Below are 57,305 nucleotides of genomic sequence, written 5' to 3'. Positions count from 1 at the left end.
TTGTCAAAAATGCCTGCGCCAAACACCTGCCGGAATTGCTCGGCATACGGTGCCACTTTCAGTTTGTTGATGAAGTCTGCCTTGCTGGCATTGGCCATTTCGTTGGCCGCCAAAATGGGCCGTGCTGCCTGGTCCGCCAGGGTTTGTGCGCGGCCATCCCGATTAAAGCCACCCACTGGTGTGCCGTCACTCTCGAAGTGAAAGGCCGGAGTGACTGTGCTCAAGTAGCGAAGGGAAGGCACAGCTCGCCCACCGGCTGTGGCGAGGGTAGGGCCGCCCAACTGAACGGCCAGATTGTTGGTTGGGGCATGGGCGTTGGCTGGGTCATGGCACGTGGCGCATGACAGTTGCCCCGATGCTGACAAGCTGGGGTCCCGGAAGATCTGTTCACCCAGTTTGGCCGCAGGGCTGAGCTCATTGGCTTGCACGGATGCGCCGGCTGATGCAGTTCCTGAAGAACCGCCGCCACAACCGACCAATAGCAACACACCGAGGGTTGCAGTGGCTCGCAGGGTGAAATAAATGGGCGACTTGCGCCGCGCAGGCTGCATCTGCCGGATGCCGCCCGTTTTGCCCGTGTGCCTTGAAAGCATGATTTTTATAGTGCGAAGAATAACGCGAATGAGAATGATTATATTTTAATACTGTTCGACTTCGCAAGTTCAACACGGTTTTTAGCGCTCAACGCAACTTCCAGGCCCGCACGGTGTGGCCTTGTGTGTAGCCAAACAGCTTGTTTCCACCAATGGCCACGGCAATGTATTGCTCGCCATTCACGGTGTAACTCACTGCAGGTGCGTTCACCCCAGCATCGTTTTTGGCCTCCCACAAGCGCTGGCCATTTCGGGCATCCAATGCAAACAGCTCACCGCTGCCTTCGCCTGAAAACACCAGGCCACTGTCGGTGCTCAGCACCCCACCAATCATGGGGTCCTTCACCTTGTGCTGCCACACCTTTTTGCCCGTATCGATGTGAATGGCCGTGAGCAGTCCGTATTTGGAGCCATCTTCCATCGGGCTCATGCTCGAGTATTTCAAACCGGGTTTACCATCTTTGGGCGGCAGCTCGTGCAACTGGTATTTCACGGGCCAATGCATGCCTGCGATGTACACCAGCCGGCGTTTCTCATCCACCGACACTGGCGACCAATTGCTCCCACCCACCACGCCGGGGTAAATCACCGTTCCCTCCCGGGTGGGCAGGGCAAACATGTTGTGTTGCGGCACAAAGGGCTCGCTCTTGTACAACAGTTTTCCGTTCAGGCGGTTGAATGCATAAAACCAACCCGTTTTGCCTGCCTGTCCAACGGCTGGTATTGGTACACCATTCACACGGGCTGTGAACAACACAGGTGGGCTGGCCACGTCATAGCCCCACAAATCATGGGGCACTTGTTGATAAAACCATTTCAGTTCACCCGTGTTGGCATCCAACGCCACCAGTGAGGTGGTGTACAAGTTATCCCCGGGGCGTGAAGACCCCTCCATTTGTGGAGATGGATTTCCCGTGCCAAAGTACAAAAGGCCGTTTTTCCGGTCGATGGCCGGTGTGCTCCAGGATGAACCGCCGCCATATTTCCAGGCCTGGGCGTGTTGCGCCAATTGGGTTTTTTCCTGCGCAATGTTTCGCGGCAGTTTGACACCATCAGGCGTGTGGGTCACAAACCGGCCCTCCCAGCCCTGGTCTGGCACCGTGTCAAACTTCCACACCAACGCCCCAGTTTGCTCATCAAATGCCGCCATGAAGCCCCGGCGACCATAATTCCCCGCAATCCCCACCACCGCGCCCAAGGGCGCATTCGGGTCGGGTGAATCGAGGTGGAGCCCATAACCAACCCCGGTGATGCCGACAATCACGTTGCCCCCATACACCATGGGTGCCATGTTGATGCCTGCGCCAGACGCACCAGACACTTCCCGTTTGCCCGGCTCCGTTGTCATTTGCCCCTGCAGTGCGCTCACCTCTTCCTGCACACCTTGCTCGCCCCCGGTCACGTCCACGTCCCACATTGTCTGGCCAGTGCGGAAATCGAGCGCAATCAAGCGGCTGTCCACCGTGCCCATGAACACCTTCCCGCCATGCACGGCCACACCGCGGTTTGCTGGACCGCAGCACAGCGGCCGGTTTTTCAGGCGTTCATGGGTGTATTTCCACAGCACTTCGCCAGTCGCAGCATTCATGGCCATGACATGGTTAAAGGGCAGTGAAACCACCATGATGCCGTCCACCACAATCGGTGTGGCTTGGAAGCTGGCGTCGATGCCCGTATCCACCGACCATGCCTCCACCAAACGATCCACATTGGCTGGTGTGATGGCAGATTGGTGAACATGGCGTTGGTGCAGCCAGTCGCCGCCAAACATCGGCCAATCAGCCGACTGAACCTGGGCATACGGGGTTGTTGCGACCAGGGCAGTGAACAAGGCAACAAATAGCGAAGTGAACCGGGCGTGACGCATCCATCGAACTCCAACGTGCAATGCAGACCACCAAGCAATTCGCACTCCATGCCGGCATGTGGTGGCGGTGTTTCAATTTGACACAGCCTGAGTAAACAACCACCGCCGGTTTGTCACAAAACTGTCACTGAAATGTCACGCTACACAAACTGCATCGCGTGTATATTTCGCGTAACTTGAAAACAGCGCAGGTGCACCATGTCCACAAAGCAGCAACTGGATTTGCTCAAGGAAGTTGAGCTCAAACTGGATGAGATGGCCAAAGACAAAGAGTTCAAGGAAAAATTTCCCTTGGAAGGCAAGGAGCTCAAGGGCGTTCGCCTGGTGGTCTCCTCCATCATTCGCAGGCTGGAGTCCGCCCGTTAAGGTCTCAGGGTTTCAGGCTGCTGTGGGTGTTCATGCGGCGCGCCAGAACGACAGCCAGCAGGTTCATCACCAGTGCAATCACGGCACACACCCAGTAGTGTTCAATCAGACCCGCTGGGTTGCGGGAAATCACGTGTCCACCCACCAAGGCTGCCACACCCATCGAAGCCGATTGCACCGATGAATTCAGGGTCATGAACGTTCCCCGATAGGTGGGGTTGGCGGCGGCGGTGACCAAAGCCATGCCCGGAATCATCCGCCCGCTGACCAGCACAAAAAAGGCGGTGCTGATCAGCAGAATGGCCCACAGTGGCAGACCACCAGACACGGTGATCGCCAGCATGGGCATCATCGACAGCAAGGTGACCCGGGTCAACATGGTCTGCTTCCCAAGCCTGTCACAAAGCCGTCCAATCCATTGGGCACTGAGCAACGTTGCAGCGCCACCAGCCAGGTACATGAGCGGAATTTCATCAGCGCTCAACCCGCCGTTGCTGCTCATGTACAGCGTGATGTACGGGATGATGGAAAAGCCTGCAAAGATCAGGCAAAAACTGAATGCGAAGGCTGTCCAGTGATTGGCATCCCGCAACACTTCCGAGATGGCATAACCCACACCCTGAGACCGGTTTCCGGCCACATGGCCATTCAGGGTTGGAATGGCTCTCACGCCGATGCCGCCAAACACGGCACTGAGCGCAGCGATCAGGAAAAACGGCATGTGCCAACTGCTGTGGTTGGCAATCAACAGGCTGGCCGGCACGCCCAGCACGGTGGACACCGAGAAGGACGTCATCACCACCCCCATGGCCTTGCCACGGCGTTCATACGGGATGAGATCACCAACGATTGTTTGCACCATGGCAGACAGCACCCCACCAAACAAGCCCGCCAACACGCGGGCCACCATCAGGGTGTTGTAGCCCGGTGCCAGTCCGCAGGCCAGGGTGGCCAGGGCAAACAGGCCGTACAGGGTTAACAACAAGCGTTTGCGTTCAAACCGGTCGATGTAGGTGGTGGCTGTTAAACCCGACACACCAGCCGACAGGGTGTAAGCCGACACCAGCAGCCCAAACTGTGCATCGGTAATGCCAAAGGCCACTTTCAGTTGTGGCCCCAGGGGCATCATGATCATGAAATCGAGAATGTGCGTGAACTGTATTCCGGCCAGCACCAGCAACAGGGTTCTTTCCCAGGCGGTCAGGCTGTTGCTTTGCAGTGTTGGGTTGGAAGGCATGGGGTTGCTGCTTGGCTCAGGACAAAGGATGGTTCAGTGTACTCAATGGCCCAAGGCACTTAAACCGTACATGCCCAAGGTGACGGTGAAGATCGACAAAAAGGTGCTAAGCGCGATGATGTTGGCAGCCAGTCGACCGTCCGCCCCCGCACCCATGGCCATCGAAAAGCTACCGGCAGCAGTCGGGCTGGCCAGAAACACCCAGAGAATCACCAATTCGCGCCCCCGAAATCCCAGCAGCCAGGCCAACAGGCAACCGCCCACCGGCAACAACAGCAGTTTGATCATGCTGGCCTGCATGGCAGCCACCCCCGACTCCCGCACCGCAAACCACGACAAAGTGCCCCCAACGCAAATGAGCGCCAACGGCAAAGTGAGGTCCGCAAAATAATTGGCTGATTTGTTGACCCACACAGGCAGCTCCAGTTGGAACCAACTGGCCGCCATGCCCAGCACCACCGCCACCACCAGCGGATTGGTGGCCAGTTCCTTCAGCACATTGCGCCAGCGAAACTCCAGGGTTGAGCTGTACACCGACAACACCAGCACCGACAGCACATTGAAGATCAGAATGCTGAAACCGGCCAGCACACCGCCCACAGAGGACCCAAAATCGCCGAAATAACTGGAAGCCAGTGCGAAGCTCATGACGCCGCAATTGCCCCGGAAGCTGCCTTGCACAAACACCCCCCGCTGTGCACGGGTAACCTTGCGCATGGCCCACAACCAGCTGGCCAGATAGCCAAGCAGAGTGCTAATCCCAAACATGGCCAGCAGCTCAAATTGCACTGAATGCCGAATATCGGATTTCCACAGGGACAGAAAAAAGAGGGTGGGCATGGTGGCCTTGAACACCAGGGCCGATGCCGTTTGAATGAACTGCTCATTGATCAATTCCATTCGCTTGAGCAACAGACCCAGCACCACCATAGAAAACACCGGTGCCGTGACGGCCAGAATTTGGGACAACACCTCGAATTGGGTCATGGCATGGTGTTCAACGGTTGATGGAAGGCGCCCATTATTTCAGCGTTCATCGCGCTGTCAATCCTGATTCTCCCGCGAATCCGGATGGCTACGTGTTTTACACAGTGTGGAAAGACACAGTTCGCGCAAGGGCTTGCTGCGAATAAGCTGCGCCTGTTGAATTGTCAACACCAAAGATAAGGAGCGAGTATGAATTCCAATAAAACATTCCTGTCCATGTTCTCGAAAGTGGCTGCCGTGGCCGTTCTGGGAACCCTGGGTACATCGGCTTATGCACAACAGCCCATCGTCATCAAATTCAGCCATGTGGTTGCACAGGACACTCCCAAAGGCCTGGCCGCTGAATTTTTTGCCAAGCGCGCGGGTGAGCTGACCAAAGGCAAGGTGAAGGTTGAGGTGTATGCCAACTCCACCCTGTACAAGGACAAGGAGGAAGTCGAAGCCCTGCAAGTGGGTGCCGTGCAAATGCTGGCCCCTTCACTGGCCAAGTTTGGTCCCTTGGGTGCCAAGGAATTTGAGGTATTCGACCTGCCTTACATCTTTGACGATTACAAAGACCTGCATGCCGTGACCCAGGGTAAAGTCGGCCAGGAACTGATGGCCAAGCTGGAGCCCCGCGGTATCAAGGGCTTGGCATTCTGGGACAACGGCTTCAAGGTATTTTCCGCCAACAACCCCATGAAAAAGCCTGAAGACCTGAAGGGTAAAAAATTCCGTATTCAGTCTTCCAAGGTTCTGGAAGAGCAAATGCGCACACTGGGTGCACTGCCTCAGGCGCTGGCTTTCTCTGAGGTATACCAGGCGCTGCAAACCGGTGTTGTTGATGGCCAAGAAAATCCGTACTCCAACATCTACACCCAGAAAATGCATGAAGTTCAATCCCACATCACCGAAACCAACCATGGTTATCTCGGTTATGCCGTGATTGTGAACAAAAAGTTCTGGGATGGTCTGCCTGCCGATGTGCGCGGTCAGTTGGAACAAGCCATGAAAGAGGCCACCGACTACGCCAACTCGATTGCCAAAAAGAAAAACGATGAAGACAAAAAAGCCATCATCGCTTCCGGAAAAACCCAGGTGTATGTGCCCACAGCCGCTGAGCGCCTGGCATTCAAGAAAGCCCTGGTGCCCGTACACAAGAAGATGGAGTCCCGCATTGGCGCTGACATCATCAAGCAAGTGTACGACGCCACTGGCTTTGACCCCAGCAAGCTGTAATCACTCCATCAGAAGCGGAGATTCAAATGCTATCCAAGGTTTTTGACCACCTTGAAGAAGCCTTGATCACGTTTCTGATGGGCGCCGCCACGTTGATCATTTTCGTGGCGGTGGTTCATCGGTACCTGTCAGGTTTCGACATTCCTGTTGTTCAAGATTTCGTTTTGTCCATCAACATGGCCTGGGCTCAAGAGCTCTGCATCATCATGTTCGTGTGGATGGCCAAGTTTGGCGCTGCGTACGGTGTGCGCACGGGCATCCACGTGGGTGTGGACGTGCTCATCAACAAACTGAGCACACCCTGGCGTAACAAGTTCATTGTGTTTGGTCTGCTGGCTGGTGCTCTGTTCACTGCGGTGGTTGGCACATTGGGCGCAACCTTTGTGTGGGACAACGGTGCCCACTATGCCTTCTACAGCTGGTTCGGCGGCAACATGGACGGCCTCTACGAAGGCCCGACAACCCCTGACCTGGAATGGAGAACCTGGACGGTGTACAGCGCAATTCCGCTGGGCTCGTACCTGATGTGCACCCGTTTCCTGCAGGTGGCTGTTCAATTTATCAAAACCGGTGAATTGCCTCACCACGACCACGGCCATGTAGACGGTCTGGACGACGAAGACACCGCCGAGGTCAAATAACCATGAATGCATTCATCATTTTTGTATTGCTGCTGGGCTTGATGCTCACTGGCATGCCCATCTCTATTTCACTGGGTCTGACGGTTCTCACCTTTTTGTTCACCATGACCAACGTGCCGTTGGAATCGGTGGCCTTGAAGCTGTTCACAGGCATTGAGAAGTTCGAGATCATGGCAATCCCGTTTTTTATTTTGGCGGGTAACTTCCTCACGCATGGTGGGGTGGCCAAACGCATGATCCGGTTTGCCACCGCCATGGTCGGTCATTGGTATGGTGGTTTGGGCTTGGGTGGTGTGTTGGCTTGTGCATTGTTTGCTGCTGTGTCGGGCTCATCGCCTGCCACCGTGGTGGCCATTGGCTCCATCCTGTTGCCTGCCATGGTCAAGGCTGGTTTCCCACCGCGTTTTGGTGCGGGTGTGATTACCACCTCCGGCGCCTTGGGTATTCTCATTCCGCCGTCCATCGTCATGGTGATGTACTCGGTGGCCACCAACACATCGGTGGGTGCCCTGTTCATGGCGGGTGTGGTTCCCGGCATTCTGCTGGCCTTTTTCCTGGGCGTGACCACCTGGTACCGTGCCTGGAAAAATGACTATCCACGCCAACCCAAGGCGTCCATGGCCGAGCGTTTCAAAGCATTCAAAGATGCTTTCTGGGGCTTGATGTTGATTGTGGTGGTGATGGGCGGTATTTACACCGGCTTGTTTACGCCCACGGAAGCAGCAGCCATGAGTGCGGTGTATGCATTCATCATCGCGGTGTTTGTCTACAAGGACATGACCATTGCGTCCATTCCGAAGATTCTGCTGAACTCAGCCAACATGTCTGCCATGTTGCTGTACATCATCACCAACGCGGTTCTGTTCTCGTTTGTGATGACCAATGAGCAGATTCCCCAGGCCTTGGCCGACATCATCGTCAATAGCGGCTTGGGTGTCATCGGCTTCCTGCTGGCGGTGAACATTATCCTTCTGGTGGCTGGTAACTTCATGGAACCATCCTCCATCGTGCTGATTTTCGCACCCATCATGTTCCCCATTGCCATCAAGCTGGGCATTGACCCAGTTCACTTCGGCATTTTGATGGTGGTCAACATGGAAGTGGGCATGTGCCATCCGCCGGTGGGTTTGAACCTGTATGTGGCATCTGGCATTACCAAAATGGGTATCACGGAGCTGACCGTGGCTGTCTGGCCATGGTTGCTCACCATGCTGGTATTCCTGGTGTTGGTCACTTACTGGCCTGCATTGTCCCTGGCACTGCCACGCTACTTGGGCATGATCTAGCGACACTGAAGTCAGTCATTATTTGTTGTCTCGGGAGGCTCACAGTGTGAGCCTCTTTTTTTGCTGTTACTAAGGGAATGCGAAACGCTCGCGCTTCGGTGTGGGTGTTGGAAGTTGTCAGAACCCGCGCAATGCCGGAATATCTCTTGGCACCGCGCGGTGTTTTAAGGCAGATTTACTTCACACAGTCCGCAATGGCCTTGCCCACATCGCTGGTGTTGGCGTTGCCGCCCATGTCTGGTGTGCGAGGACCTTCCACCAACACGGTTTCGATGGCTTTGAGAATGGCGTCATGGGCTGCCTTGAACTGAGGCTCCCCTTTACCGATGGAGTCGAGCATCATCGCGCCAGACCAGATCATGGCGATGGGGTTGGCAATGTTTTTGCCATAAATATCCGGGGCTGACCCATGCACTGGTTCAAACAAGGATGGGAACTGTCCGTCCGGGTTGAGGTTGGCGGATGGGGCAATGCCGATGGTGCCTGTACAGGCAGGGCCCAGGTCCGACAGGATGTCTCCAAACAGGTTGGAGGCCACCACCACATCAAATCGTTCGGGACTCAACACGAAACGTGCTGCCAGAATGTCAACATGGTATTTGTCCCACCGAACGTCTGGATATTGTTTGCCCATGGCTTCGACGCGTTCATCCCAATAAGGCATGCTGATGGCGATGCCATTGGACTTGGTGGCGGAGGTGAGGTGTTTTTTCGGACGGCTTTGAGCCAGGTCAAAGGCATATTTCAAAATACGGTCGGTGCCTTTGCGGGTGAACACGGCCTCTTGCAACACGGTTTCTCGGTCGGTGCCTTCAAACATGCGCCCCCCGACGGATGAATATTCGCCTTCCGTGTTTTCACGAACCACATAGAAATCGATGTCGCCCACTTTTTTGTTGGCCAACGGGCAGGGGATGCCGGGCATGAGTCGCACTGGACGCAAGTTCACATACTGGTCAAATTCGCGACGGAATTTCAGCAATGAGCCCCACAGGGAAATGTGATCGGGAACCTTGTCGGGCCAGCCCACTGCACCAAAAAACAGGGCATCGAAGTCCACCAGTTGTTCAAACCAGTTGTCCGGCATCATCTTGCCGTGTTTCAGGTAGTAGTCACAGTGCGCCCAGTCAAAGTGGGTGAACTGCAGGTCAAGGTCGTAGCGTCTTGCGGCTGCTTCCAGCACGCGAAGTCCTTCGGGTGCGACTTCATTGCCAATGCCGTCACCCGGCAATACAGCGATTTTTCGGCTTGTCATCATTTCTCCTGATGTTGGGTTGTTCAAAACACCCGCCCATCTTATCCATAAACCAAAATGTTGATAAACAGATAATATGTTGAAATATTAATAACCAAACGGTTAAGTAATGACGAATAAAACCCCCTCACTGGACGAACTTGAACTGATCATCCGCCTGCGCCACAGCGGCTCCCTGTCTGCTTGCGCAGACAACATGGGTGTATCGGCCGCTTACATCAGCAAAAGGTTGGCGCAGGTGGAAAGTCGCTTGGGTTTGAAGTTGTTTCACCGCACCACCCGCCGTCTGTCTCCCACCGCGGTCGGTGAGACCGTGCTGGAGTGGGGGCAGCGCGTGTTGGACTCCGCGCAAGACCTTCTGGACGCCATGTCTGCAGAGCGCTCCATGCCCAGGGGGTTGTTGCGGGTGTGCTCCAGTTCTGGCTATGGGCGAGCCCGGGTGGCGCCGGCCTTGTCTCGGTTGGTACAGACTTACCCGGAATTGCAAGTGCAGCTCGAACTGCTCGACCGGCGAGTGGATTTGCTCACCGAGGGTTTTCATCTGGATATTCGCCTGGGGGAGGTGGTCGAACCAGATCTGATTTCCCGTCAAATTGCCCGCAACCAACGGATTCTGTGTGCCAGTCCGGGTTATCTTCGGGCGGCGCCGCCATTGAGCACGCTGCAGGATTTGCAACTTCATGAGTGCCTGGTAATTCGGGAACGTGACCAGCAGCCCGGGCGTTGGGTTCTGGCTGGCCCCAACGGTGAGGAAACCGTGAAGGTTCAGGGGGCTTTGTCGTCCAACAATGGGGAAGTTGTCCGGCAATGGATGCTGGATGGCCACGGGATTGGACTTCGCAGTGTCTGGGATGTGGCACCGTTTATTCGAAGCCGCAAACTGGTTCGGGTGTTGCCGGCCTACAGCCAGGAGGCCAATGTTTACGCGGTTTACCCGTCCAGACTGGCCAGCTCTGCGCGTTTGCGGGTTTGCGTGGAATTTCTCACCGACTGCCTGTCGGGTAGGCCGGATGCTGTTCACGCCCGGACTTGAATCAAGTTGAACCTCAGGGTGTTGTTGGACCACTTAGCTGTCCTTAAAAACAACGCATCCAGAGAGAGCCACATGACCCGTCCATCCATTGCCAATCCAACCTGGGCCAGCCCAGCCCATGTTCAGCCGATTGCACATCCATGGTCCGCCCGCACTGCCCAGCGGGCAACCGTGGCGCCAGCACGCAGCCATACCCGTCCCATGGGCGATGTTCTGGCAAGTGCCGGTGCTCGAGACACCGCTGCGCCGATCAAAGTCCTGTTGGCTGAACCCATGGGCCCCACCGCATCCGCCCGCATCCAACGCCTGTCTGCCGATGAGGCCAAGGTAACATCCCTGCCTGTTATCAAAGGCTCACCCGATGAGCTCACCGAAGCGGTGATCAATGCCATGAAAGGCGAATGCACTGATTTGCTGGTGGTGCGGGGCAATTGCAAGGTTAATCAGGATTTGATTGAACGGCTGTCCGCCGAGGACCGCCCAAAGTTTGTGTTGCGCGCTGGCACCGGCATGGACAACCTGAACATGGACTACCTGGATACCCAAGGGATTGGCTACACCAACACACCCGATGTCAATACCCAAAGTACAGCCGAACACGCTCTGGCATTGATGTTGGCTGTCAAACGGAAGATTCCGCAGGCCGATGCCCGGGTCAAATCCGGGGAATGGAATCGCACTGTGCTCACCGGCTCGGAATTGGGGGGTAAAACCCTTGGCATCATCGGTGTTGGGCGAATTGGTGGGGTGGTCGGCACTGCCGCCAAGGCGTTGGGTATGGACGTGATCGGCCTGGCCTCGGCGCGTCGCAAGGCTGCACCGGGCGAATTGCCAGCCTATTTGAGTTCATATGTGTCCCTGGATGAACTGTGTGAACGGTCCGATGTTCTAACCCTGCATGTTCCCCTGGACAACACCACGCGCGGCATGATTGGGGAACGGCAGATCCAGCAACTGTCTGGCCGCAACGCTGTCATTGTGAATGCGGCACGGGGTGGGGTTGTTGACGAGGCTTCATTGTTGGCTGCATTGGACAGTGGTGCGATCGGCGGCGCCGGTATTGATGTGTTTGTTCAGGACCCTGCGCCTGCCGGCAGCGTGAGCGATCGCCTGGCGCGCCACCCCAATGTGGTGGCTACCCCGCATGTGGGCGGTCAAACCGTGGAGGCCAGCGAAAAAATGGGCGACGCGGTGGTTGATCAGGCCCGGAAGATGTTCCTGGACCGAGTTCAGTCGCAAGGGCGCCTCAATGCCTGATGCACTGGCCAGAGCGGGATTTTCGCAGTTGCTGGTGCAAGTTGCGCGCGTTGTAGGAAAGCCCCTGCACATCGAACAGCCCGCCGTGGACCTGGACGATGCGCGCTTGTCGCTGGCATTGGTTGAAACAGAGGGGATGCCCGCCAGTGTGGTGTTCATCTTCACCCTGACGATGTTCAGGATTGTTGATGCAGCAACGCTGGCCCATTTGCTGAGTTTGAATCGCGACATGCTGGCACAGTGTGCACTGCCAGCCTGTTTCTGTTTGGATGAAACGGGCCATCATGTGCAGTTCCAACAGCGCATGTTGCTGAACGACGTGCCGCTGTGGGCATTGGAGCGTTATGTGCACGACACCCTGGAGCGCTTGCGCAATCTCTTTGTGGTGGTGGTTAAGCCGTAACCCGTTCAATCGGTGGCAAAGTCGAAAACTCGTTGTCGGAGTACAGTCTGGAGCGTGTCAGGAAGCGAAGGCCGGTGGGCCGCTCCAGGCTGAACATGCCACCATTGCCCTTGACCACGTCAATGATCAGGTGTGTGTGTTCCCAATAGGAAAACTGCGATTCACTCATGTAAAACGGCACGCCGCCAATCTCACCCAACTTCACATCGGAAGGCCCCAGCGGAAATTCATGGCGGGGAAACAGCATGGGGGCACTGCCGTCGCAACAACCGCCACTCTGGTGAAACATCACCTCACCATGTTGCGCTTTGAGTTGAGCAATCAACGCTTCGGCTTCGGGTGTGCAACTGACTCGACCAAGCATGCAAGGCCTCCAAAAAATGCAGGTGAACAACCGCCGAACCCGGCTCGGTAACGGCGGTTGATGATTCAACACAATCGGTGTGTAGACCGACGGTGTTTAGAAAAAGCCCAGGGCGTTGGGGTTGTAACTCACCAGCAGGTTCTTCGTTTGCTGGTAATGGTCCAACATCATCTTGTGGGTTTCACGGCCAATGCCCGACTGCTTGTAACCACCGAAGGCAGCGTGCGCCGGGTACAGGTGGTAACAGTTGGTCCACACACGGCCTGCCTGAATGGCCCGCCCCATGCGGAATGCACGGGAACCATCCCGACTCCACACGCCGGCACCCAAGCCATACAGGGTGTCGTTGGCAATCTGCAGGGCTTCGGCCTCATCCTTGAAGGTCGTGACCGACAACACCGGTCCAAAAATTTCTTCCTGAAAAATGCGCATCTTGTTGTGGCCTGCAAACACGGTGGGCTTCACATAATAGCCACCAGCCAAGTCGCCCCCTTGCTTGTTTTGTTCGCCGCCAATCAGGCATTTGGCACCTTCCTGTTTGCCCAAGTCGATGTAGCTGAGGATTTTTTCAAGCTGTTCAGAAGAGGCTTGCGCGCCAATCATGGTGGACTCATCGAGTGGGTTGCCCATTTTGATTTTGCTGACGCGGTCGATGGCCCGTTCCATGAACTGGTCATAGATACTTTCCTGGATGAGCGCGCGGGAAGGACAGGTGCAGACCTCGCCTTGATTCAGCGCAAACATGGCAAAGCCTTCCAGGGTTTTGTCGAAAAAGGCGTCGTCTGCATCCATAATGTCTTCGAAAAACACGTTGGGCGACTTGCCACCCAACTCGAGCGTGACCGGGATCAGGTTTTGCGCGGCGTAGCTCATGATGAGGCGTCCGGTGGAAGTTTCGCCTGTGAAGGCAATCTTGGCGATGCGCTTGTTGGAAGCCAACGGCTTGCCCGCTTCCAACCCAAACCCGTTGACGATGTTCAACACACCGGGTGGCAGCAGGTCGGCCACCAGGTCCATGAACACCAGAATGGAGGCGGGCGTTTGCTCTGCTGGCTTCAACACCACGCAGTTACCGGCTGCCAGTGCCGGGGCCAATTTCCAGGCTGCCATCAGGATGGGGAAGTTCCAGGGAATAATCTGGCCGACCACGCCCAGCGGTTCCTTGAAGTGGTAGGCGTAGGTCTGGTGATCGATTTCCGCAATGCTGCCTTCTTCGGAGCGCAGGCAAGCCGCAAAGTAACGGAAGTGGTCGATGGCCAACGGAATATCGGCTGCCATGGTTTCCCGCAGGGGCTTGCCATTGTCCAGTGTTTCAGCCACCGCCAGCAGGCGAAGGTTTTGCTCCATGCGGTCGGCCACTTTGTTCAGAATGGTGGCGCGTTCGGTGGGTGAGCGTTTGCCCCAGGCGTCCTTGGCGGCGTGTGCGGCGTCCAGCGCCAATTCGATGTCTTCTGCTTGCGAACGGGCAATTTGGTTGATCACTTGCCCGGTCACTGGCGTGATGTTGTCAAAGTATTGGCCGCTCAAGGGTGCAACCCATTTGCCGCCAATGAAGTTGTCATATTTGGATTTGAACGGAAAGGCCACGCCCAATTTCAATTCGTCAATCATGTTCATCAGTCCCTACTCCTGTTGTTGTGTGTAAAGGTGCAGGGCCTTGCGCAACGGGCATGCCAGCCAGCCTTGGAGCGGACTTCGGCTGCAGGATGCAAACAACCGGGCAGAGAGGAGCAGACAATCGGAAATGGGTTGCTGAATTCAGTGCGGGGCGATCAAGCCGTCCATGCGACTGTGCGCATGAAATTATGCAACGGGCTGCATAATTTTGTTGCGTTGCGACATTTTGAAACACCTGCTGAATTGGGCGACACGCCGGACGCGACAATTACAAACTGTTCAAGAAGTTTTCCAGCGGCGAGATGTTGCCCAGCTTGGGTACACGGTAGCCTGAGGTGGATTCAATGACTTGCAATACTTCGTCGGACCGTAGCCACGGTAGCAGAATATCCATGGCTGGAAAAGTCAAATCGTTGCTGTGCAGCACCAAAAAATAACGTTCAGTGGACACCGGGCGGAAATGCAGCTTGTAGTGCTCGGCGGCTGCCCGAATGCCCAGGCCCAAATCACCATGCCCGGCTGCAATGGTGCAGGCCACAGCCAAGTGGGAGTTTTCTTCGTGGTAGTAGCCGGGTAATTCTTCCGGGTTCAGGCAGGCCTTGGTGATGAGTGCGTTGAGTTGGTGGTGTGTGGAGGATGCTGAATTTCGATTGACCAGCAAAGCCTGTTTTTTGGCCACATCATCCAGCGTGGGCTGTCGCGTACCGGCGCGGCTCATCCAACCCACCTCACGTTCAAACAGTTCAATCACTGACAGGTTGGCACCCCGCAGCCATTTGCGCATGATCTGATGCACATGGGAATGTTCTGCCTGGCCCACCGGCAAATGGCAACCAGCCACCCGCACTTCTCCCCGGTGGAGGGCTGACAAGGCGGCAATGCTGCCTGACCAGCGCAGCGACACTTGCAGGCGCTTGTACAGTGCTGTGTTTTGGAACAGGCTCTGCAAGGCGTAGTCGTCGCTCATGGCCAGGCTGATCCAGGGTTTGTTCAAGTCCACATCCAGCCATTCGGCGTTGAGCTGCTCAACCACGACACCCAAGTCTGGGGCCATGCGGACCTGGCCTTGCTCCACCATCCACAGCACTTTGTGACCAAAGCGCGTCAGGCATGCCCCTGCGCGGCCTTGGGTGGCAATCATGTCTTCACCCAAGAGGTTGTTCAGGTTTTGCACTTGGGACCACAGGGTGCGATACGACACGCCCAGTGCCTTGCAGGCAAGGGATAGCGACCCGTGAGTCTGGATGGCTTCCAGCACTTGAAGCAGGCGTGCATCCAGTTCAATCAATTGACCGTCGTCTTTTTTCCAGCGGGCGGCGACCTTCAAATTCAGCATGGGGCCTCAAGCAAGGTGTTGGTGGGTTTAGGCATGTCGATTGCTTGCCTGATTGGCCATACAATCAAAACAGCAGCACCCGAGGGGGCAGTACACCATGAATACCACCATCAGTATATTCGCAGAGCGCTTGGCACTTGCTGCAAAGCGTATCCACCCGTGCGCTGTCTTGCTCTGTGTGCTTGCGATTTTCGGGCCATGCCCCGTCTGGGCGCTTGAATCCAACCAATCGGTAGACCTGCAGCTCACCGGCGGCGATCCGCTGGGCTCCATGCAATGGCCCGATTTGAAAAACCAATACTTGGGGGCCAATGCCCGTTCACAGTTTGACTCAGCCATCAAAGTCACGGTGCCGCTGTTTGCTGAAGATGCGATGAATGTGCCTGTGAGTTTTGACGCGTCGGCATTGGGTGAGGTAAAAAAAATCATGGTCCTGGTGGATCGAAATCCGATTCGCAAGGTGCTGGAATTTGTGCCGGTCAAAACAAAGCCTGCATTGAGTTTCCGTTTCAAGTTGGAACAGGCCAGTCCCATTCGCGTGGCCGCTTTAACGCCCGACAACGTCTGGCACGTGGGCTATGCCCACATTGAGGCCTCTGGCGGGGGGTGTACCGTGCCGGGTGCAACTCGCGCGGACGGGAGTTGGCCCAAAACCCTGAACCAGGTGGCGGGCAAACTGTTCGACCCCAATGAATTGCGACACAGTGCACGCCTGCGGGTGCAAGTGTCGCACCCCATGGACACGGGTTTGGTGGCTGGGGTACCGGCTTTTTACATTGAAGAGTTGACCTTGCAGGACAGCCGCCAGCAGGTATTGGCACGCCTCTATCCTTTTGAGCCGGTGTCGGAAAACCCGCTGTTCTCCTTCGACTTTGATCGTAAACCAGCAGGACCGGTGAGTTTGGTTGGCCGTGATAACAATGGCAACCGCATTGACGCGCAGGTGCAGCCATGAGTCGTCCCGCTCTGCGCTTGGCACAGTTGGCCGTGCGGGTATCCATGATTGTATTGCCGGTCATGAATGCCCATGCGGCGGATTTGCCAGATTTACCGGTGGTGGCCCAGCCCCGGGCCGACAAAGCGCGGTTGGACTATGACCTGAAAGCAACCGACCTGGGGCGCGGCTGGCATTTGATTGCGGGTGCCAATGATGACTTCAGCCAAGCCAACGGCTGCAACATCATCAACACCGGTTTTTTGCAAACCGACCGCGGCGTGGTGGTGATCAACACGGGCACATCCCGGTTGTACGGCGAGCAGCAGCGCGCCTTGATCGACCGCGTGACTGGCGGAAAACCGGTGTTGCAGGTCATTGCGCTCAATTTGCATCCCGACTATTTCATGGGCAACCAGGCTTATCCGGCCAACACACTGAATGCCACACCGGGCACGGCACAGGGCATTGCGGCCGAGGGCAAAGCCTATGAGGACAATTTGTTCCGCTTGTGTGGCGACTGGATGAAAGGCACCCAGACGGTGATTCCCAAGCCCGGCATTCAAACAAACGGAAACGTGGAGATGGCCGGGCGCCAACTCACGTTGCTCGAACTGAAAGGGCACACAGCGTCGGACCTGGTGGTGTTTGATCGGGACAGTGGATTGATGTGGGCGGGCGGCTTGGTATTTCACAACCGGATTGTGACCACACCCCATGCACAGCTTCAACCGTGGATTGAAAGTCTGCGGGTTTTGAAAGACCTGAAACCCTCGATGGTTATACCCAGTCATGGTCCCATTTCCAAGGGTACTGAGGCCATCGACCAGACCCTGGATTACCTGACCTGGCTGGACGGCCGTTTGACGGCGGCTGCGCGGTCTGGGGCGGAAATCAACGATGTGATGCAAGCCGGCGCCCCGGAGCGGTTTCGTCGCTTCGCGGCCTATCCCGCCGAGTTTTATCGCAATGTGACCAACCTGTACCCCGCCTATGAAAGGGCTGCTTTGCGGAACCCGTGAGCGTGGAACAGGGGTGTGTCAGGTGTTTCAATCTGGAACACTTTGAGCGTCGATTGTGTGTCGGGGTGTTCAATTTAGAAGAAGTACTCGGATTGGCACGAAGCTTGCGAAAAGGTTTCTCGGGTCGTCTGGTGTGATGAACATCGGACGTTAAACCTCAGTTCAGCAACGACAGACAAGCAACGACAAGAGAGAGGAGAAATTCAAGATGCGCAAGACACTGATTGGCGCAATGGTGGCAGCCGCACTGGTTGCACCGGCAGTAGCCTCAGCCGGGGTTACCGATGCAATGATTCAAAACGATGCCAAGTCCACCGAAGACATTCTGTCTTGGGGCATGGGCACAGAGGGACAGCGTTACAGCCCTTTGAAACAAATTACATCCCAGAACATCAACAAGCTGACACCGGTGTGGTCGTTCTCCTTCGGTGGTGAAAAGCAGCGTGGCCAGGAAAGCCAGCCCGTGATTCACAACGGCAAGATGTTCGTGACAGCCTCTTATTCTCGCATTTATGCACTGAATGCGGAAACTGGCGAAAAGATCTGGAAATACGAACACCGTCTGCCCGAAGGCATCATGCCTTGCTGTGACGTGGTGAACCGTGGCGCTGCGTTGTACGACAATCTGGTGATCTTCTCCACACTGGATGCCCAGTTGGTGGCCCTGGACCAGGACACCGGCAAGGTGGTCTGGAAAGACAAGATTGACGACTATGCTGCCGGTTACTCCAACACGGCTGCCCCCATCATCGCCAACGGTCTGGTGTTGACGGGTGTGTCCGGTGGTGAATTTGGTGTGGTAGGTCGCGTCGAAGCGCGTGACGCCAAAACCGGTCAAATGGTGTGGGTGCGCCCCACTGTTGAAGGCCACATGGGCTACAAGTTTGACAAGGACGGCAACAAGATCGAGAACGGTGTTTCAGGAACCACCAACGCCAGCTGGAAGGGCGACCTGTGGAAGACCGGCGGTGCAGCCACTTGGTTGGGCGGTACATACGACCCCAAGACAGGTTTGGCCTACTTTGGTACCGGTAACCCAGCGCCATGGAACAGCCACATGCGTCCTGGCGACAACCTGTTCTCCTGCTCCACCGTTGCTGTGGATGTAAAGACCGGTCAAATCAAGTGGCACTACCAGGGCACACCGAACGATGGTTGGGACTATGACGGTGTGAACGAGTTTGTGACCTTCGACATGAACGGCAAGCGGGTGGGCGGTAAAGCTGACCGCAACGGCTTCTTCTATGTGATCGATGCGAACAACGGCAAGCTGGAAAATGCCTTCCCCTTCGTGAAGAAAATCACGTGGGCCAAAGGTGTTGACCTGAAGACCGGTCGTCCGATTTTTGATCCAGCCAACCGCCCTGGCGACCCCACGGTCAAAGATGGCAAGAAGGGTGAAACTGTGTTCTCCGCACCGTCCTTCCTGGGCGGCAAGAACCAGATGCCGATGGCTTACAGCCCCGACACCGGTCTGTTCTATGTGCCTGCCAACGAGTGGGGCATGGAAATCTGGAACGAACCCATCACCTACAAGAAAGGTGCGGCTTACCTGGGCGCTGGTTTCACCATCAAGACATTGCCTGGCGTGGACTACATCGGCGCACTGCGCGCGATGAACCCCAAGACTGGCAAGATCGAGTGGGAAATCACCAACAACGCGCCGTTGTGGGGTGGTGTGCTGACCACCGGTGGCAACCTGGTGTTCTGGGGTACGCCTGAGGGCTACCTGAAAGCTGCCGATGCCAAGACCGGTAAGGAAGTGTGGAAGTTCCAGACAGGAACCGGCGTGGTTGCACCACCCGTGACCTGGAAAGGCAAGGATGGCAACCAGTATGTGGCCGTTGTGGCTGGCTGGGGTGGCGCTGTTCCCCTGTGGGGCGGTGACGTGGCCAAGCGCGTGAACTACCTGGAGCAGGGCGGTTCAGTGTGGGTGTTCAAGCTGTCCAAGTAATTTTGTAGGCAAGCAAGGCGGCAACCTTCTGGTTTTTGGTTGAATCGGGGTTGCCGCCGCAGTAAAGGATGTTGTTTCACCCCCGAGTTTCTTGCCTGCTCCGCAGGAAACTTGCTCGACGCAAACGTGTTCATCAAATTGCTCCTTGGGACCTTTCTTTGGTCATGATTGGGGATCAAAGAAAGTTGAAGCGGTTTGTGAGTCTCCTAAAACGAATGCGTCTTTGATGCCCGGCTTTATGCCGGGCTTTTTTTTAGCGCTGATCCAGTTCGTCCCGACGCAGTGGCACCAACAGGACAGTGCCCACCAACATCACACCAGTGGCCACCAACAACGAGCCGGAATAGCTTCCTGTTGCTGCGGCGATGTAACCTGCCATGGCCGGGGCGGCAATTTGCGCCACACCGTAACTGAGGGTTAGTTTGGCCATGGCTTTGGCTGGATTGGCCGGAAAATAACGACCGATCAAGGTCAGGGTAAGACTCACAATGCCCACAAACGTCCCGCCAAACAGGATTGCACTCACAATGTTCAGTGCAACGCCTTCGGTAATCACCGGCAAAACGATAGAGACGATTTGCAACACATACGCAATCAGCAGGGCACCGATGACGCCGGTTGACCGGGCGATCCTGTCCCACACAAAACTGGAGGGTGCTGCCGCCAAGCCCACAATAACCCAGACCCAACTGCCCCGGCCCGCCAGCAGTGGCAGTTTTTCCAGAATGGCCACAATGAATGTGGCGCTGAGCACATAACCAAAACCTGCACAGAAATAAGTCGCCAGCAGCAGGTTCAATGTTTTGCTGGACGGTGGCGGTGGGCTCATGGCCTGAGCCTGAGCAGAAACGGCCAGCGGTGCTGGCAACCAGAACCAGGCTGGCAGCAGCGTGATCATCGCCAACACGCCAAACGCAATCCATTGTGCATCCCACTGCAGGTGGGGAATCATGATGGCCACGGCCGCGCCGGACAGCATGATGCCCAGCCCCACGCCGGCAAAGTGCAAACCAAGCTCGGGTTTGTGGCCTTGTCGCATGAGCCAGTTGAGCACCAGGCCAGATGCCAGCAGCATGCCCGCTGTGCTGGACAAGCCCCCGATAAACCGCAGGATGGACCACAGCACCGGATCGGTGGTCATGCCCATGGCAAAGGTGCTGACCACGCCCAGCACCAGGCCAATGCGGTACAACACAAATTTGGTGGTGAGGTCTGCAACATTGGCGGCCAACAAAGCCCCGGCGATGTATCCCACATAGTTGAAGGTGGCCAGCCAGCCGCCGGCCAGGTAGCTCAGCCCGGCTTCGGTGCGCATCACCGGCAACAACGGCGTATAGGCGAATCGGGAAATGCCAACGGTGAGCAACAGCGCGCAAATGCCAGCAAACAGCACTTGTGCGCGGTGTGTGGGTTGAAGGATGCCAGTCTTTGGCGGTGTGGCGGTATTCATGAAGCGGGCAAGGCGGTTGGAAGCGCCCAGTGTACTGCGCTGCGCCAAAAAATTCCCTCAGGGTTTAACTGGCCCCCATGGATGAAGGCCATAAAAAAAAGCCCCTTGCGGGGCTTTGTTGGTATCGTCAACGCTTAAAACTTGTAAGCCAACTGGGCAGACAACACATAAGCGTGGCCGTCGGCCTCGCCCACAATGGTGTTTTGCTGACCTGTGGCAACACTGCCTTCCGTGCGGTTCACGCTGGCGCTCTTGGGCTTCACATATTGGAATGCGACATCGACCGTGGTTTTCTTGTCGATCAGGTATTGGGAACCCAAAGCCAGTGTGTAGCGGTCTTCATCGGGCAGGCGCACTGTGCGGCGTTCATCCGGCACGGGTGAAATGTCGTAGGCCAAACCACCTTTCAGATTGATGTGGTCGTTGTATTTGTAAATCCCACCCACAGCGAAACGCCAGGTGTTCTTCCATTCATAGTCCTGCGGGGTGAGGGCAGCCGCACCCGCTGCTGCATTCTTGCGCTGGAAGTCCAACTGCTGGATGGTGCTCCACTCGGTCCAGGTGGCATCGGTCAGCAATTGCCACTTGGGGTTCAGTTGGGTGACGCTGGAAATGGCCAGGCTGGCTGGCAAGCGGATTTTGGAGGTCAGCTCACTGTTGGAGAACGCAGTGGCCACAGGGCCTGGCACGTTGCTGAAGGTGACGTTGCCTTCCAGATCTTCTTCAATGGATGAACGATACGCCAAGCCCACCCGGGTATTTGGGGTGATTTGACCCATCACACCCAAGTTGAAGCCGTAACCCCAACCGTCACCCTCAATGGAGGTCAATCCTTCTGAACCGCCGAACGGCGCAAAGTTGACCTTGGAGGTCAGTTTTGCATCCAGCTTTTGTGCGGATATCCCAGCGCCCACCGACCAGTCCTTGTTCCATTGATAGGACATCGACGGGTTAATGTTGATGGACTTGATGTCGGATGTCACACCTTGGAAGCGGCCAGCCCAGTTGGGGTCGTAGTCCGTCTTCAGGCCAAAGGGGGCAGTAACGGATACACCAAAGTTGATCTGGTCGTTGTACGGAACCACCAGGTGAAAATTGGGGATGTAGCCTACATCGCCAAATGAGGTGCTTCCGGTAGAACCTGTGCGACCCGGGGGCGAGGTGACGCTCGATGTGTTGAAGTCCGCATTCAAATCCACATAGTGGGCACCGAGCACAAACTGACGCTCCTTGATGCGGCTCATGGATGCCGGGTTGAACCACGCCGCGCTGGCATCTTCGCCAATGGCGGCCTTGCCTGCAAAGGCGACACCAGCACCGCTGGCATTTTGTTCCAGAAGGGCAAAGCCTGCAGCGTGAGCGGTGCCTGCGGCACACAACAGGGCCAGGGCGGCGGGGAGGGATCGAAGTTGGAATGGGCTCATGTCTTCCTCATGGAGGTGGTTCTGAATGTGCGCCCATTGTAAGCAGAATTCTGAACGGTCGTGCGGAAATGTGTCAGTAAATTACTTATAATTTGTTAAATTGTTGTATTTTGGTAATTAAATAAATTAGACGGTCTGTCAATGAATCAGGCTTGCTGAAGGGGGTATGCCGCACCGCCCAGCCGATATTTCCAATGCGCAACACCCAACAAAAGCAAGGCACTGCCCACGAGAATCCAGACGCTGAAGGCAACGGGATATTCGGCATGGCTGGCCCATGCATGTCGAAGCAGGTCCACACCATAGGTGAATGGATTGAGCTGCGCCACGAGGCGTGCTGCAGCTGGCATGCCGTGGGTGGGGTACAGCGCACCGCTGAAAAAAAACACTGGAAAGATCACGAAATTCATCAGCACGGCAAAGCCATCAATGGTCTTTGAAAACACGCCACACAACACACCGAGCGCTGCACAGGTGAATGCACACAGGGCTGTACCCAGCGCAAGTAATCCTAGGTGGGGTAGCGTGAACTGCCCCACCCACCCAAACCAGGGTGTGAGGGATAGGCCCAGCCGGTGCAAAGCCCAATTCAGGCCTTCCAGCAACACCAGCACAAGGCCCAACAAGCTGGCTTGAACCAGTGCGCCGATTGTGGCCGCGCAGGTTTTGGACAACAACACATGAACCGGGTGAACCGGTGCGGTGACCAGCAGTCGCATGGTGCCCGCGTCTTTGTCCAGCGCAATGGACAAGCCGCCGATCATGCCGCCAAAGAGCATGGTCATGGCCATAACACCGGGTAGCAACCGGATGTTGTAATCGGCCCCAGCCAGGGCTTGAAGACCACCACCAATGACCCACAGCCACAGCAAAGGCCTCACCAGGGAAGCGGCCAAACGGTCGCGCTGACGAATCAATTTGCGCAGCTCCCGGGATAGAACTGCTCGATAAAATGCAGTGATCATGGTGTTTGTCGCTGGTCCAGCGTCCACAAAAACCAGTCGGTCAGGTTCACGGCACGCGTGCTGGTCAGTTCCGGGTTGGGCATTTGGTCCAGTGCCTCTTGGGGGGTGCCCTGCCAGTGCACCCGTCCCTGGTTCAGAAACACAACTTGATCGCAACTGCCTGCTTCATCCATTCGGTGGGTGGCCACGAGGATGGTCAGCCCGCTGTCGAATTGCAGGGCCTTGAGTGTGTTCCACACTGCTTGACTGGACGGTACGTCCAGTGCGTTGGTGGGCTCGTCCAGAATCAGCACCGCCGGGTTGTGCATCAGCGCTCGTGCAATGTCCACCAGGCGTTGTTGCCCACCAGACAAGCCAGCCACGGTGCGGTTTAACAGGTCAGCAATCGGGAACACAGTGGTTAGGGCTTCCAGTCGTTGTTCAGATGCGTGGCGACTCAGGCCCTGCAAACCAGCTGCAAAATGCAGGTTGTCTCTCACCCGCATGAAACGGTCCAGTGACACCGACTGGAACACAAAACCCAACTGCGAGCGTGCCTTGGGGCCCAGTATCCGCACATCCTGACCCTGCAGGTGAACATGGCCGTTGGCTGGCTGAATCAGGCCCGCAATCAGGCTGATCAATGTGGTTTTACCGGCACCATTGGGGCCGAGCAACCCCACCAGGCTGCCTGGGGGCAGGTTGAATTCAACCGCTTCAAGCGTGGCCTTGGGACCCCATGAAAAGTGAAGGTTGTGGCAGGCCAGGGCGGGAACCAAGTTGCAGGACACGGTTGATCAGGACTTGCTCAGGTGCAGCGAATTGGCGTCATTGCGATACCACACCACGGGTGCCTCGGTCATTGCCGCACCAGGCTGTTGTGCTGCCTTCTGAACTCTGTAGATGCCGGCATTGGGGCTCATGTGTTGAGCCTGCTCCACAAATTGCACCACTTTTTCATGGTGAGGCGATTTGTGGCAGACCGGGTCCGCCTGGGTGGCATCGCCGGTAATGAGGTAGGCCTGGCAACGGCAACCACCGTAGTCCTTGGATTTGTCGGGGCAGGTACGGCAAGGATCTTTCATCCATGTGTCGCCGCGGTAGCGGGTAAAACCATCGGATTCGTACCAGATGTGTTCAACACTGTGGGTTTTGACATTTGGAAAGTCAAAGCCTGGCAGCATGCGGGCGGCCTGGCAGGGCAGGGCGGTGCCATCCGGGCTGATGCTGAGAAACACATTGCCCCATCCACTCATGCAAGGCTTTGGGGTTTTTTCAAAATAGTCGGGCACCACAAAGAGCAGCTTCATGGCATTGCCCAGTTTGTCTCTCCACACCTGAACGCGTTCTTCGGCATGTCGAAGCTGTTCATGGGTTGGAATCAATGCAGCCTTGTTCTGATAGGCCCAGCCGTAGTACTGGGTGTTGGCCAGTTCCAGGTATTCCACGCCCAACTTCTCGGCCAGTTCGATGATGGCATCGATGTGATCCAGGTTTAAGCGATGCAACACCACATTCAGTACCATGGGCCAGCCAGCAGCCTTCACGGCCTGAACAATCTCCAGTTTTTTGGCAAATGTTTTCGTGTCTGACAGTGCATCATTGGCCGCTTGAGTGGCATCCTGAAAACTCACCTGAATGTGGTCCAGGCCCGCCTGTTTCAGCGCCTCAAGGCGGGCAGGCTTCAGGCCGATGCCCGAGGTGATCAGGTTGGTGTAATAACCCAGACTGTGACCGTAGGCCACCAGCTCTTCCAGGTCGTCCCGCAGCAGTGGTTCCCCGCCAGAAAAGCCAAGTTGCACCGCACCCAAGGCGCGGGCTTGTTTCAGGGTGTCTTTCCAGGCCTCCGTGCTGAGCTCTGTCTGTTCGCGCGTGTAGTCCACCGGGTTGTAGCAAAATACACAATGCAGTGGGCAACGGTACGTGAGTTCAGCCAGCAACCACAATGGTCCGGCGGGGCGGGGTTGTGCAGTGTTCACGGCAGGCTTATTCAATCCAGTTTCTGCGTTGGGCTTCCTCCAGCATGCTGGTGATGTCTTTGCCCAGGTTGCTGGTGGTGAACTTGGCTTCCAGCGTGGCGATGATGTCTTCCACCGTGCGTGATCCGTCACACAGCAACAGGATTTCGCTGGCCGACTGGTTCAACTTGACCATGCCCTCCGGGTACAGCAGGACATGGGTTTTTTGGGCTTCTTCGTATTGAAGCCGAAACAGCCGGTTGAGTGTGGGGTGACTGGGAAGATTCATGGCGCTGGGTGCAGGGGTAACCATCATGCGGCTTTTTTCCGGTCGTTGGGGTATGCGGCAGCAATCGCGTCTGACATGCTCCACAGCACATCCAGCTTGAATTGCAGGATGTGGAGTGCCCGTTCTTGCTGAGCTCGGGTTTGAAAATATTTCAAGGTGACTTCAAGGCCGTGTTCCACATCGCGCTCGGCCAGGCTGATGCGGGATCGAAAGTAATTCAGGCCATCGCTGGCTACCCACGGGTAATCCTTGGGCCAATTGGCCAGCCGCTGCTTGTGTATTTCTGGTGCAAACATTTCAGTCAGCGATGAACAAACAGCCTCTTGCCAGGGGGCATGCCGTGCAAAGTTGACATAAGCATCCACGGCAAATCGAACACCAGGCAATACCAGTGACTGGTTCCACAGTTGGTCCCGATCAATGCCCACTGCTTCACCCAACCGGCTCCATGCTTCAATCCCACCCGCGTTCTCGCCAAATCCATCATGGTCCATGATGCGCTGAATCCACCGACGGCGAGTTTCGCGATCATCGCAGTTGGCCATGATGGCGGCATCTTTTTGCGGAATATTGACTTGGTAATAAAAGCGGTTGGCTACCCAGCCTTGCAGTTGGCTTTTGCTGAGTTTGCCTTCACGCATCTGGATATTGAAGGGGTGATGAATGTGGTATCGGTCACCCTTGCTGCGCAGTTGAGCCTCAAATTCAGCGCTGTTCCAGGGTTTGCCGCTCATGCCAAAATCTCCATCCCGTCATAGGACACCTCGATGCCATTGTCGGCCAGAACGGCGCGCTCGTCGCCGTGGTCATACAAAATCGGATTGGTGTTGTTGATGTGGATCAGCACCTTGCGTTGGTGTACGAACTGCCGCAATTGGCTGATCATGCCCGACCCCTTTTCTCCCGGTTTATCGGTTTGTGGAAGGTGACCCATGTCAGCAGCCATTTTGCTGGAAAAGCCCTGGGTGATCATTTCGTCTTCCGTCCAGAAGGTGCCGTCAATCATCAACACATCGGCCGCTTGCATGTAAGGCAGGATGTTGGGCGTGATCTCGCCCAAGCCCGGCGCATAAAAAACAGTCTTGCCGGTGGCGATGTCTTCAATCAGCAAACCAATGTTGTCACCAACCCGTTGTGCATATCGGTTGGGCGAGTAAGGCGGCGCCTTGCTGATCAGGGGAATGGATTTGATTCGGATATTGTCCAGCGGTGCGATGCTGAAGGGTTCGTCACATTCGGTGCACAGCGGGGTCCACTTCACACCACAGTAAAAGCCCAAGGTCGGCACCAGCGGCAGGCCATTGGTGAGGTCTTCCCACACGGCTGGAGTGGTGTACAGGCGCATGGGGGTTTTGCTTTCACGCATCATCAACAGGCCGGTGGTGTGGTCGATTTGCGCATCCATCAAAATGACCGCGGCAATTCCAGAGTCCCTTGGACTGCGATTGGGCTGTAATTCAGGCGTGTTCTTGATCTGGGTTAGCAGGTCTGGCGATGCATTGACCAAGATCCAGTTGTCAGAGCCATCGGAGATGGCGATCGATGATTGTGTTCTGGCTTGATAACCTGGCGCACCAGCACGAACAGACCTGCAGTTTTTGCAGTTGCAGTTCCATTGCGGAAAACCACCGCCAGCCGCAGATCCCAACACTTTGATTTTCATTGTTTGTTTGCTGTAGGGTAAAAAAAACCCCGAGCCCCATGGTGGGTGCCCAGGGTTTGTTCGATCGCTGATTAGCGATTGGCGATGTACATGGTAATTTCGAAGCCGAAACGCATGTCAACGAAAGATGGTGTAGTCCACTGCATGAAAAATCCTCCTTGTACTTTTTGAAGAAACCCTTCTGCTTCCGGGAAGGGGCTGAGCTTGAAGCAATTGACTGTTTTCGAGTATTGCCACTCTCAATCCGTATTTAGCAAAAGCCGTGCCTTGGCTGTTTTTCCTCGTCGATGTGTTTCATTCTGGAACACTTTTGAATGCAAAAAGGCGCAAGCCTTGTGGGCCTGCGCCTTGGGAAGATCACCAACGGAGGGTGGTTGGGTGATCAGAAGAAAATGATCGCGCCCACTGCAAAGGTGCTTGCTTCACCTTTCTGTGAACGCTGGGCCAATGTGCCGCCCTGGTATTTCTGTTCGATATTGATGTACTCGGCACCGATGGTCAGGCTGGGTGTCAGGTTGTGATACAGGCCCAACACATACTGGTTGGTTTCATCCAGCATCAGCGTGTTGGCTGCTGTGTCAGCACCCGTGGCGTCCAGGGAGGAAGAGCCGTAGTTCACGCCAATTTTGGTTTTGGGCGTGATTTTGTAGGTGGCTTGTGTGAAGTAACCTTGTGAATCACGCTTGCCGCCGTTGGCGTCATACCCGCCGAAGCCGATCAGGGTGGTACCCACGCCGCTGCCGCCGAAGTAGTTGCCAGTCAGGTTCAAATCACCAAAATTCAGCGATCCACCGGCTTCATAGCCGTTGAGCTTGCGGTCACTCGCAGCGGTTGCGCTTTTCTGGGATTGATTGATGAAGGACGCCCACAGTTTGCCAGTGTTGCCCAGGCTGTACGTGGCCAGGCCCTGGAAGCCAGGTGAACTGTTTTCGACTGTGTTTGCCGCGCCACCCAGGTTCTTGGGCTGGAAAACGCCAGCCGACAGGCTCAGGTTGCCAATTGCCGGTGTGGTGTAGGTGATTTGGGGTTGAAACTCGGTGTAGATGTAACCAGCGCCGATGGAGCCCAGTGTGGTGTTCAATACACCGTTGTAACCGGAACCGCCACCCACAGCCAAGAGGGACATGTCATTCAAAATGGCGTTTTGACCAAACAGGCCGATGTCGCGACCTGCTTTGATCGTCCCCATTTCGGCATTGCCGAACTGCAGGTAAACGCGACGCTGGTCGCCCACGGTTTGGCCTACGCCGCCAGAAAATGCGCCTGCGCCTGTGTTGGTGGTGCCTGGATCGATGGAGATCACGGCTTTCAGGTCATATCCTTCCTGTCGGGTGGATGCGCTGAACACAATGAAGCCTGGCAGCAGACCGTTCTGGATCGTGGTGCGGTCTTGTCCGGTGTTGGTGGCTGTGCCACACACACTCAAGGCACCAGAGGCTGGCGACAAGCTGCCAGCAGCAGCGCCAGCACCAATGTTGTCGCAACTGGTGCTGTTGTAGTAGGCATTAACGGAGCCGGAAATGTCCATTTCCCATTCGCCTGCCTTGAACCCGATTGCGTGGGCCGATGTACCCATGGCTGCCAGAATTGAAGCTGCTACTATTTTTTTGCTGATCATGAGATCAACCCTCCAGTTTTAGTTTTAAAAGTTGTTGCTTGTTGTCTTCCAAAGCCCGTCCACATCACGCCAGCGTTTTGTGGACTTGGAGGGCACAGGGCAAAAGACGTGCCAGTTCGCAACCAATTGAAATCATTGGAAAAAATAAAAATTGTCAGAAAAACTTCTACAAACCGGGAAAACACTGTGACAGGGGGCAAGCGCCTCGGACTGGAGCAGAAATGGCACGTGTTGTGACAAGTGTGTGATACAAGGCGTAACAGGTGTTCTGAACCTGTTACACCGTGTGCAAGCCATGAGCAATAAAAAAGCCGCCCTCGGGCGGCTTTATATCCAAGCTCACAGCGTGAGCCTGAAGCTTGGATTATTTGGTGTTTAAGCGGCGGTAAATGGTGTTTCTGGAAATACCCAGCATTCTGGCTGCTGCACTCACATTGCCCCGACAGCTTTCAAGTGCATCCTGAATGGCCTTGGATTCCAGGTCATCCAGATTCATGGGAGCCTCGCTGGGCCGTGCTTGCATCGCGGTGTGTTTGCCACCCAAGTAACCTTGCGCGCGCGCGTCATGCAAGTTGCGGTTGTCAGGTCGGTTGTCGGGTCGATTGTCGGGTCGATTCTCTGGCATGTAGTCAGCCGTAAAATCGTCCCGGTAGGTGGGCCGTGTGTTGACGCCAAAAGCACCCGACGGATGGTGGTCAGCGGGCTGGCTTTGCTCGGGACGGCTTTGGCTAAACCATCCATTGAATCGTCCTTCGCGGAATTTGCTGAAGGTCTGGTCCAGGCCGTGTTGTGGACTGGGTGCAGTACGGACTGGCGATGCGATGTCGCGTTGCACCGGTGATGCAGTCTTGGCCGGTGAATGGACTTTCACCTGGAACGGAAACTTGCGCACGGCCTGGGCCTGCCCCATATTGCTGCGCACCTGAAAAGCTGGGCGCCGGTCGTCGCTGGCCGATTGAACCTGTTCATGCAGCCGGGAATCCATCCTGACTTGAGCTGTATCGGGCCCCGGTTCATGGCTGACTGGGTGATTGGATTGGCCCGTGGATGTCGGGGCCTTGTCCATCCGCAAGGTTTCCCATTCGTCCAGAAAGTCATCGGGTAGGTGGTCCCACTCAATCATCTCCCGATCTTCAGCCATAACGCTGGCTGTGCGCAGAATGTTGGTCAACTGTCGGATGTTGCCGGGCCAGCTGTGGGTTTGAAATGCCGACAAGACTTCTGCAGAAACCTTGATTTCCGGGTTGCTGGACTCATTTTCCAGAATGCGCTGAATAATGCGCGGCAAATCTTTCCGCTCACGCAGTGCCGGCAGTTTCACCACCAATCCGTGGAGACGATAATACAGGTCTTCCCGGAAATCCCCGATGGCAATTAGGTCGCGCAAGTTTCGGTGGGTGGCGCAAATCACCTGCAGGTTGACCGGAATACTTTTTTGGCTGCCCAAGGGGGTTACTACCCGTTCCTGAAGCACGCGCAGCAAGCGGGCCTGAAGCGAGATGGGCATGTCTCCAATCTCATCCAGGAACAGCGTACCGCCATTGGCTTGCAATATACGGCCTTGAGATCCCTTTTTCTTGGCACCTGTGAACGCGCCGTCTTCGTAGCCGAACAATTCGGATTCAATCAGTGTTTCCGGTATGGAGGCGCAATTAACCGCCACAAAGGGATAGTCGTGTCGAGGCGAATCGTTGTGAATGGCCTGGGCCAGAATCTCTTTGCCGGTGCCGGTTTCCCCGAGAATCAGAATCGGGATGTCTTTGTCGATCACTTTGCCGACTTTCTCGATGACCTTGGCAATTTGCGGATCGCCTGTGTTGAGGTATTTCAGGCTGGACAGGTGGGTTTTTTTATTGCACTGGGTGTTGCCGGATGACTTGGTTTGCACCGCACTTGTTGGCGCTGTTGCTGGGTTGCAATCGCTGCCTTGTTTGGCCAGTCCCACCGCATCAAAAAAGCGGCTGCGGCCGACCGAACCCAGACTGGCCCGAGCGGTCACCTGGTTGCCGTTGTGCAAGCAGAGCGTCAAGGGAATTGGATTGGCTGTGCGGTAATGGTCGATGAGGGACGACAGGGGCATGCCAAACAGCGAACTGAAGGTATGCGACTTCAAGGCGTTGCTGGACATACCGAACTGGATCATGGCCGCCCGGTTGGCCGCCAGAAACTTGCCGGCAGGGGAAAACGCTGCGGCACCTTCCACCACAGAACCGAGAAATTCCCCGCGCTGGTGGAAGTGCAAAATAATGGCGTCTTGGAAGGATGAGTTGAACAGATGGTTTTCAATCATCTGGGCAGACATCCGAACCAACCCCATGGTGTGGCGGTGGTAGCTGCGGTAGTCACCGGTCACGTCCAGCACGCCGATCGGCAAACCCGTGGGGTCAAAAATGGGTGCAGCCGAACAGGTCAGAAATCGGTTCACATCCAGAAAGTGGTCCTGACCATGCACCACCGTTGGCAATTCTTCAATGAGTGCGGTACCAATGGCGTTGGTCCCTTTGCTGCTCTCGCTCCAAGTCACGCCGGGCGACAGGGCCACCTTTTGAGCCTTGACCAGAAAATCGTCATCGCCCAGCGACTCAATAATGGTTCCGCTGGCATCGGTCAGGAGCACCATGCTGTGGGTGTTGACCACCTGTTCGTACAGCGTCTCCATGAATGGCAGCGCGCAGGACCGCAAGCGGTTGTTTTTCTCAACCAGCTCACGCAACGTTGCGCCCGGTGGTGGGGCCATTTCAACCTTGGTGCCGGTGTCCAAGCCTGCTGCACTGGATCGCTGGTGGGCGCGGCGAATGAACTCCAGATGCCCCTCTGTGCCCGGATCAATCAGTTCCAGCACTTGGGCCCTTGAAGCGACGCCTCCAGTATCCTTGTCGGATAAGTAAGTCATCCATGTCTCCTGCTTTTTGTGGGTGCTGCATTGTTATAAGTATGATGTGCGGTGCTACCAAGCCGCGAATGTCGGATTCTTCTGATCCGTACATTAACAGTGTTGATCGCTGATGCAAGCACTGTGCCAAGTCTCTGCAAGGTGTTGCAAAACTGAACACTTGACCCACCCAAGATATCACACATTGAGCGAAAGGATTGTCAAACAGTTCGGTGTATTTAAACATGTTTAACATTCTGGTTTGCGTTGCAGCAAGCCAGTCTTGGGCGCTGTGGAGGGTCGCTGTGGCGTGGTTGGCATGGGGCTTGCAAACGAAGGCAGCGTTCGATATTTAAAACAGACAGGAGTTGTGATGTTTGCTCGTAAAGCCGCACTGGCAATTGTGTTTACCTTGGCATCCAGCGTTGCCTTGGCCCACGGTGACGTGGTCCCGCAAGCTGTGGATGTTTCAACCTTGAAGCCACTTGGCGACAATATGCTGGACAGCAACCCGTATTCCGGCGACAAAGAGGCCATCCGTGTGGGGTCTTCAGCGTATAACCAGAACTGCGCGCGGTGTCATGGGCTGGAAGCGGTGAGCGGCGGCATTTCTCCTGACCTGCGCAAGTTGAACGATGAATGCGCAACCCTCACCAATAAAAAAGCCAAAGCCCAATGTCAGGTGGACATTGACAGCTATTTCCGCAATTCGGTGCTGGGTGGCAAGGTTCGGGACGGACGCGTCTACATGCCCCCATTCGCAGGCATTTTTGGTCAAGAGGCCATCTGGGCCATTAAATCGTACATTGAAACCCGCAAGTACGAATAAGCTGGGCTGACCGTTTATGTTCAGGCCGGTCAGTTCAATCTGGCTGGCCTTTCGTTTTGGGTTTACAAAACAATCACAATGCCCAATGAGGGCAGATCATCCTTCAGGAGACCTTTCATGAACATGTTGCGCCGTGCTCTGGCGAAAAATTTGGCCCATCTGGGTTTGATGGCCGCTGTTGTAATCTGGCTGCCCAGTGTTGCAAAGGCCCAAGAGTTGGAGGATTGGGAGCGCGTGAAAGCGGCAGGTTTTCTCAAGGTCGCCGTCTACAACAAGCTGGAGCCCTATTCGGACCAAGGTAAAGGTTTGGATGTGGACATTGCCACGGCGCTGGCCACTCGGTTGGGTTTGAAAATACAGGTGCGCGCGTTCAACGAAGACGAAACCATGTCCGACGATTTGCGCAACATGGTTTGGAAAGGACATTACCTGGCTGGCCCACCCGCTGACATTTTGATGCACGCTCCCATCGATGACTATGTGATGAAACAGGAAAAACAGGTGCTGTTTTTCAACCCTTATACCCGGGACGATATTTTCGTGGCTCGCAACGTCAAAGCCTTGCCTGAGCTCACCAGCCTGGAGCCCTTCATGAAGGAGGGCAATAAGATTGGCGCCGAGGCTGCCTCATTGCCCAGCCAGTTGTTGGCAGGTGCTGACAGTGGGTCTTATTCGGCCAACCTGGTGAACTTCAAGACACCTGGGGAGGCTGTGGAAGCCCTGTTGAAAGGCGAGTTGGTTGCCGTGATGGCGACCCGTGCCGAACTGGAAGGTGCGTTGGCCAAACACCCGGAGGCCAAAGGGGGGTTTTATGTGTCCCGAGTGCCGCACAACTCATTGCCACCGAAGGGGTGGGTGGTGGGCATGGCCACCAAGAAAGGCAATCAGGTGCTGGCTGAGAAGCTGACCACCGCGATGAATGAGCTTCGCGATTCGGGTGAGTTGGCGAAGCTGTTTCAGAAGTATGGGTTGACTTACGTTCGGCCTTGATTGTTGTTGGTATTTTGAGGGGTGCCGCTGTGTGACGGTCTTTCCCCCAGTGACCGCCAAGATCAGGCACTGCGCGTTCACACCCGTTGGATGCGTTATTTCTAGCGCCACTGCGCGGTCACACCCCTTTGCGACGGCCAATCTGTTGTTCAAAACCTGGACCTCGCATTCGCTGAGGTCGACCCTCCAAAAGAGACGGTCGGGAATCGACCTCTGGGCCAGCCTAAAGGCTGTGCCCACCGCGCCTGCTTGGCACGGTTTTGCAGATTGTCCTGATTGTCGCTGCAGGGGAGGTGAACCGCGCATCGCCGCATACACATGGATCCCAGCAACACCGGTGAGCCCGGCGCCGAACATTCAGCTCCCCGATCGGTTTGACCCGCTCAGCATTCGAACACACGGACCGGGATGTTTGAGCCACGCAGTGGCGAGTTCTCGGGACGGTTCGACATGCGCGGGGCAACCTTTACTTTTCGGGAGGCGTTCGGACCGGGCCACCGGTGTTGCTAGGGGGGCAATTAAAACGGCACGACCTGCTGGTCCTGCATGGCGGCCATGAAATCGCAACGCAATGAAACACCTGTTTCAAAAAGCAACAGGTGTTCAGTCTGAATGAGAGTGGTTTTCAAAAACTCGGAAATCTGTTGCCGAATGACCCTTGTACACCCTGCTTTGGTTGGCAGGGTTATTGCATAACAGTCTTTGAATGTGGGTCACAAACCCGCAAGCCCAGAACAAATCCAACAAATCAAAGCGAGGAACACGGGATGCAAAAGTCTCTTCACATCACGCCTGACAAGTGCACAGGTTGCCTGCAGTGTGAAATGGCCTGTAGCTACGAGAACTACCAGGTCTTCAACACCTCTTTGTCGCGAATCAAGGTTTTCGACTTTCACCACACTGGCAAGAAAGTGCCCTACACCTGCACGCAATGTGATGAGGCTTGGTGTCTGCATGCCTGCCCTGTTGAAGCGATTACGCTGGACAAAACCAACGGTGTGAAAGTGGTCAGCGAGTCCGTTTGCGTGGGTTGCAAGGTGTGCACCATCGCTTGCCCATTCGGAACCGTTAACTATGTTCAGGAAACCGGCAAGGTTCAGAAGTGTGACCTGTGCGGTGGTGACCCTGCCTGCGCAGAGGCCTGCCCGACGGGTGCCATCACGTTTGTGGACTCCAACTGGACCGGCTTGGACAAAATGAAGCAGTGGGCCGACAAGCTCGGCAACCAGACACACGCATAAGCAAGAAAGCGAAGGGAGAATTTGACATGGCATGGACCAAAAAAGTATTGCGCGTGAACCTGACCGAAGGCACCTGCAAAACCGAAGATCTGCGCATGGACTGGGCCAAGACCTATCTGGGTCAACGCGGCCTGGCCACCAAATATTTTGTGGAAGAAGTGGACGCCAAGGTGGATCCACTGTCGATTGACAACAAACTGATGTTTGCCACAGGCCCATTGACTGGCACGATGGCGTCGACCGGCGGTCGTTATTCCGTGATCACCAAAGGCCCGTTGACAGGCGCCATTGCGTGTTCCAACTCCGGCGGTTACTGGGGTGCCGAGTTGAAAAACGCTGGCTGGGACATGGTTATTCTGGAAGGCAAGGCTGCCAAGCCAGTCTACCTGTTCATCGAGAACGAAAAGGCGACCCTTCTGGATGCGTCGGACCTGTGGGGCAAAAGTGTTTGGGAAACTGAACCCGCCATCAAGACCAAACACCAAGACCCGCTGATCCGCGTGACATCGATTGGCCGCGCCGGTGAAAACCAGGTGTTGTACGCGGCGATTGTGAACGACCTGCACCGTGCAGCCGGGCGTTCAGGTGTGGGTGCTGTGATGGGCTCCAAGAACCTGAAAGCCATTGCTGTGCGTGGCACCAAGGGTGTGGGCAATATCGCCAACCCAAAAGAGTTCATGAAGGTGACCTTCGAGAAGAAAAAAATTCTGGCTGAAAACGCGGTAACAGGTCAGGGCTTGCCCACCTATGGCACCCAGGTGCTGATGAACGTGATCAACGAAATGGGTGCCATGCCCACCAACAACCACCGCGAGGTGCAGTTTGATGGTGCCAAGGACATTTCCGGCGAAAAAATGCATGAGAAGCGCCCCACGGACGGCAAGGCCAACCTGGTGACCAACCAGGCCTGTTTTGGCTGCACCATTGCCTGTGGTCGCATTTCCAAAATCGACGAAACCCATTACACCGTGGAAAACAAGCCACAGTACTGGGGGGCATCCGGTGGTCTGGAATATGAAGCCGCCTGGGCCCTGGGCTCGTCCAATGGCGTGAACGATCTGGAAGCACTGACCTACGTCAACTTCCTGTGCAATGAACATGGCATTGACCCCATTTCATTTGGTGCCACCGTGTCTGCGGTGATGGAACTGTACGAGATGGGTGTGCTGACCGAGCAGCAAATTGGCGTGAAGGCACCGTTTGGTTCGTCCGAAGCGTTGACCAAGTTGGCCGAATGGACTTGCAATGGCGAAGGCTTCGGCAAGGAAGTGGGCCAAGGCTCCAAGCGCTTGTGTACCAAGTACGGCCACCCCGAGCTGTCCATGAGCGTGAAGGGTCAGGAATTCCCGGCCTACGATTCTCGCGGCATTCAGGGCATGGGTTTGACCTATGCCACGTCCAACCGGGGTGCTTGCCACTTGCGCTCGTACACGGTCGCCTCGGAAGTGCTGGGTATTCCTGTCAAGACCGACCCATTGACCACCGACGGTAAGCCCGGATTGGTGAAAGCTTTCCAGGATGCCACCGCGATTTTTGACTCGGCCGGTATTTGCGTGTTCACCAGTTTTGCCTGGACTCTGGCCGATGTTCAGCCGCAGGTGGCGGCAGCCTGTGGTGAAGAATTCGACATGCCCAACCTGGAAACCATGGGTGAGCGGATTTGGAACCTGGAGCGCCAATTCAACCTGGCTGCGGGCTTCACCAAAGCCGACGATGATTTGCCAGCGCGCTTGAAAAAAGACGCCGCCAAAGTGGGCCCAGCCAAAGGTTTGGTCAACGGCATCGACAAGATGCTGCCGGAGTATTACGAACTGCGTGGCTGGGACAGTGAAGGCCGTCCAACCAAAGCCACACTGGAGCGTCTGGGGCTATGACCAATCGTTCCAACACAACGCGGCACGTTATCTTGGGTAACGGGCCTGCGGGTGTGGTCGCTGCCGAGCAAATCCGCAAGCAGCGGCCTCACGATTCCATCGTGATGGTGGGCGCAGAGCCTGAGCCTCCCTATTCCCGCATGGCCATTCCCTACCTGCTGATCGGCCGGGTGGATGAAAGTGGCACCTATTTGCGCAAAGACCCGGACCACTTCAAGAAGCAGAACATTGAAGAGGTGCGGGCCTTTGCCAAGAAGTTGGACACGGCCAACAAGGTGGTGCACCTGGACAACGGTCAACTGTTGCCTTACGACAAGCTGCTGATTGCCACGGGTGCCCGCCCCATTTCTCCGCCGATTCCCGGTGTGAACCTGCCAGGGGTTCACCCGTGCTGGACCCTGGAAAACGCGCGTGAAATTATTGAGCTGGCCAAGCCCGGGTCACGCGTGTTGCAGATGGGTGCCGGCTTTATTGGCTGCATCATCATGGAGGCCTTGGCCTTGCGCGGCGTCAAGCTGACCGTGGTCGAGATGGGTAACCGCATGGTGCCCCGCATGATGACGGAAGGTGCTGGTTCCATGATTCGTGACTGGTGCATTCACAAGGGCGTGAATGTGTACTGTTCGACCAAAGTGGAGGCCATTGAAGAAGGCACTCCGCTGCGTGCACGTTTGTCCAATGGTGAAACACTGGAATGCGATCTCATCATTTCGGCAACCGGTGTCAAACCCAACCTGGATTTTTTGGAAGGGTCTGGTCTGGAAGTAGACCAGGGTTTGCTGGTGGATGACCACATGCAAACCAATGTTCCGGATGTTTACGCTGCTGGTGATGTGGCCCAGGTTCGTGATTTTTCGACCGGCCAAAAAACGGTCAACATGATTCAGCCCGCTGCCGCAGACGATGCGCGCATTGCAGCGCAGAACATGATGGGCCTGAGAACCAAAACCTTGGGTAGCTTGGCCATGAACGTGCTCGACACGTTGGGCCTGATTGCTGCGAGCTTCGGGCAATGGTGGGGGGCCGAGGGTGGTGAAAGTGTGGAGTTGAAAAACACCGGCGGTTTTACCTACCTGCGGCTGGAGTTCAAGGATGATGTGCTGATCGGGGCCACGAGTTTGGGCCTGACTGACCACGTGGGTGTCATGCGGGGTCTGATTCAGGGCAAAATCCGGTTGGGCGAATGGAAAGACCATTTGCTCAAGGATCCGACCCGACTGATGGAAGCCTACCTGGCTTGCGCACAATCCCAGAGCACATGGAAATTACCTTCAAACTCTTTGCAACACTGACCGATTACTTGCCGGAGAGCCGCGTGGACAACGCGGTTCGCCTGCAGGTCACCGAGGGCAGTACTGTTCAGCAACTCATCGACCAGTTTCACCTGCCGGAAAAGTTGACCCACCTGGTGTTGGTCAACGGTGTGTATGTGGATCCGGCCGATCGCGTATCCAAAGTGCTCACCGATGATGATGTGCTGGCCATTTGGCCACCCATTGCGGGCGGTTGAACAGCATGCCTGATTTTCAAACGGCCACCACGCTCGACATGAGTTGTACCGAGCGTGAGTTGCTGCGTTGGCTCGACATGATTGCCAGTGTTGTGCCACGCGGATTGGTGGGTGCATCAACCCAGGATTTTCTGCTCGAGGGCGGCTTGGGCCGTGTGGCTTGGACACCCTTGCCAGACCGGGTGATTGCCCTGGTGCGCATGAAGCGGCTGGAAGTGCTGCTTCAATTCACGGGGGATGTGACTGCGCAAGCCCGGGCGAAGTTTGTCAAAACATTTGAGTTGTACACCTTGCGGGGCGGTGGTTGAAGCGATATTCAACCGGTGCCCCCTCCATCCAGACCCCAATACCCCCATTCGTAATTTCCCGTAGTTGCGCCAAAATCCGGGTTTGCATCCTTGCGCATCCTTGGATCTTCAGTCCATAGTCTTCCGACAAGAATTCAATCAACAACACCCAAGGAGGCGAAGGATGATGTTCAACCACACGAAGAAGGTCCTGCTGGCCAGCGCACTGTCGAGTCTGATGCTGGTGTCCATGCCGGCAAAGTCGGCGGAATTCATCAACATTCTCACCGGCGGCACCACCGGTATTTATTACCCGCTGGGCGTGACACTGGCCAAGGTCTATGGTGACCACATTCCCGGTGCACGCACCCAGGTGCAAGCCACCAAGGCTTCTGTTGAAAACCTCAACCTGCTGGAGCAGGGCAAGGGTGAGTTGGCATTCTCATTGGGTGATTCGGTGAAGTTGGCCTGGGAAGGCGATGAGGAAGCTGGTTTCAAAAAACCATTGAAGAAATTGCGCGGCATTGCGGCGGTGTACCCCAACTACGTTCAAATCGTCGCTGCCAAATCGTCAGGCATACAATCCTTGAAAGACCTGAAGGGCAAGAGTGTTTCTGTGGGTGCACCAAAGTCTGGAACCGAAATTAACGCACGCGCCATTTTTGAAGCAGCGGGCATGGGCTACAAAGATTTGTCCAAAACCGAATACCTGCCCTATGCCGAATCGGTTGAATTGATGAAGAACCGTCAAATTGATGCAACCTTGCAATCCGCTGGTTTGGGTGTTGCCTCCTTGAAAGACTTGTCGACCTCCATGGATGTCAACATGGTTGCAGTGCCCGCTGACATTGTGGCCAAAGTAGGGGCACCGTACATCGCCGCCACCATTCCGGCCAACACCTACAAAGGCCAGGACAAAGACGTGCCCACCGCGGCCATCGTGAATTTCCTGGTCACCCGGGCTGATGTATCCGATGAAACGGCTTACCAAATGACCAAACTGTTGTGGGATAACCTGCCAGCCCTGCGCACGGCCCACAAGGCGGCCGAGGCCATGAAACTGGAAAATGCCCTCCAAGGCATGCCGGTGCCATTGCACCCGGGCGCAGCCAAGTTCTATCGCGAAAAAGGTTTGTTGAAATAAGCGCCTTGTCTTCTTCATCCATTTTTTCAGTGTCAACACACCATGCGTGAACATGCTCAGGCGTCCCCATCCTCTGGTTTTCACGACCCCACTGCCGAGGCCTTTCCCGCCACGGCAGAGGGGCGGTTGCTGTTTTGGATTGCGGTGGCCTTTTCCCTATTTCAAATTGCCACGGCAGCACACTGGCTGGACTTGCCCAGCCAGGTGGTGCGGGCTTGCCATGTGGGTTTTCTCTTGTTACTCACCTACCCGTTGGTGGCCATGGGCAAGGGGCCTGTTTGGAAGGCGGTGGCCTGGTTACTGGCCCTGGCGGCTGTGGGTGTGGCCGTTTACCAATGGTGGGAATACAAAGACCTGCTGCTCAGGGCGGGCGACGCAAGCCAACTGGACGTCGTGGTTGGTGTGGTGGCCATGGGCACGATCTTTGTGGCCACATGGGTGCTGATGGGCCCGGCCTTGCCTGTGATTTGCGGTTTCTTTCTCGCCTATTGCCTGTTTGGCCAGTACTTGCCTGACCCGCTGAACCACCGGGGTTATGACTTCGCCCAAGTGGTTGAGCACATGGCCTACGGCACCGAGGGTATTTATGGCGTGCCAACCTATGTGTCTTCCTCGTACATTTTTTTGTTCATCCTCTTTGGTTCTTTTCTTGAAAAGGCCGGGATGATCAAGCTCTTCACTGACGTGGCGCTGGGCCTGGTCGGCCATGCGCAGGGTGGGGCTGCCAAGGTTGCTGTGGTGTCGTCGGCGCTCATGGGCACCATCTCGGGATCCGGGGTGGCCAATGTGGTGACCACCGGGCAGTTCACCATTCCGTTGATGAAGCGGTTTGGATACCGTGCAGCGTTTGCCGGGGGGGTGGAGGCCACAGCCTCCATGGGTGGGCAACTCATGCCCCCAGTGATGGGCGCGGTGGCTTTCATCATGGCAGAAACGCTGGGCGTTGAGTATGCCGAGATTGTGCAAGCAGCCATCATCCCGGCCATTTTGTATTACTTTGGCGCATTCTGGATGGTGCACCTGGAGGCCGGCAAGCACGGCTTGGTGGGCCTGAAAAAATCCGAGCTGCCATCGGCCTGGTTGGCCATCAAAACGCAATGGTTCCTCATCATTCCATTGGCCGCATTGGTCTGGTTGCTGGTGGGCGGTTACACACCGTTGTTTGCCGGGACGGTGGGTTTGGCATTCACGGTGGTGCTGATTTTGGGCGCATCGATTGCCATCGGACTGCCCTCCTTGGCCATACGCGTGTTGTTCTGGATTGGGCTGGGCGTGGTGTGTGCCGCCTTTCTGAAATTCGGAACTGGCATTGTGGCGGCGGCCATTGCAATTCTCATCGGCATCAATGCCTTTAGTCAGGGCGGGCGTGAAACGGTGTTGGCCTGTCGGGACAGCCTTGCCGAGGGTGCCAAGTCGGCACTGCCGGTGGGCGTGGCCTGCGCCATCGTGGGTGTCATCATCGGCACGGTCACGTTGACCGGCGCTGCCAATACCTTTGGTCAGTATGTGGTCAGCGTGGGTCAAAACAGCCTGATTTTGTCGCTGGTCTTGACCATGGTGACTTGCATCATTCTTGGCATGGGCATCCCAACGATTCCCAATTACATCATCACCTCCAGCATTGCCGGTCCTGCATTGGAGCAGTTGGGTGTGCCGCTCATCATCAGTCACATGTTTGTGTTTTATTTCGGTATTTTGGCCGACCTGACGCCGCCGGTGGCCTTGGCCTGCTTTGCAGCAGCCCCGATTGCCAAAGAACGCGGCCTGAATATTTCGATCGAGGCTGTCAAGATTGCAGCGGCTGGTTTCGTGATTCCTTACATGGCCGTCTATGACCCGGCACTGATGCTGCAAGTCAAGGGTGACTGGCACCAATACCTGCCCGGTGTGGCTTACATGGTGTTCAAGTCGGTGTTGGCGATTGCCTTGTGGGGCGTGTCAGTGATTGGTTACCTCGGGGTGCGCTTGCCGGTCTGGATGCGCCTGTTGTCAACAGCCGCTGCATTTTTGCTGATAGCCGCGGTGCCCGCCACCGATGAAATCGGGTTTGTGCTGTCTGCGGTGTTTGCCGTGCTGGTTTGGCGCATGCACAAAGCGACCCTTGAGTCGACTGCTCGATCGGCATGAGCGTGTGCGCGCTGGCTGGTGTGGTGCTGGTGGCCTGTGTGCAGTCCACCGATTTCACCCTGACATGGACCCACTCGGTGGAACGTGTTGAATGGCAGGAAGACTGGCGGGTGGACGGCGACACCCTGATTCAAACCCAGGCACGGGTTAAAGGCAGTGGCGCCGGGATGGATCCAGCACCCGGTGCGCAATTGCTCAACGGCTGGTATGTGTGGGTTCCGCAGCCCGCCTTGCATCTCCAGGAAATTCGCCTGGCCAATTCAGGCGCTACCGTCAGTGCCTGGACCTTGTGTGACCTGCCAGACCGAGCGCATTGCGTGAGCCTGGGCACCGCGCTGGGCGATCCGCCACAAGAACCGGAATTGTCGGCTCAACGGTCTGAGGGTTTTGTACTGCGCGTGGTGTCCGAGCCTGAACTGCCTGCCGAAAAGCCAGGGGGTGCTTTGCCCAAACCCTGACTCCAGGCCCAAAATGCCAGTTCAAAATCCGTTTGTACCCCCACTTTTTGACGAATGGTGGACAAGTTGTTGCTGACCGTTTTGGCGCTGATCCCCAAGGACAGGGCCGCCTGGTCAATCGTGTGCCCCTCCACCAGCAGTCGCACAATGTCGACCTCGCGCGGGCTGAGCAAGCTGCTGTCCAATTGGACATCGGATGACACATGCCGCCGACCCGTGAGCGCGTGCCGAATGGCCTTGACCAATTCTTCCGGTTCGCTGGATTTCGTGACATAGCCAATGGCGCCACTTTCAAGGGCTTTGCTGGCCACCACCGGGCTGTCGTGCATCGACAATATCACCACCGGCAAATCGGGCCACTTCAGTTTCACCCGTTTGACGAGTTCCAGCCCACTTTGGCCAGGCATGCTGATGTCCATGACAGCCACATCCACTGGGTGTTGGCTCAACCAGGCCAGAGCCTGTTCTGCATTGCCCGCCTCGTAAATGACCCTCAAGTCGGGGTCCATTTCAATGAAGCGCCGGTAGCCAGACCGCACGGCGGCATGGTCATCCACCAGCAAGATGGTGCTCTCAATCGGCATGGTCAGTTCCGGTGTTGACTGCGTTCATGGGGATGCGGGCGGTGAGGCAGAACTGTCCGCCACTGCGGTCAGTCCTGACTTGCCCGCCCAGGTGTTGCACCCGTTCCTGGATGCCAGTCAGTCCCAGTGACGGGTGAATGGGGCCTGCAGAAACCTGATCATTGTCCACCATCACAACCCATTCGCCAGTGTGAGGGTCCAGACCACCCAGTACACGAACATTTTTGGATTCTGCATGCTTTGCGGCATTGGTCAGTGCTTCTTGAAGAACACGATACAAGGCTGTTTTTTCAGATAGTCCGAGTGTTTCCCCCTCATGGCTCCAGGCAAAGTCGACGAACCAGCCCTTGCGCTTGGACCAACTGTCCACCAAATCCAGCACGGCGTCGCGCAGCGACACTTCCAGCAACAGGTGGGGTTTGAGCTCACGCAGTGAGCTTCTCAACCACACCATGAGTTGCTGTACTTCATGTTGAATGGCCTGGGCTGCTTCTTGTGCGTGGCCCTGGCTGTGCTTGGACAGGAAAGCGGAATTCACCGAGATGGAGGTCAGCATTTGCCCCAATTCGTCATGCAGTTCTTGTGCAATGGATGCCCGTTCGCGCTCCTGCATGTCGATGACCCTACCCAGCAACTCGCGGTTGCGCAATTGTTCATCCTCCAGCGTACGCAGCAATTGCTGCACGCTGTCTTGGATGTTTTGCAGTTCCGTCAATTGAAACGTGGGTGTGCAGTGAGTGGTTTGGGTTTGCAAGTCAGTGGAAGTCTCAATGCTTTTCAGCCAATTCACCAGTTGCTGAAGCGGGGCGTTCAGTGCGCCCCGCAGGGACCACCACACCACCACACCACTGCCCATGGCCATCAGCAACAGCATGAGGGAAGTCACGAGCAGTTCACGGCGAGTTTCTGCTTTTTCCTGTTCGGCTTTGCGCAGGGCCAATTGATCACGCAGCACCGAGTGGCTGGTTGGGCTCATGCCATTGGAGATGGCCAGTTCGGAATAGAGGTCTTCGATCAGGTCATGCGCAGCATCGTACTCGGTGGTCACGTCTTGTCGGCCCATGCCGAACACGATCACCCCACACACCACTGCCCACAGGCCAAGGGCAATCAGTAGTCGTTTGATCAACAGCGTCTGAAGCTGCATGCGAAAAGGTCCTGTCCACACGGTGCGTCCAATGTTCTCTCGTTTAAACCGGAAGTACAAGGTGCCGTGTGACATTTGGGAAAACTTCCCTGTTACGTCCTGTGAACAGCAGCGACACTGAGTACATTCCAACCTGGCCTGCACAGCCAATCCCGATGAGGTGTGAAGTGTCTGTTCCCGAAGTCCAATGGTCAACTGCTAGAGCGCGTTCTTGGGTCCTCCTCTCCCCGCTGAGCCTGCTTCTATACGCTGAGCCAGCGGCTTGGGCGCAAAGCCTGGAAGAGGTGAAGGTGATTTCAACTTCGCCGCTTCCAGGGGCTGCGATGCCAGAGGCCCAGGCACCTTTCAGTGTCAAAAAAGTAACTCGCTTGGAGAGCAATGCCAGTCGTGAATCGGTGTCTGAGGGTTTGTTTCGGGGCATCAGTGGTGTGCAGGTCAATGACAATCAGGGCAACCCCTATCAGGCCGACGTCACTTACCGCGGGTTTTCTGTCACGCCTTTGTTGGGTACACCACCGGGGCTGTCAGTGTATGTGGATGGTGTTCGCCAAAACGAAACCTTTGGTGATGTGGTGCGTTTTGATGCGATTCCGCAGTCTGCCCTCAAGACGGTTTCCGTGCTTCCAGGAACCCTGCCACAGTTCGGTTTGAACTCGCTGGGTGGCGCCATTGTCATGCAGACCAAAAGCGGTCGCGACTTTCAGGGACAGCAATTGGACGTGGAGGCCGGTGGTTTTGGGCGCAAGCGACTGGGGTATGAGCAAGGTTGGGTTGATGCATCAACACAACGCGATTTTTACATCAACCTAAATGCGCTGGATGAGCAGGGTTGGCGGGTTCAGTCGCCCAGCAGTGTGTTGCAGCTGTTTGCAAAAATGGGTGTGGGCGGGGCTGACAGCTTCAGCAATTTCACGGTCAATGTGTATGACACCAGCCTCAACGGCAATGGTGTGGTGCCACGCAGTCAATTTGACCAGAGCCGCTCCCAGGCCTACACCTACTTCGACAACACGAAAAACACCGGCGCGCAATTGGCTTTCGATTTCACCCGGTATCTGAAAGATGGCGCTGAGCTGTCTGGGAATGTCTTCTATCGAACCTCACGCTCCCGCACCTTCAATGGCGATGTGAATGAAAATGAGGATTACCGCTTTGGTGTGGCACCCTTTGAGCCCGGCAATGGCGCAGGCCCCAATTACAACGTGACCTGCGATGCCCCTTTGGCACAAAACTCGCCCAATGCGCCTGGTGCAGCACCCACGGTGACCACGGACAACTGCACGGCATCCAACAACCGGGGCTTGTTGAATCAGGACGCGCTGGGCGTGGGTGTTCAGCTCACCTTGGCCCCCAAGGGCTTGCACACGGTGGCTCTGGGGGCTCAAGTGGAGTTTGGCCAATCCGACTTTCGGCGTTCCTACACCCTGGGTGTGTTTGATTCAAGCCGCACAGTGGTTGAGTTGCAGCGGCCGATTGAGCAGGTGAATGTGGCAGCCCGCAACACCCAACTGGGTTTGTATGTTCAAGATGTGGTGGCCCTGAGTGAGCAAACCACGGTATTGCTGGCAGGCCGCTATAACAGAGCCACAGTGAAAACAAATGACCGGATTGATATTCCATTGGTGAACGCAGCCGGCAATGCCAGTCCCGGTTTGAACAATGACTACACGTATAACCGGTTTAATCCGTCGGTGGGCATTTCGCACACCCTCAACAAGGCCACCACGGTATACGCCAGTGCAGGCACCAGCAACCGAACACCCACACCAGTGGAGCTGGCCTGTTCCGACCCGAATTTTCCGTGCCTGTTGCCCAACGCCATGGCGGCTGATCCCTATTTAAAGCAGGTGGTGACGACCACGGTGGAAACCGGATTGCGCCGCAATTGGAAGCTGGGCGGGCTGGAGTACTCCACGGCGTTCAATCTGTTCAGGGCCGTGAACAAAGACGACATTTTGTTTGTGACGGATGGTGCGGGATCGGGTGGTTTCTTCCAGAACTTCGGCAAAACCCGCCGACAGGGTGTTGAACTGGATTGGGGTGTCGAGTCAAGCCGATGGGACTTCTCGGCCAAATATCAGTACCTCGATGCGACATTCCAAAGCACTGGTCGACTGGCGTCGCATGGCAACAGCAGCGCCGTGGACAGCACAGGGCAAGTGGCGGTTGAAAACGCCTTCATCACCGTGAACCCGGGCAACAAAATTCCGGGTTTGTCGGCACACAATCTGAAACTGTCGTTGGGTTTTAAGAGCAGTGCCAAAACCACCGTATTTGGCGACCTGCAGGCGCAGAGCCGACAGTTTGCGCGGGGCAATGAAAACAACCAGCACCAAGCCGGCACATTCACCAACACGGCCACTGGCGACACGTTTACCTTCAATGACACCGGTGTCATCCCGGGCTTTGCTGTATTCAATGTGGGTATTAACCACACGGTGGACAAAGGCATCACCGTGCTGGCCCGCTTGAACAATGTCTTTGACCGACGCTATTTCAACGGCGGTGTGTTGGGTGGCAATGTGTTCGATCGCAACGGCCAGTTGGTGACCGACGAAGCGGATGTGCGTTACGAAACATTTCTGGCACCGGCCACACCCCGCAATGCCTGGGTGGGCGTTCAGTGGCGCTACTAAGCCAGCGGTTGGGCCACTGAGGCATATCCACGGTATTCAGTCCAATCACAATGGGCTATCCTTATAAGCCTTGAATACAGTTGGGTTGGCAGGCATGTTGGGCAGCAGGGCGCACAGATTGGGATGGGTATTGGTGTTGACCGGTTGTGTCTGGGCGAGCCAGGCCCAGGCTGTGAGCCCAGCACCGACCGAGCAAACATGCTGGACTCAACACCGCGCAACCATTTACGAATACACCTGCGCCGGCAAATACCTACCCGCAGAGGGGCAGGACTATGCCCTGTCGCTGTGGGTGTTGGCGGGCACTGACTCGACAGTGGTCATCGACACTGGCCCTACCGCAGAGGTGGGGCAGGCCGCTGCACAAGCCATTCTGGACAAATTCGGTCGAAAACCCCTGTGGCTCGTCAATACCCAACCCAAGCCGGAACATGTGTTGGGTAACCTTGGATTTCGCCAGGCGCTGGGCAACCCGCCCGAGTTTGGCAAGCAAGTGGTGGCTGCCAAAAAAACGGCTGAGTTGATGCAGGCCCGCTGCGGCAAGTGCATCGAGAACCTGGGCGCCCGATTGGGCAACCAGGTGATGAGCAAGACCCAGCCGGTGGTGCCCCAGAAATTGTTGATCAAAAACAAGGGTACCCTGTGGACTTTGGGGAAAGAGTGGGGCGCTTGGGAATATTCCACCGAGGACAATCTGGAGAGCGAGCAGGCGCTGATGCTCAGCAATCCCGGGTTGAATGCCATGTGGGTCGGTTCTGCCGTGCAGCCCCGCTCCGCGCCTGACCTCTTCGACGGCATGGTGGGCGATCGCATTGACTACTTGGCCAAGTTGCAGGCCCAAATGAAACCCGACACGCTGTTGATGAGTTCCTTCGGTGCGCTGGACCATGCCTGGGTTGAGCGCAATTTGGATTATTTCCGCAGCCTGCAAACCCGCATCCTGTTTGAGTTGGACCTGGGCACCAATGAAGTGGACCTGATTGATGAACTGGGCAAGCCCCCCGCCAGGGTTGAACCCGCAAGCACCCGCATCACTGCGCAAGGCAATGTGGACTTAAACCCCAGCTGGACAGCCCGTGACATTGAAAACCACCAATTGAACATTCAACGCATCATTCGGCAAACCGAGGGCTTGTTGTTCTAGCGATTGGAATAGGGCTTGCTAATTGACTTGGATGACTGATTGAACTGTTTCAATTTGCAACACTGACCATCGCAGGACATCCACTTGCTTGCCCCTCACCGACCGTATTCGCTGTTCCTTCAATGGCTGCTGATCACCAGCATCACCCTGTTTGCCTCGGCGGTCACTTGGAACATGGGGCTGTTTCAATGGGTGGTGTTGACCGACAACACCCGCATCTGCGCCATCACCATCGCTGTATTTGCCGCCGGCATCGCCTTGGCGGGCTGGCGCAGTTGGTACCTCTCACAGCAAGCCAACTATTTTCATCGACTTCAACAGGGCCAGGGCCGGTTTGTGCCGGGCCAGTCGTTTTGCTTTGACTATGTGGTGTCTCACAACCCGGTGGGGGTGGCCAGCGAAGGCGGTTTGCTCGCGGAAATCATGGCCGAACGTGCACGGGGCACTCACCAGGTGGGTTGGTTTTTGTGCAGCCTGATGCTCAAGCTCGGTTTGCTGGGCACCATCGTTGGTTTTGTCATCATGCTGGGCAGCCTGGAAGGGCTGGAAAAGCTGGACATCAATGACATCAAAACCCTGATGAAGCAAATGACCCAAGGCATGGGCGTGGCCATGAACACCACCTTGGTGGGCCTGGTGACCAGCATGGTGTTGGGCATTCAGTTCTTGCTGCTGGACCGTTTTGCCGACCACTTGATTGCCGACACAGTGGCTTTTGCTCACCGGGCGCCCTCGGTGGCGCTTGCCGAATCGACCAGCGCAACGGCCTGAACACGATGGCCTTGTTTAACCACAAACCGGATTTTGAGCTGGATCCGTTCACGGACCTGATTTTCAATGCGCTGTTGATTTTTACCTTTCTGTTTTTGATGGCCTTGTTGTTGATGAACCCGCCCGCCAAAAGTGGCGTGATTGATGCGAAAGCGGAATTCATCGTGACGGTGAGCTGGCCTGACAACGACCCCAATGACATTGACGTGTGGGCCGCTGGGCCAGGGGGGCGGCAGGTGTGGTACATGCGGCCACAGGATGGCTTGATGCACATTGACCGCGACGATCGCGGCATGGCCAACGACACCCAAACCGTGGATGGTCGCGTGATCACGAACCCGTTAAATCAAGAGGTGTTGACCATCCGCGGCCGTATCCCCGGCGAATACACCATCAACCTGAATTACTACAAAAGCGAAAACAACCAGCCGGTGCCCGTCAATGTGTATGTGGCCGAGGTCAACCCGAAGCTCAACGTGTTGCACTACTCCACAGTGACGTTGCAGAAACAGGGCGATGAGGCCACTGCGGTGCGGTTCAGCATATTGCCGGATGGCTCAGTGACCGGCATCAATCAAATTCAAACCTCCCTTGTGAAGGCGCTGTTCAAATGAATGAAGCAATACTCTGGATGTGTGTGGCCTATGTGTTTTTGGCAGGGCTGTTGCTGTTAACCCTGATCCAGACCTCTTTAAATTGGGGCTTGAAGCTGGTCCTGGTGTTGGTCGCAGCCATGTTTTACTGGGTGAGTTACACCACGTGGCACAACGCGCAAGGTTGGCCCAGCAGTGCTGAATTGCCCCGAAAGTTTTTGTTTCATTTCGCCATTGTGGAAGAACCCAGCGAAAAACTGGGAACCAAGGGGCAGGTGTTTGTGTGGGGCACAGATTTGTCGGCCAACCGCCCCAGCAATGAGCCGCGCGCCTATGTATTGCCCTATGGCAAAGACCTTCATCAGAAAATAGACGCGGGTTTGCGAAAAATCCGCAACGGCAATTTGCAGATTGGCGTGATTGGCGGTGAGGAATATGACCCGGCTGCCACCCGTGACAACACCCGAGTGGCCGATAAACAAAGCAGCCTTGAATTCAAGGACCTGCCCGATCCCCAACTGCCGGAGAAGTGACATGCACGGTACTCAAGTGTTCAAGTCGCTTGTTAGGGCGGTGGTGCTGGTTGGTCTGAGCGCCTGTCAGCCGAGTGCCGGACATTATTTTCCGCTGGATGCCGGGCATGAATGGCATTACCGGCTGGATTACAAGCTGGCCGATGGTGAACGACAGCAGCGCCTGTCCATTCGTACCCTGGGCACGACAGAGGTTCGGATGGTTGGGGGGCAGGATGTGAAAGCCAGTGTGAGACGCACCTCGGATGGCACCGATTATTACATTCAGGACACCGACGACGGGGTTTACCGGGTGGCCAAACGCTTGGTGGTTCAATACCAAGGGGTGACAGACCCCAAGCCCCGCCTGGTGTTGCCCAAAGGCAAGAACCTGCGCAAAGGCTACAGCTGGACCGTTGAATCACAGCCCATGGCCATCCATTGGGTGCCGCCATTCAATGAGGCCAATGGCAGCTTGAAGCCCTTTGACCTGGTGTACACCGTGGCTGCGCTGGATGAGACTGTGGACACGCCGGCCGGGCGCTTTGAGCACTGCATCAAACTGGAAGGCGAGGGCAAGGTGACCATTTATGCCGATGCATCCATCGGTTACCAAGAGGTGTTCATTTCGCACGAGGAGTGGTACGCACCCGGTGTGGGCCTGGTCAAACTGCTTCGCAAAGAGCCCCTCAGCGCCAGCACCATCATCAAGGGTGGCCAGGTGAGCATGGTCCTCACCCAACAACACCCGTGATGTTCGGGTGAAAGGCCTTACGCCGCCAGCAATTCCAGTTCCCGCTCCACATAATGGCCCGCCATGTCGGCCAGGCCTTGGGCCAGGTCATCGAAGCTGAAGCCCGGGTTGGGGTGGTTCAGATAGCGGATCATGGTGGACATGCCGCTGTTGATGAAGATGTAGGCCACAGTTTGAAGGCGATTCATGCGCAGAATTTCCGGGTGCGCAATCGCATGCTGCACAAACAAATCACTCAAGGCCCGGTAGATGGGCACAAACGGCACATGCCGCTCCATCAGGGCCGATTCCCGCGCACAACGCAGGTAGCGTTCATTGTTCTTGTTGAGGAACTGGGCGGTTTCCACAATCAGTTGGTGAATGGCATCCCGAAGCGAAACCCGAACAATGTTGGGGGTTACCTGCTGGATCAGTTCGACCATTTCCTTTGAAAAGCGCTCGCCCATGGCCGCGTAAATGGCCTCTTTGTTGTCGAAATATTCATAAATCGACCCCACGCCAACACCCGCGTATTCCGCAATCTGGCGCGTTGTTGCACCCAGTGCGCCATGCTCAGCCACGGCGATGAAAGCGCCTTCCACGATGGCATCCACTGTGTGTTTGGAGCGTTGCTGTTGGGGTTTTCTAGGCATGGTCGAGGGTCCTGACAGGGGGTTGAATCCGAATTGAATCCGAACAAACGTTCGTCTTAATATGACATTGTTCAATGTTACGGTCAAGAAGGAAAACGAATGTTCGGACAAAAAATCAGCAAACAGGCCAACGCAGTCGTGACAGGCGCGGGCAGTGGTATTGGTCGGGCCTTTGCGCTGGAAGTGGTTCGCCGTGGCGGTCAGGTGGTGGTGGCAGACATCAGCCTGGACCGTGCGCAGGAAACCGTCGAACTGATTCGGGACCAAGTGGCCGGCAAGCTGAAAAACCCGGATCTGGTGTTTGTCGACCAGGCCTGGGCGGTCCGGTGCGATGTGTCCAAGCTGAAAGACGTTGAGGCACTCGCACTGGAGGCCGAACGGATTTTTGGTGGCACTGCAGAGCGCAGCGCCATTGATGTGGTGGTGAACAATGCCGGTGTGGGTTTGGGGGGCTTGCCAGTGGGCGAGATTCCCATGGAAGACTGGACATGGGCCTTGGGCGTCAACCTGTGGGGAGTGATTCATGGTTGCCATGTGTTTGCACCGCGGCTGAAAGCCCGGGGTCGGCAGCGCCGGGTGGGCATCATCAATGTGGCCTCCACAGCCAGTTTTGCGGCGGCGCCCCTGATGGGCCCTTACAACGTGACCAAGGCCGGTGCTTTGGCCTTGAGCGAAACCCTGGCCGCTGAAATGGCGGGCACTGGTGTGAATGTGACTGCACTGTGCCCCACCTTTGTCAAAACCAACATCACTCGGGATGGCCGCATTGCCGGTGGGTCCAGCCGGTTTGCTGACAAGCTGATGCAGTGGACGGGGGTCTCGGCCGATGCCGTGGCCAAAGAAACCCTGGATGCACTGGACAAAGGGCAGTTGTATGTATTGCCGCAACTGGATGCCAGAATGATTTGGCGCATGAAGCGCCTGATGCCCGGTGGCTACACCTGGGGCGCTGGTGTATTGGCCCGTGTGGCCGCCAAAACACTCTCTTGAGAAAACAGGTTCTTCAATCATTGGGGCTCATTGGGTGAGCCTCGCTTATACGCAGCAACAGGAGTGCAACATGCCACAATTGGATCTTGAAAAAACCCTTCGACGCATCAAGGAAAACCAGTGGGCGCTGGCCGATTTCGACTGGGATGCGCCCGGCGCGGAAATGATTTCCGAGGAACAATGGCCCAAGCTCAAGGCCTTCATGGCCGACCTCACCTGGATTGAGCACATCGGCGCGCGCGGCTTCGCAGCCATGGCCAAAAAAGCGCCGAACGATACGCTGCGCGAAATCTACACCTGGTTTCACGCAGAAGAGCAGCGCCACGCCAATGCAGAGCTGGCTCTGATGCGCCGCTGGGGCATGTTGAAAGACGGCGAAATCCCCGAACCCAACATCAACCTGCGCTTAACCATTGAGTGGCTGGACAAGTATAGCGACGAGATGCCGCTGAACGTGTTGGGCAGTGTGATCCCGATGTTGGAAGTCACGCTGGACGGTGCGCTGTGCAAATTCCTGCTGGATGAGGTGAAAGACCCGCTGTGCCACCAGGTTTTTAAACACATCAATGCGGATGAGGCCCGCCACCTGGGTGTGGACTTTCATGTGCTGGAAATGCTGGGCCATGGGCCCACTTACCGCTTGGCGCTGGAGACGCTGGCCACGGCCATCAACCCAAAACTGCTGCTCGGCGTGGCCGTGTACTTTCCGCTGCTGAACAAAATGCGCGACAACATTGTGGCCATGGGGCTGAAAGAAGAAAAGCTGTACCAGGCCATGGCCAAATTCGAAAAGTATGGCGGCGAAACACCCGAGGGGCGTCGCAACCCCTGGTACCAGCTGATGCGCATGCATGGACGTTGGGTGATTGACCGCAGCAACAAGCTCTACCACGTGCCAGTGGATGCCGCCGTCAAAGCATCGGGCTACATCCCGAAAAGCTGGTTGCCCAAAGTGCCAACCTGGGTGAACAAGCTGACTTGGCAGCCCACGGCTTAAGCGATTCCACACTGAACAACCACGGATACATCGAATGACAAACAGCAACAGCGCGGCGTTGAAAGCAAATCCGCCAAAAACCACAGCCAGGGCACCCCGTCGCAGTGCTGCGGCAGCGAAAAGCCCGGCCAATCCATCCAGCACCGTCTACGACACCCTGATTGTGGGCGCAGGCTTTGCCGGTCTGGGCACCGCCATTAAGTTGCGCGAGGGGGGTGTTCACAAACTGGCCATCCTTGAGCGGGCCAGTGAGGTGGGTGGCACCTGGCGAGACAATCAATACCCAGGGGCCGCTTGCGACATTCCGTCGAACCTGTACAGCTTTTCATTTGCGCCCAACCCCAATTGGTCCCGCAGCTATTCCGGCAGTCGGGAAATTCTGGCGTATGTGAAAACGCTGGTGCGTGATTTTGGCTTGGCGCCTCTCATCCATTACCAGCGCAACGTCAAAAGCCTGGAGCTCGATGAGTGCACTGGCCTTTGGCATCTTCAAACAGACAACGGCGAAGTGTGGCGAGGCAAAGCGGTGGTGATGGCTTCCGGCCCCTTGGCCAATGCATCCCTGCCCAAGATCGACGGCATCGACACCTTCAATGGGAAGAAAATACACAGTGCCCGTTGGGACCACGACTATGACTTCACCGGCAAGCGTGTGGCGGTGGTGGGCACTGGGGCCAGTGCCATTCAGATCGTGCCTGAATTGGTGAAAAAGGCGGCCAAACTGAAAGTGTTTCAGCGTACACCGCCTTGGGTGATGCCTCGGCCAGACTTTGCCTCCTCAGGCCTGACCCGCAAACTCTTTGCCAAGATGCCGATCACCCAAAAAGCAGTGCGCGAGGCCCTGTATTGGACCCACGAAAGCATGGCACTGGCCGTGATTTGGGATTCGCCCCTGAGCCGGGTGGGTGAGCGTCTGGGCAAAGCATTTTTGAATGCGCAGGTGAAAGACCCTTGGTTGCGTCGTCAGCTACAGCCAGACTACACCCTGGGCTGCAAGCGCATTTTGGTGAGCAATGATTATTACCCTGCCTTGCAGCAGCCCAACTGCGAGTTGATCACCTGGCCGATTGCGCGGATATCCGAGCAAGGCATTCGCACCGCGGAGGGCATTGAACACCAGTTTGACTGCATTGTGTTTGCCACCGGCTTTGATGTGCCCAAAAGCGGAACGCCTTACCCAGTCAAAGGCATTGGTGGACGTGTGCTGGCACAGGAGTGGAGCCGGGGTGCCAAGGCTTACAAGAGCATCAACATCAGCGGCTATCCCAATCTGTTCATCATGTTTGGCCCCAACAGCGGGCCTGGCCACAACAGCGCATTGGTTTACATGGAGCAGCAAATTGGCTATGCCGTAAAGGCCATTCGCCACATTGTGGATGGGGCGCCCAAGTTGCTGGATGTAAAGCCCGAAGTGCAGGAGCGCCACAATGTGGACATTCAGCGCCGCTTGGCCAAAACCAACTGGAACAGCGGGTGCAAAAGCTGGTACCTGACTGAAGATGGTTTTAACGCCACCATGTACCCAGGCTTTGCCACCCAGTACGCGCAGCAAATGGGCACGCTTGATCTGAAAGCCTATCGCGAAATGCGGGTTCAATTGAACGCAGCCGCTTGAAATATTGGCACGGTTGGCAGCCCGGAAATTGTTTCCGGACTGCTAAACTGTGTTTATCATTTCAGCCAGTTGAGCGCCATGCCCACACCACCCGAACCAGGCTCAAAGCCTGCGCCTGTGTCGTTCCGAGAAGCCTTCTGGTTTTGGCTCAAGTTGGGCTTTATCAGCTTCGGTGGGCCTGCCGGGCAAATATCCATCATGCACCAGGAGTTGGTTGAAAACCGCCGCTGGATTTCCGAGCGGCGGTTTTTGCATGCCCTGAATTACTGCATGGTGTTGCCGGGCCCCGAGGCCCAGCAACTGGCAACCTACATTGGCTGGCTGATGCACCGCACCTGGGGCGGCATTGTGGCGGGTGCCTTGTTTGTGTTGCCATCCCTGTTCATTTTGGTGGCGCTGTCGTGGATTTACATTGCCTTTGGCGATGTGTCGCTGGTGGCTGGGCTGTTCTACGGCATCAAGCCGGCGGTGGCCGCCATCGTGGTGCAGGCTGCACACCGCATCGGCTCCAAAGCCCTGAAAAACGGCTGGATGTGGACCATCGCAGCCTTGGCCTTTGTGGGTATCTTTTTGTTCAATGTGCCCTTTCCCTTGATTGTGCTGGCTGCAGCCACAGTGGGCGCAGTCGGTGGACGCTTGAAGCCTGCCCTGTTTACCATGGGCGGTGGGCATGCAGCAGCCAAAGCCAGTTATGGGCCCGCCCTGATTGATGATGACACGCCCACGCCCCAACACGCCCTGTTTTCGAAGGGCAGATTGGCCAAAGTGTTGGTGGTGGGGTTGTTGATGTGGCTGCTGCCGATGGCTGCTTTAATGGGGCTGTATGGCTGGCAAGGCACCTTGACCCAAATGGGCTGGTTTTTTACCAAAGCGGCCATGATGACGTTCGGCGGTGCCTATGCGGTGCTGCCCTATGTGTATCAGGGGGCGGTGTCCCATTTTGAATGGCTGACCGCCACCCAGATGATTGACGGGTTGGCCTTGGGTGAGACCACCCCTGGCCCGTTGATCATGGTGGTGGCATTTGTGGGGTTTGTGGGCGGCTACACCCGTGAACTGTTTGGGCCTGAACATCTGTTTTGGGCGGGTGCGGTGGCGGCCACCGTGGTCACCTGGTTCACCTTCTTGCCATCGTTTGTATTCATTTTGACTGGTGGCCCCCTGGTGGAAACCACCCACAATGATTTGAAATTCACCGCGCCGTTGACCGCCATCACAGCCGCTGTGGTGGGGGTGGTGTTGAACCTGGCCATTTTCTTTGGTTATCACGTGTTGTGGCCACACGGTTTGACTGGCGCTTTTGATTGGGTGTCTGCCCTGATTTCCCTGGGAGCCGCGATTGCGTTGTTCAAATACAAACGCAATGTGATCCATGTGATTGCTGCGTGTGCGCTGATTGGTTTTGTGTTGCAGGGTCTGCCTGCCAAAGCTGCACCGTCGCCCGTTGCACAACAGGAAATACAACACCTGTTCGCCTTCATTGAACAGTCTCCGTGCGAGTTCAGCCGCAATGGCAGTTGGTACACGACAAAAGATGCCGTGAAACACATTCGACGGAAATACCAGTATTTGCTGGACCGTGATTTGACGGATACCGCGGAGTTGTTCATTGAACGGGCCGCGTCCGAAAGCAGTTTTTCCGGTAAGGCCTACCAGGTGCGCTGCTCAGGGCAGGGGGTTGTTCGCAGTGGGGATTGGTTGCGGGCGGAGTTGGCGCGGTATCGAGCCAAGCCCGGTGGCAACTGAGCTTGTGCTTCTTCAAAGCGCCCAAGCAATATCGGTAGCCCGGTCTGCTTTATAGCCTCCGGCAATACCGTAGCCCGGTCTGCTTTACAGCCCCCAGCAATACCGGAAGCCCGGTCTGCTTTACAGCCCCCAGTAATACCGGAAGCCCGGTCCGAACGCCCCCCGAAAAGCAAAGGTTGCCCCTTGCATGTCGAACCGTCCCGAGAACTCGCCACTGCGTGGCTCAAACATCTCGGTCCGCGTGTTCGAATGCTGTGCGGGTCAAACCGATCGGGGGGCTGACTGTTCGGCGCCGGGCCACCGGCATTACTAGGGGCTCGGTGTAAGCGGCCTGCGCGGTTCACTTTCCCTGCAGCGACATTCAGGACAATCTGCAAAACAGTGACTCGGCTTGCCCCTCAAACCTTGATCATGCACAATGATCTTAATCATTACTAAAAAATACAAAAATGACAGAAAAAAGAAATACTCCGGTCACCAAGGAGATGCTCAACCACTTCATGGAAACGCAGTTTCCCCAAAGCCGCTGCGTGGTGGAAAAGGTGGATGCGGAAGAGGCGGTGATTCGCCACAAAATTGGTTTCAGCGAACTTCGGCCCGGCGGCACGGTGGCTGGGCCCGTGATGATGCTGGTGGCCGATGCTGCATTGTATGTGGCCATTCTTGGTCGTATTGGTTTGGTACCCCTGGCAGTTACCACCAACCTCAATATCAACTTTCTGCGCAAACCCTCGGCCGAGCGCGACATCATCGGCAAGTGCCGCCTCATCAAGTTGGGCAAGGTGCTCGCCATTGGCGAAGTGTGGGTCTACTCCGAAGGTGATGAGGAGCCTGTGGCCCATGCCACGGGCACATATTCCATCCCCCCACAAAAGAACTAACGCAAACAGCACGCAAATATTTTTAACACAACCCTCAAGTTTGATTTTTCAGGGGCGTTAAATGATTCACACGGCAGCGCACTGCTTGGCTCGATCCAGACAGGCAGCTGACCGAAATGAACCATAAAACACTGCTTGGAGAATCATCATGTTGGGAATCAATACAAACGTCGCGTCGCTGACCGCTCAGAAAAACCTGTCCATGTCCGGTGCCGGTCTGGACACCGCCATCGCCCGCCTGTCTTCCGGCCTGCG

53 protein-coding genes and 2 pseudogenes (1 of these 55 running past the window's edge) are annotated in these 57,305 nt (G+C 56.1%); 33 read left to right on the top strand and 22 right to left on the bottom strand.

From position 1 onward, the window contains the following. A protein-coding gene (locus NQT62_RS09580; protein ID WP_256764497.1) for a cytochrome-c peroxidase crosses the window boundary here: on the bottom strand, window positions 1-593 show its 5' portion. The gene continues 664 nt to the left of window position 1, outside the view; 593 of the gene's 1,257 nt are visible here — the first part of the coding sequence; the start codon lies at window positions 591-593; its stop codon lies beyond the left edge, outside the window. A gap of 88 nt (window positions 594-681) precedes the next feature. Continuing rightward, entirely contained in the window at window positions 682-2,460 is a 1,779-nt protein-coding gene (locus tag NQT62_RS09575; RefSeq protein ID WP_256764496.1) for a pyrroloquinoline quinone-dependent dehydrogenase, read from the bottom strand. Between the two features lie 198 nt (window positions 2,461-2,658). On the opposite strand from NQT62_RS09575, the gene NQT62_RS09570 reads away from it, so the two are divergent. Next, window positions 2,659-2,826, top strand: a complete 168-nt coding sequence (locus NQT62_RS09570; RefSeq protein WP_256764495.1) for a hypothetical protein — start codon at window positions 2,659-2,661, stop codon at window positions 2,824-2,826. A 4-nt stretch (window positions 2,827-2,830) separates the two neighbouring features. Here NQT62_RS09570 and NQT62_RS09565 read toward each other — a convergent pair whose 3' ends face one another. Beyond that, on the bottom strand, window positions 2,831-4,063 hold the full coding sequence (locus NQT62_RS09565; RefSeq protein WP_256764494.1) for an MFS transporter: 1,233 nt from the start codon (window positions 4,061-4,063) through the stop codon (window positions 2,831-2,833). 42 nt (window positions 4,064-4,105) lie between these two features. Beyond that, window positions 4,106-5,050, bottom strand: a complete 945-nt coding sequence (locus tag NQT62_RS09560) for an AEC family transporter (RefSeq protein ID WP_256764493.1) — start codon at window positions 5,048-5,050, stop codon at window positions 4,106-4,108. Between the two features lie 216 nt (window positions 5,051-5,266). On the opposite strand from NQT62_RS09560, the gene NQT62_RS09555 reads away from it, so the two are divergent. From NQT62_RS09555 to NQT62_RS09545, 3 genes are read left to right on the top strand one after another with little or no spacing between them, the layout of a single operon-like run. Continuing rightward, window positions 5,267-6,268 carry a TRAP transporter substrate-binding protein gene (locus NQT62_RS09555; protein ID WP_256764877.1) on the top strand — a complete coding sequence of 334 codons (1,002 nt, stop codon included), beginning with the start codon at window positions 5,267-5,269 and terminating at the stop codon, window positions 6,266-6,268. Between the two features lie 26 nt (window positions 6,269-6,294). Next, window positions 6,295-6,909 carry a TRAP transporter small permease gene (locus tag NQT62_RS09550; RefSeq protein WP_256764492.1) on the top strand — a complete coding sequence of 205 codons (615 nt, stop codon included), beginning with the start codon at window positions 6,295-6,297 and terminating at the stop codon, window positions 6,907-6,909. A gap of 2 nt (window positions 6,910-6,911) precedes the next feature. After that, window positions 6,912-8,195: a TRAP transporter large permease gene (locus tag NQT62_RS09545; RefSeq protein WP_256764491.1), complete on the top strand. Its 1,284-nt coding sequence runs from the start codon at window positions 6,912-6,914 to the stop codon at window positions 8,193-8,195. Window positions 8,196-8,370: 175 nt separating this feature from the next. On the opposite strand, the gene NQT62_RS09540 is transcribed toward NQT62_RS09545, so the two are convergent. Then, window positions 8,371-9,450 (bottom strand): tartrate dehydrogenase, encoded by a 1,080-nt coding sequence (locus NQT62_RS09540; protein ID WP_370569159.1) that lies wholly within the window; start codon window positions 9,448-9,450, stop codon window positions 8,371-8,373. Window positions 9,451-9,559: 109 nt separating this feature from the next. Here NQT62_RS09540 and NQT62_RS09535 point away from each other — a divergent pair, with 109 nt between their 5' ends. The 3 genes from NQT62_RS09535 (at window position 9,560) to NQT62_RS09525 (ending at window position 12,143) form a co-directional block, all read left to right on the top strand. After that, window positions 9,560-10,483 carry a LysR substrate-binding domain-containing protein gene (locus NQT62_RS09535; RefSeq protein ID WP_256764489.1) on the top strand — a complete coding sequence of 308 codons (924 nt, stop codon included), beginning with the start codon at window positions 9,560-9,562 and terminating at the stop codon, window positions 10,481-10,483. A 72-nt stretch (window positions 10,484-10,555) separates the two neighbouring features. Continuing rightward, window positions 10,556-11,740 (top strand): NAD(P)-dependent oxidoreductase, encoded by a 1,185-nt coding sequence (locus NQT62_RS09530; RefSeq protein WP_256764488.1) that lies wholly within the window; start codon window positions 10,556-10,558, stop codon window positions 11,738-11,740. After that, window positions 11,733-12,143 carry a hypothetical protein gene (locus NQT62_RS09525; RefSeq protein WP_256764487.1) on the top strand — a complete coding sequence of 137 codons (411 nt, stop codon included), beginning with the start codon at window positions 11,733-11,735 and terminating at the stop codon, window positions 12,141-12,143. Before NQT62_RS09530 ends, NQT62_RS09525 begins: the two co-directional genes overlap by 8 nt. Here NQT62_RS09525 and NQT62_RS09520 read toward each other — a convergent pair. From NQT62_RS09520 to NQT62_RS09510, 3 genes are all read right to left on the bottom strand, one after another. Beyond that, entirely contained in the window at window positions 12,133-12,507 is a 375-nt protein-coding gene (locus tag NQT62_RS09520) for a DUF779 domain-containing protein (protein WP_256764486.1), read from the bottom strand. The two genes, NQT62_RS09525 and NQT62_RS09520, sit on opposite strands and share 11 nt — an antisense overlap. A gap of 96 nt (window positions 12,508-12,603) precedes the next feature. Beyond that, a complete protein-coding gene (gene adh / locus NQT62_RS09515) occupies window positions 12,604-14,124 on the bottom strand; it encodes an aldehyde dehydrogenase (protein WP_256764485.1) in 1,521 nt (506 codons plus the stop codon). A 268-nt stretch (window positions 14,125-14,392) separates the two neighbouring features. Next, window positions 14,393-15,460, bottom strand: coding sequence for a substrate-binding domain-containing protein (locus NQT62_RS09510; protein WP_256764484.1), 1,068 nt, complete (start codon window positions 15,458-15,460; stop codon window positions 14,393-14,395). Between the two features lie 97 nt (window positions 15,461-15,557). Between NQT62_RS09510 and NQT62_RS09505 the strand changes: the two genes are divergently transcribed. From NQT62_RS09505 to NQT62_RS09495, 3 genes are all read left to right on the top strand, one after another. After that, entirely contained in the window at window positions 15,558-16,415 is an 858-nt protein-coding gene (locus NQT62_RS09505) for a quinoprotein dehydrogenase-associated SoxYZ-like carrier (RefSeq protein WP_256764483.1), read from the top strand. Beyond that, entirely contained in the window at window positions 16,412-17,416 is a 1,005-nt protein-coding gene (locus NQT62_RS09500) for a quinoprotein relay system zinc metallohydrolase 1 (protein ID WP_256764482.1), read from the top strand. Before NQT62_RS09505 ends, NQT62_RS09500 begins: the two co-directional genes overlap by 4 nt. Window positions 17,417-17,624: 208 nt before the next feature. After that, window positions 17,625-19,370: a PQQ-dependent methanol/ethanol family dehydrogenase gene (locus NQT62_RS09495; RefSeq protein ID WP_256764481.1), complete on the top strand. Its 1,746-nt coding sequence runs from the start codon at window positions 17,625-17,627 to the stop codon at window positions 19,368-19,370. 253 nt (window positions 19,371-19,623) lie between these two features. Here NQT62_RS09495 and NQT62_RS09490 read toward each other — a convergent pair whose 3' ends face one another. The 11 genes from NQT62_RS09490 to NQT62_RS09435 all read right to left on the bottom strand — a co-directional run bounded on the left by NQT62_RS09490 (window position 19,624) and on the right by NQT62_RS09435 (window position 31,609). Then, window positions 19,624-20,868 carry a YbfB/YjiJ family MFS transporter gene (locus tag NQT62_RS09490; RefSeq protein WP_256764480.1) on the bottom strand — a complete coding sequence of 415 codons (1,245 nt, stop codon included), beginning with the start codon at window positions 20,866-20,868 and terminating at the stop codon, window positions 19,624-19,626. Window positions 20,869-20,954: 86 nt separating this feature from the next. Continuing rightward, window positions 20,955-22,244 carry an OmpP1/FadL family transporter gene (locus tag NQT62_RS09485; RefSeq protein WP_256764479.1) on the bottom strand — a complete coding sequence of 430 codons (1,290 nt, stop codon included), beginning with the start codon at window positions 22,242-22,244 and terminating at the stop codon, window positions 20,955-20,957. Between the two features lie 146 nt (window positions 22,245-22,390). Then, window positions 22,391-23,209 carry an ABC transporter permease gene (locus tag NQT62_RS09480; RefSeq protein WP_256764478.1) on the bottom strand — a complete coding sequence of 273 codons (819 nt, stop codon included), beginning with the start codon at window positions 23,207-23,209 and terminating at the stop codon, window positions 22,391-22,393. Beyond that, complete coding sequence (locus tag NQT62_RS09475; RefSeq protein WP_256764477.1) at window positions 23,206-23,979, bottom strand: ABC transporter ATP-binding protein; 774 nt, start codon at window positions 23,977-23,979, stop codon at window positions 23,206-23,208. Before NQT62_RS09475 ends, NQT62_RS09480 begins: the two co-directional genes overlap by 4 nt. A 6-nt stretch (window positions 23,980-23,985) precedes the next feature. Next, window positions 23,986-25,167 carry a pyrroloquinoline quinone biosynthesis protein PqqE gene (gene pqqE, locus NQT62_RS09470; protein WP_256764476.1) on the bottom strand — a complete coding sequence of 394 codons (1,182 nt, stop codon included), beginning with the start codon at window positions 25,165-25,167 and terminating at the stop codon, window positions 23,986-23,988. A gap of 7 nt (window positions 25,168-25,174) precedes the next feature. Continuing rightward, complete coding sequence (gene pqqD, locus NQT62_RS09465) at window positions 25,175-25,462, bottom strand: pyrroloquinoline quinone biosynthesis peptide chaperone PqqD (RefSeq protein ID WP_256764475.1); 288 nt, start codon at window positions 25,460-25,462, stop codon at window positions 25,175-25,177. Then, on the bottom strand, window positions 25,459-26,169 hold the full coding sequence (pqqC, locus tag NQT62_RS09460) for a pyrroloquinoline-quinone synthase PqqC (protein WP_256764474.1): 711 nt from the start codon (window positions 26,167-26,169) through the stop codon (window positions 25,459-25,461). Before pqqC ends, pqqD begins: the two co-directional genes overlap by 4 nt. After that, complete coding sequence (pqqB, locus tag NQT62_RS09455; RefSeq protein ID WP_256764473.1) at window positions 26,166-27,098, bottom strand: pyrroloquinoline quinone biosynthesis protein PqqB; 933 nt, start codon at window positions 27,096-27,098, stop codon at window positions 26,166-26,168. The genes pqqC and pqqB overlap by 4 nt, the downstream gene beginning before the upstream one ends. 71 nt (window positions 27,099-27,169) lie before the next feature. After that, the gene (gene pqqA / locus NQT62_RS09450; RefSeq protein WP_083797182.1) at window positions 27,170-27,244 is read right to left on the bottom strand and encodes a pyrroloquinoline quinone precursor peptide PqqA; all 75 of its coding nucleotides are present in this window, start codon (window positions 27,242-27,244) and stop codon (window positions 27,170-27,172) included. 236 nt (window positions 27,245-27,480) lie between these two features. Continuing rightward, window positions 27,481-28,716: a porin gene (locus tag NQT62_RS09445; RefSeq protein WP_256764472.1), complete on the bottom strand. Its 1,236-nt coding sequence runs from the start codon at window positions 28,714-28,716 to the stop codon at window positions 27,481-27,483. A gap of 364 nt (window positions 28,717-29,080) precedes the next feature. Continuing rightward, on the bottom strand, window positions 29,081-31,609 hold the full coding sequence (locus NQT62_RS09435) for a sigma 54-interacting transcriptional regulator (RefSeq protein WP_370569157.1): 2,529 nt from the start codon (window positions 31,607-31,609) through the stop codon (window positions 29,081-29,083). A gap of 352 nt (window positions 31,610-31,961) precedes the next feature. Between NQT62_RS09435 and pedF the strand changes: the two genes are divergently transcribed. From pedF to NQT62_RS09385, 10 genes are all read left to right on the top strand, one after another. Then, window positions 31,962-32,417, top strand: a complete 456-nt coding sequence (pedF, locus tag NQT62_RS09430) for a cytochrome c-550 PedF (protein WP_256764471.1) — start codon at window positions 31,962-31,964, stop codon at window positions 32,415-32,417. A gap of 117 nt (window positions 32,418-32,534) precedes the next feature. Beyond that, window positions 32,535-33,407 (top strand): substrate-binding periplasmic protein, encoded by an 873-nt coding sequence (locus tag NQT62_RS09425; protein ID WP_256764470.1) that lies wholly within the window; start codon window positions 32,535-32,537, stop codon window positions 33,405-33,407. Window positions 33,408-34,174: 767 nt separating this feature from the next. After that, a complete protein-coding gene (locus tag NQT62_RS09420) occupies window positions 34,175-34,648 on the top strand; it encodes a 4Fe-4S dicluster domain-containing protein (protein WP_256764469.1) in 474 nt (157 codons plus the stop codon). Window positions 34,649-34,674: 26 nt separating this feature from the next. Beyond that, window positions 34,675-36,522 (top strand): aldehyde ferredoxin oxidoreductase family protein, encoded by a 1,848-nt coding sequence (locus tag NQT62_RS09415; RefSeq protein ID WP_256764468.1) that lies wholly within the window; start codon window positions 34,675-34,677, stop codon window positions 36,520-36,522. Continuing rightward, a complete protein-coding gene (locus NQT62_RS09410) occupies window positions 36,519-37,814 on the top strand; it encodes an NAD(P)/FAD-dependent oxidoreductase (protein ID WP_256764467.1) in 1,296 nt (431 codons plus the stop codon). Before NQT62_RS09415 ends, NQT62_RS09410 begins: the two co-directional genes overlap by 4 nt. Beyond that, complete coding sequence (locus NQT62_RS09405) at window positions 37,781-38,032, top strand: MoaD/ThiS family protein (RefSeq protein WP_256764466.1); 252 nt, start codon at window positions 37,781-37,783, stop codon at window positions 38,030-38,032. Before NQT62_RS09410 ends, NQT62_RS09405 begins: the two co-directional genes overlap by 34 nt. A gap of 5 nt (window positions 38,033-38,037) precedes the next feature. After that, window positions 38,038-38,340 carry a hypothetical protein gene (locus tag NQT62_RS09400; RefSeq protein WP_256764465.1) on the top strand — a complete coding sequence of 101 codons (303 nt, stop codon included), beginning with the start codon at window positions 38,038-38,040 and terminating at the stop codon, window positions 38,338-38,340. Window positions 38,341-38,503: 163 nt separating this feature from the next. Next, window positions 38,504-39,463, top strand: a complete 960-nt coding sequence (locus NQT62_RS09395; protein WP_256764464.1) for a TAXI family TRAP transporter solute-binding subunit — start codon at window positions 38,504-38,506, stop codon at window positions 39,461-39,463. A 42-nt stretch (window positions 39,464-39,505) separates the two neighbouring features. Further along, window positions 39,506-41,590, top strand: a complete 2,085-nt coding sequence (locus tag NQT62_RS09390) for a TRAP transporter permease (protein WP_256764463.1) — start codon at window positions 39,506-39,508, stop codon at window positions 41,588-41,590. Next, a complete protein-coding gene (locus NQT62_RS09385) occupies window positions 41,587-42,048 on the top strand; it encodes a DUF1850 domain-containing protein (RefSeq protein WP_256764462.1) in 462 nt (153 codons plus the stop codon). The genes NQT62_RS09390 and NQT62_RS09385 overlap by 4 nt, the downstream gene beginning before the upstream one ends. Here NQT62_RS09385 and NQT62_RS09380 read toward each other — a convergent pair. Continuing rightward, window positions 41,961-42,632, bottom strand: coding sequence for a response regulator transcription factor (locus NQT62_RS09380; RefSeq protein ID WP_256764461.1), 672 nt, complete (start codon window positions 42,630-42,632; stop codon window positions 41,961-41,963). The two genes, NQT62_RS09385 and NQT62_RS09380, sit on opposite strands and share 88 nt — an antisense overlap. After that, window positions 42,622-43,779 (bottom strand): sensor histidine kinase, encoded by a 1,158-nt coding sequence (locus NQT62_RS09375; protein WP_256764460.1) that lies wholly within the window; start codon window positions 43,777-43,779, stop codon window positions 42,622-42,624. The genes NQT62_RS09380 and NQT62_RS09375 overlap by 11 nt, the downstream gene beginning before the upstream one ends. Window positions 43,780-44,102: 323 nt before the next feature. On the opposite strand from NQT62_RS09375, the gene NQT62_RS09370 reads away from it, so the two are divergent. From NQT62_RS09370 to NQT62_RS09345, 6 genes are all read left to right on the top strand, one after another. Then, window positions 44,103-46,415 carry a TonB-dependent receptor gene (locus tag NQT62_RS09370; protein ID WP_256764459.1) on the top strand — a complete coding sequence of 771 codons (2,313 nt, stop codon included), beginning with the start codon at window positions 44,103-44,105 and terminating at the stop codon, window positions 46,413-46,415. Between the two features lie 118 nt (window positions 46,416-46,533). Then, on the top strand, window positions 46,534-47,559 hold the full coding sequence (locus tag NQT62_RS09365) for an MBL fold metallo-hydrolase (RefSeq protein ID WP_256764458.1): 1,026 nt from the start codon (window positions 46,534-46,536) through the stop codon (window positions 47,557-47,559). 84 nt (window positions 47,560-47,643) lie between these two features. Further along, entirely contained in the window at window positions 47,644-48,330 is a 687-nt protein-coding gene (locus tag NQT62_RS09360; protein ID WP_256764457.1) for a MotA/TolQ/ExbB proton channel family protein, read from the top strand. Window positions 48,331-48,335: 5 nt separating this feature from the next. After that, complete coding sequence (locus tag NQT62_RS09355) at window positions 48,336-48,944, top strand: DUF2135 domain-containing protein (RefSeq protein ID WP_256764456.1); 609 nt, start codon at window positions 48,336-48,338, stop codon at window positions 48,942-48,944. Further along, window positions 48,941-49,456, top strand: a complete 516-nt coding sequence (locus tag NQT62_RS09350; RefSeq protein WP_256764455.1) for a hypothetical protein — start codon at window positions 48,941-48,943, stop codon at window positions 49,454-49,456. Before NQT62_RS09355 ends, NQT62_RS09350 begins: the two co-directional genes overlap by 4 nt. A 1-nt stretch (window position 49,457) precedes the next feature. Next, window positions 49,458-50,189 carry a hypothetical protein gene (locus tag NQT62_RS09345; protein WP_256764454.1) on the top strand — a complete coding sequence of 244 codons (732 nt, stop codon included), beginning with the start codon at window positions 49,458-49,460 and terminating at the stop codon, window positions 50,187-50,189. A 17-nt stretch (window positions 50,190-50,206) separates the two neighbouring features. On the opposite strand, the gene NQT62_RS09340 is transcribed toward NQT62_RS09345, so the two are convergent. Then, window positions 50,207-50,821: a TetR/AcrR family transcriptional regulator gene (locus NQT62_RS09340; RefSeq protein WP_256764453.1), complete on the bottom strand. Its 615-nt coding sequence runs from the start codon at window positions 50,819-50,821 to the stop codon at window positions 50,207-50,209. A gap of 99 nt (window positions 50,822-50,920) precedes the next feature. Here NQT62_RS09340 and NQT62_RS09335 point away from each other — a divergent pair, with 99 nt between their 5' ends. The 7 genes and pseudogenes from NQT62_RS09335 to NQT62_RS15565 all read left to right on the top strand — a co-directional run. Beyond that, a complete protein-coding gene (locus NQT62_RS09335; RefSeq protein ID WP_256764452.1) occupies window positions 50,921-51,811 on the top strand; it encodes an SDR family NAD(P)-dependent oxidoreductase in 891 nt (296 codons plus the stop codon). Between the two features lie 70 nt (window positions 51,812-51,881). Beyond that, a complete protein-coding gene (locus tag NQT62_RS09330; protein ID WP_256764451.1) occupies window positions 51,882-52,808 on the top strand; it encodes a hypothetical protein in 927 nt (308 codons plus the stop codon). Between the two features lie 34 nt (window positions 52,809-52,842). Next, a complete protein-coding gene (locus tag NQT62_RS09325) occupies window positions 52,843-54,423 on the top strand; it encodes a flavin-containing monooxygenase (protein ID WP_256764450.1) in 1,581 nt (526 codons plus the stop codon). A gap of 78 nt (window positions 54,424-54,501) precedes the next feature. After that, window positions 54,502-55,833, top strand: a pseudogene (gene chrA / locus NQT62_RS09320) (chromate efflux transporter); the annotation flags it as partial. Further along, window positions 55,828-56,169, top strand: a complete 342-nt coding sequence (locus NQT62_RS09315; protein WP_256764875.1) for a YfeK family protein — start codon at window positions 55,828-55,830, stop codon at window positions 56,167-56,169. The pseudogene chrA and the gene NQT62_RS09315, both read left to right, overlap by 6 nt. A gap of 449 nt (window positions 56,170-56,618) precedes the next feature. Further along, complete coding sequence (locus NQT62_RS09310) at window positions 56,619-57,050, top strand: PaaI family thioesterase (RefSeq protein ID WP_256764449.1); 432 nt, start codon at window positions 56,619-56,621, stop codon at window positions 57,048-57,050. A gap of 145 nt (window positions 57,051-57,195) precedes the next feature. After that, window positions 57,196-57,305: pseudogene (locus NQT62_RS15565) on the top strand (flagellin FliC); the annotation flags it as partial.

Origin of the sequence: Limnobacter humi, assembly GCF_024518835.1 — a bacterium.
Classification (GTDB): Bacteria; Pseudomonadota; Gammaproteobacteria; order Burkholderiales; family Burkholderiaceae_B; genus Limnobacter; species Limnobacter humi.
This window is presented reverse-complemented; position numbering and strand designations above follow the sequence as displayed.

Excerpts from the sequence above, each read along its gene's own strand:
- NQT62_RS09575 (WP_256764496.1), bottom strand. The coding sequence starts at position 2,460 with ATGCGTCACGCCCGGTTCACTTCGCTATTTGTTGCCTTGTTCACTGCC.
- NQT62_RS09570 (WP_256764495.1), top strand. The coding sequence starts at position 2,659 with ATGTCCACAAAGCAGCAACTGGATTTGCTCAAGGAAGTTGAGCTCAAA.
- NQT62_RS09565 (WP_256764494.1), bottom strand. The coding sequence starts at position 4,063 with ATGCCTTCCAACCCAACACTGCAAAGCAACAGCCTGACCGCCTGGGAA.
- NQT62_RS09560 (WP_256764493.1), bottom strand. The coding sequence starts at position 5,050 with ATGACCCAATTCGAGGTGTTGTCCCAAATTCTGGCCGTCACGGCACCG.
- NQT62_RS09555 (WP_256764877.1), top strand. The coding sequence starts at position 5,267 with ATGTTCTCGAAAGTGGCTGCCGTGGCCGTTCTGGGAACCCTGGGTACA.
- NQT62_RS09550 (WP_256764492.1), top strand. The coding sequence starts at position 6,295 with ATGCTATCCAAGGTTTTTGACCACCTTGAAGAAGCCTTGATCACGTTT.
- NQT62_RS09545 (WP_256764491.1), top strand. The coding sequence starts at position 6,912 with ATGAATGCATTCATCATTTTTGTATTGCTGCTGGGCTTGATGCTCACT.
- NQT62_RS09540 (WP_370569159.1), bottom strand. The coding sequence starts at position 9,450 with ATGACAAGCCGAAAAATCGCTGTATTGCCGGGTGACGGCATTGGCAAT.
- NQT62_RS09535 (WP_256764489.1), top strand. The coding sequence starts at position 9,560 with ATGACGAATAAAACCCCCTCACTGGACGAACTTGAACTGATCATCCGC.
- NQT62_RS09530 (WP_256764488.1), top strand. The coding sequence starts at position 10,556 with ATGACCCGTCCATCCATTGCCAATCCAACCTGGGCCAGCCCAGCCCAT.
- NQT62_RS09525 (WP_256764487.1), top strand. The coding sequence starts at position 11,733 with ATGCCTGATGCACTGGCCAGAGCGGGATTTTCGCAGTTGCTGGTGCAA.
- NQT62_RS09520 (WP_256764486.1), bottom strand. The coding sequence starts at position 12,507 with ATGCTTGGTCGAGTCAGTTGCACACCCGAAGCCGAAGCGTTGATTGCT.
- adh (WP_256764485.1), bottom strand. The coding sequence starts at position 14,124 with ATGAACATGATTGACGAATTGAAATTGGGCGTGGCCTTTCCGTTCAAA.
- NQT62_RS09510 (WP_256764484.1), bottom strand. The coding sequence starts at position 15,460 with ATGCTGAATTTGAAGGTCGCCGCCCGCTGGAAAAAAGACGACGGTCAA.
- NQT62_RS09505 (WP_256764483.1), top strand. The coding sequence starts at position 15,558 with ATGAATACCACCATCAGTATATTCGCAGAGCGCTTGGCACTTGCTGCA.
- NQT62_RS09500 (WP_256764482.1), top strand. The coding sequence starts at position 16,412 with ATGAGTCGTCCCGCTCTGCGCTTGGCACAGTTGGCCGTGCGGGTATCC.
- NQT62_RS09495 (WP_256764481.1), top strand. The coding sequence starts at position 17,625 with ATGCGCAAGACACTGATTGGCGCAATGGTGGCAGCCGCACTGGTTGCA.
- NQT62_RS09485 (WP_256764479.1), bottom strand. The coding sequence starts at position 22,244 with ATGAGCCCATTCCAACTTCGATCCCTCCCCGCCGCCCTGGCCCTGTTG.
- NQT62_RS09480 (WP_256764478.1), bottom strand. The coding sequence starts at position 23,209 with ATGATCACTGCATTTTATCGAGCAGTTCTATCCCGGGAGCTGCGCAAA.
- pqqD (WP_256764475.1), bottom strand. The coding sequence starts at position 25,462 with ATGATGGTTACCCCTGCACCCAGCGCCATGAATCTTCCCAGTCACCCC.
- pqqC (WP_256764474.1), bottom strand. The coding sequence starts at position 26,169 with ATGAGCGGCAAACCCTGGAACAGCGCTGAATTTGAGGCTCAACTGCGC.
- pqqB (WP_256764473.1), bottom strand. The coding sequence starts at position 27,098 with ATGAAAATCAAAGTGTTGGGATCTGCGGCTGGCGGTGGTTTTCCGCAA.
- NQT62_RS09445 (WP_256764472.1), bottom strand. The coding sequence starts at position 28,716 with ATGATCAGCAAAAAAATAGTAGCAGCTTCAATTCTGGCAGCCATGGGT.
- NQT62_RS09435 (WP_370569157.1), bottom strand. The coding sequence starts at position 31,609 with ATGACTTACTTATCCGACAAGGATACTGGAGGCGTCGCTTCAAGGGCC.
- pedF (WP_256764471.1), top strand. The coding sequence starts at position 31,962 with ATGTTTGCTCGTAAAGCCGCACTGGCAATTGTGTTTACCTTGGCATCC.
- NQT62_RS09425 (WP_256764470.1), top strand. The coding sequence starts at position 32,535 with ATGAACATGTTGCGCCGTGCTCTGGCGAAAAATTTGGCCCATCTGGGT.
- NQT62_RS09420 (WP_256764469.1), top strand. The coding sequence starts at position 34,175 with ATGCAAAAGTCTCTTCACATCACGCCTGACAAGTGCACAGGTTGCCTG.
- NQT62_RS09415 (WP_256764468.1), top strand. The coding sequence starts at position 34,675 with ATGGCATGGACCAAAAAAGTATTGCGCGTGAACCTGACCGAAGGCACC.
- NQT62_RS09410 (WP_256764467.1), top strand. The coding sequence starts at position 36,519 with ATGACCAATCGTTCCAACACAACGCGGCACGTTATCTTGGGTAACGGG.
- NQT62_RS09405 (WP_256764466.1), top strand. The coding sequence starts at position 37,781 with ATGGAAATTACCTTCAAACTCTTTGCAACACTGACCGATTACTTGCCG.
- NQT62_RS09400 (WP_256764465.1), top strand. The coding sequence starts at position 38,038 with ATGCCTGATTTTCAAACGGCCACCACGCTCGACATGAGTTGTACCGAG.
- NQT62_RS09395 (WP_256764464.1), top strand. The coding sequence starts at position 38,504 with ATGATGTTCAACCACACGAAGAAGGTCCTGCTGGCCAGCGCACTGTCG.
- NQT62_RS09390 (WP_256764463.1), top strand. The coding sequence starts at position 39,506 with ATGCGTGAACATGCTCAGGCGTCCCCATCCTCTGGTTTTCACGACCCC.
- NQT62_RS09385 (WP_256764462.1), top strand. The coding sequence starts at position 41,587 with ATGAGCGTGTGCGCGCTGGCTGGTGTGGTGCTGGTGGCCTGTGTGCAG.
- NQT62_RS09380 (WP_256764461.1), bottom strand. The coding sequence starts at position 42,632 with ATGCCGATTGAGAGCACCATCTTGCTGGTGGATGACCATGCCGCCGTG.
- NQT62_RS09375 (WP_256764460.1), bottom strand. The coding sequence starts at position 43,779 with ATGCAGCTTCAGACGCTGTTGATCAAACGACTACTGATTGCCCTTGGC.
- NQT62_RS09370 (WP_256764459.1), top strand. The coding sequence starts at position 44,103 with ATGCCAGAGGCCCAGGCACCTTTCAGTGTCAAAAAAGTAACTCGCTTG.
- NQT62_RS09355 (WP_256764456.1), top strand. The coding sequence starts at position 48,336 with ATGGCCTTGTTTAACCACAAACCGGATTTTGAGCTGGATCCGTTCACG.
- NQT62_RS09350 (WP_256764455.1), top strand. The coding sequence starts at position 48,941 with ATGAATGAAGCAATACTCTGGATGTGTGTGGCCTATGTGTTTTTGGCA.
- NQT62_RS09345 (WP_256764454.1), top strand. The coding sequence starts at position 49,458 with ATGCACGGTACTCAAGTGTTCAAGTCGCTTGTTAGGGCGGTGGTGCTG.
- NQT62_RS09340 (WP_256764453.1), bottom strand. The coding sequence starts at position 50,821 with ATGCCTAGAAAACCCCAACAGCAACGCTCCAAACACACAGTGGATGCC.
- NQT62_RS09335 (WP_256764452.1), top strand. The coding sequence starts at position 50,921 with ATGTTCGGACAAAAAATCAGCAAACAGGCCAACGCAGTCGTGACAGGC.
- NQT62_RS09330 (WP_256764451.1), top strand. The coding sequence starts at position 51,882 with ATGCCACAATTGGATCTTGAAAAAACCCTTCGACGCATCAAGGAAAAC.
- NQT62_RS09325 (WP_256764450.1), top strand. The coding sequence starts at position 52,843 with ATGACAAACAGCAACAGCGCGGCGTTGAAAGCAAATCCGCCAAAAACC.
- NQT62_RS09310 (WP_256764449.1), top strand. The coding sequence starts at position 56,619 with ATGACAGAAAAAAGAAATACTCCGGTCACCAAGGAGATGCTCAACCAC.